The organism is Streptomyces sp. NPDC050416 (assembly GCF_044458845.1).
In the GTDB taxonomy this organism is placed as follows: domain Bacteria; phylum Actinomycetota; class Actinomycetes; order Streptomycetales; family Streptomycetaceae; genus Streptomyces.
Map to the genome: position 1 here is coordinate 1 of NZ_JBITII010000004.1, position 55,606 is coordinate 55,606.

Genomic DNA, 55,606 nt, shown 5'->3' on the forward strand with positions numbered 1-55,606 from the left:
TGTTTTGGTGGGTGTGGGTGGTGGGGGGGCGGTTTGGTGGTTTCTCCCCCCACACCCCCCCGCCCCCCCCCGGGCCCCCCCCCCCCCCCGGGGGGCGCCCCCCCGCTCCGAGGCGCACGGTCCGAGGCGCACCGGCCGAGCCGCGGCTCAGGCCGCCACCGGCGTCTGGTCCGTGGCCTGCCGGCCCTGCGCCGAGGTGCGCTTGGCCAGCAGCCGGTCCACGCCGAAGGCGCCGGAACCCGTGAAGATCAGCAGGAACATGGACCAGCAGTACATGGCCGCGCCCTCGCCGCTGTTCTCGATCGGCCACAGGCCCTGCGGCTGGTGGACCTTGAAGTACGCGTACGCCATCGCGCCGGAGGCGACGAACGCCGCGGCGCGGGTGCCCAGGCCCAGCAGGACCAGGGTGCCGCCGACGAGTTCGATGACGGCCGCGTACCAGTTCGGCCAGGCGCCGGTCGCCGCGGTACCGCCCTTGCCGTCGACGCCTCCGAGGACACCGAAGAGCGCGACGGCGCCGTGGCAGGCGAAGAGCAGGCCGATGACGATCCGGAACAGTCCGAGAGCGTACGGCTGCGCGCCGTTCAGGCGTGCGGTCATGTGGGGGTCTCCTTCGGTCGGCCGGCCTGGGGAGGGCCGGTCGGGGGACGGAACCGATGAGTAACCCACGTTAGGAGGGCCTAATAGATGCTTGCAAGTTCAACATTTGGCCATTGGTTCACCTGTGATGGGGGCGCATTTTCCGCCGCAACCGCACGTAGAGCGGCTCTCGCTACCGCGTCCGCGTCCGAAAGCGTGACCGAATCCACGCCCGGACGAGCCCCCGCCGCCGTCACCCAGTGCACACCCTCCGTCGGCACGCCGAAGGCGAACCGCCTGGTATGCGGGACTCCTTGACGGTCTATCAGATGGTAAGGGCGTGGTGTCACATCCAAACCGCCTGTCTCATAACCGTCGACGGTGTGCGGACGGCACCGCCCGGTCCGCAACAGCTCCGCGAGGAGCCCGTCGGCTGATTTCCGCAGGTCGGGTTCCGGCAGACGGGCCTCTATGAGGGTTCTCACACGGACGGCCGAACCCGGCACGTCGGGTGAATGCGCCGACCAGGCCCCGTCCGCCTCCGTCACCTTCAGCCGCGGCCCGAGCACGCGCACCACCCCCGCCTCCACCAGGGCCGCCAGCTCCTCGATGCGGCGCCGGGGCGGGCCGATGGACAGGAAGGCGTTGAGCGGGGTGTACCAGCGGTCCAGGTGATCCCGGCGGGAGGCGCCCGCCAGGCCGCCGTGGTCGACGATCAGCCGGAGTTCGTTGCGCAGGTCGCGCAGCACGTCGAGGGCCGCCTTCAGCGGGCCGCGCACATTGCCCAGGGCGGCCTGCGCGGCGTCCTCGCGCAGGTACGACAGCAGCCAGTCGCGCCACTCGCCGGGATGCGCGAACTCCCGCCCGGCGTACGGCCGGGAGATCCGCTCCCAGCTCCAGCGGTCGGCGTCCGCCACGCCGAACCGGTCCAGCAGCACGGCCTCATGGGGATCTCCGTGCGGTACGGACAGGAAATGACCGGTGAACTCCCGGCACTGCCGCGCGGAGGCTCCGGCCCGCCGCAGCAGCGCGGTGCAGTACACCGTCTCCACCTCCTTGGCGACCAACGGCCATATCTCCGCCAGGAAGTCGGGCGCCTCCCCGGAGTCGGCGCGCTTGCGGAAGCCCGCGATCACGTCCGGTGTGAGGACCAGGGGGTCGTGCCGGCCGTACGCCCCCTTCGCGTTGTCGCCGCGCGCCTGGTACGGGATGCCGCGCCGCGACCCGGCGTACAGCCGCGGTTCGCGGCCGGAGGGGAGATAACGCAGCCCCTGGGCGTCCCGTACGAAACGGCCGCCGCGGCCGGTCGTCAACAGGGCCTGGTGGTCGAAGAAGTTGAGGCCGAGGCCGCGCAGCAGGACGGGCTCGCCGGGCGGTACGCGGGACAGGTCGACGTCGGCCGGGTTGGCGGGCGGGACATGGCGCAGGCCGTGGTGCGCGGCGTGGGCCGCCAGGCGCCGCAGGCCCGGCTCGGCGGTCGTCGGCAGGTGCCCCTGGGCCAGGACCACGGCGGACAGGCCGGTCAGGGCGCGGCCGTCGTCGAGGGTGAGGACCTGATGACCGCCGGAGGCGTCGTCGAGCCGTACCGCGCGGGCCCGGTGCGTCTCGACGCGGACGGCCGCCGGCGCGTCCCGCACGACGCGCGCGAACACCCACTCCAGGTAACGGCCGTACTCCGCCCGGGTCGGGTACTCGTCCGGGCCGAGCGTGCCGCGCGCCCACTCGTGCAGGCTCGGGCCCGGGCGGATCGGGCCCGAGCAGTCCACGCTGTCGTCGGTGAACAGGGTCACCTGGCAGGCCACGGTGTTCATCAGCAGCTCGGGCGACTGGTCGGTACGCCAGACGCGGCCCGGGCCCGGCGGGTCCGGGTCGATCACGTGGACCGTCAGCCGGGCTCCGGGCGGGAGGAGCTCAGGGGCGGAAGCGCAGAGGCGTTCCAGGACGCTGGTACCGCGCGGGCCGGCACCGACCAGCGCGACGGAAAACAGTGCGGGTTCTGCGGTCGGCGCAGGCAAGGGTGGGACTCCCGGGCGTGTGGGGCGCGATCGGCGGTCCGTCGGTGGGGAAGGGGACGGTCCGCCTCATCATGCCGTCGCCGGGAGCGGGAGCCGAGGACCGTGGCGAAGGATTGACCTCGCTGTGGGGCGCGTCACGAGCATCACGGTCACCGGGGCAGCAAACGGGCGGAAGGCATCGGTTACGGGGCAAGCTCGGAGTCCAGCAGGGTCGTCAGGCGCGGGCCCTTCCCCTCCCGCGTCCGTGCCTGCTCCAGCCGCAGCCGCGCCGAACGGCCGCGCAGGGTCAGCGTCATGAGCTGGTTTCCGAACCAGGGGCCGCCCGTCTTGCGCCAGCCGACCGGCGGCCGGGGGAGGCGTCCGTGCCGGGCGAGGCCACGGCCCAGCCCGCGGGCCACCGCGCTCCAGCCGATGCGGAAGGCCATCCGGATCGACGTGGGGACGGAGTTGTGGACGGGCGAGCAGACGAGCTGCACCACCCGGGCGTCCGGGCCCCGCCCGGGCCACGAGGGCTCGGCGATGTAGGCGTGGTGCACGTCTCCCGACAGCACGCACACCGTCGCCGGGGCGTCCCGCCCCGAGCCGGCCTCGGCGATCAGCTCCGCCAGGCCGGCGAACGACTCGGGGAACGCCGACCAGTGCTCCAGGTCCGCGGCCCGCCGCACCTTCTCCCCGAACCGCGCCCAGCGCTCGCCCCGTTCGCCTCGGCACAGCGCCGCGTTCCAGCCCTCGGCGTCGTGCACGAGATGCGGCAGCAGCCAGGGCAGCGAGGTGCCGAGGAGGAGGTGGTCGTACGACCCGGGGCTGTCCAGTACCTGCTCGCGCAGCCAGGCCTCCTCGCCCGGGTCGAGCATCGCGCGGCGGTCCTCGTCGAGGACGCGGGCGGCCCGGCTGTCGACCATCAGCAGGCGCACGCGCCCGAAGTCGCGCCGGTAGCTCCAGCGGGCCGTGGCCGGGTCGGCGTCGGCCCGGGCGGCGAAGGTGCGCAGCACGTCGGTGCCGTCGGGGACCGCGCGGACGCCCTCGTACACCGGGTCGGCCGCCAGCTCCGCCGGGGAGAGGTTCCCCAGGTGCTGGTGGACCCAGTACGACATCAGGCCGCTCAGCAGCCGCTCCCGCCACCAGTCGGTGGCCCGCATGTCGGCGAGCCAGGCGGCGGAGGTGTTCCAGTCGTCGATGACGTCGTGATCGTCGAAGATCATGAAACTGGGCACGGTGGACAGCAGCCAGCGGATGCGGGGGTCGAGCCACGACTCGTAGTAGAGGTGCGTGTATTCCTCGTAGTCCGCGACCCCGTTGCCCGGCGGTTCGTCCAGGTCGCGCCGGGCCGCCAGCCAGCGCTGTGTCGTTTCCGAGGTCTCGTCGGCGTACACCTGGTCGCCGAGCAGCAGCAGGACGTCGGGCCGCTCGCCCTCCGGGTCGGCCACGAGCCGGGTGGCCAGCGCGTCCAGGGCGTCCGGGCCCACGGGGTCGTGCCCGCCGGCCGGCGGGGCGGCCCAGCGGCAGGAGCCGAAGGCGACGCGGAAGCCGCCCTCGCCGCCCGGCGCGTGGATCGCCGAGGGCGGGAAGGGGGATTCGGGCAGCGGCCACACGCGGGTGCCGTCGAGGAAGACCTCGTACGTCGTGGTCGTACCGGCCGTGAGGCCCGTCACCGGGATCAGCGCGTAGTGGTGGCCCGCGACCTGGAAGGTCGGGGTCGTGCCGCCGGCGCCGTCGGCGCAGCGCACCGCGGCCTTGCACGGACGGCTCGTCTCGACCCAGACGGTCGCGGACGAGCCGTCGGTGTGTCTCAGCAGCGGTCCGAGCCGCAGTCCGGCCATCGCCGATCCCCTCTCCGTCGCCCCGTACGGTACGGAACGACGGAGGCCGGCGGGGAGGTTCCGGCGCGCGCGATCGCGCGTGTCAGTGGTTCGCGAGGTGTCAGCAGTTCGCGAGGTGGTTCTGGAGCGCGGACTTCTCGGCCGAGTCGACCGAGAGGCCGTAGTAGTACTTCACCTGGACCCAGGCGCGGACGTAGGTGCAGCGGTACGCCGTCCGGGAGGGCATCCAGGTGGCCGGGTCCTGGTCGCCCTTGGCCTGGTTGACGTTGTCGGTGACGGCGATGAGCTGCGGGCGGGTCAGGTCGTTGGCGAAGGACTGGCGGCGGGAGGTCGTCCACGAGTCGGCGCCGGAGTCCCAGGCCTCGGCCAGCGGGACCAGGTGGTCGATGTCGACGTCGGAGGCGGCGGTCCAGGTCGCTCCGTCGTAGGGGGAGTACCAGCTGCCGCTGGTGGCGGCGCAGGAGGAGTCCTGGACGACGTTCGAGCCGTCGCGCTTGAGGACGACCTCGCGGGTGTTGCAGGCGCCGGACTGGGTGATCCAGTGCGGGAAGAGGTCGCGGTTGTAGCCGGTGCGGTCCTCGGTGGCCACGGTGAGGGAGGCGAGGTAGGAGCGGGCGGTGGCCCCGCTGACGGGGGTGGGCAGGGCGGCGGAGGCGGCCGGGCCGTTGAGCAGCCCGGCCGAGGCTATGAGACCGGTGAGGCCCGCGAGTATGCTGAGCCGTCGACGCGCGTAGAACTTCGGCATGCGAACTCCCTTGTGAGGTGGGGGCGTTGGGCTGCGAGCGAGGGAATGCTCGTCGCGCCGTGTTGCGGGGAGGTATGCGCCCGGTGAGAAGTTAGTGACGCGTGCATGACATGACAAGGTTCACGGCGGAACTTTTCGCTCCAGGGGTGTCGCGTACCATGGACGGCGCAGAAGGGGAGTAGCTCTTCGCCGGACCGTCGACATACTGCTCAGCTCGTCTGAGCCGGCGCCGGAGGCAGGTCCACTGGTCCGTCCAGGGGTCCCGCCAGCGAGACCTTCGGCAAGCAGTACACGCCCGTGCCCTACGGCACGGGTGCCGAGTGTGCTGCCGTGCCGAGGTGTCGTGTGTGAGGATCCAGCACTCTCGGTGGGGCAGCCCCGACCGATTGAGGAACCCTTGATCAGCCTGACCGTGACGGCCGTCGTCTTCGGCGTCGTCTTTCTCGCCGAACTGCCGGACAAGACCGCCCTGGCCGGACTCGTCCTCGGCACCCGCTATCGCGCCTCCTACGTCTTCGCCGGTGTCGCCGCCGCGTTCGCGCTGCATGTCGCGCTCGCGGTCGCGGCGGGCAGTGTGCTGACGCTGCTGCCGCAGCAGATCGTGCAGGCGCTGACGGGCGTGCTCTTCCTGGGCGGAGCCGCGGTCCTGCTGCTGAAGAAGGGCGAGGACGAGGAGGAGGTCCGCAAGCCGGAGAACCAGTCCTTCTGGAAGGTCTCGGGAGCCGGGTTCATGCTCATCCTGGTCGCCGAGTTCGGCGATCTCACGCAGATCATGACGGCGAACCTGGCCGCCCGCTACGACGACCCGCTCTCCGTCGGTCTGGGCGCGGTGCTCGCGCTGTGGGCGGTGGCCGGGATCGGCATCGTCGGCGGAAAGGCGCTGATGAGGAAGGTGCCGCTGCGGCTGATCACGCAGATCGCGGCGCTGGTGATGCTCGCACTCGGGGTGTGGAGCCTGTGGGAGGCCGTGACCCGGTGACCCGGGGCGAGCTGAACGGCGAGTGAACGTCTGCGGGAGACCCTGGCCGATCCGGGGATTGTTTTGTACCGTGGAGAAACAAAGTGGCTCCCGCCCGTTTTCCCTGACCGGCGGGCGGGGCCGCCTTGTCCCTCCCGGGGGCTGCCGTGCGCCCTCGTCCGCGCCCTGAGCCTTGGAGCTGCCGATGACGGCCACCGCCGTGCTCACCGCCCGCGCCCTCCTGCTGGACATGGACGGCACCCTCGTCAACTCCGACGCCTCGGTCGAACGCGTATGGCGGCGCTGGTCCGAGCGGCAGGGGCTCGACCCGGACGAGGTCATGAAGGTCGTCCACGGACGGCAGGGCTACGCGTCGATGGCGCTGCTGCTGCCCGGCCGGCCGATGGAGCAGAACCACGCGGACAACGCCCGGATGCTCGCTGAGGAGACGGCCGACACCGAGGGCGTCGTCCCGATCCCCGGAGCGCCGGAGTTCCTCGCCTCGCTGCGGGGGCTGCCGCACGCGCTCGTGACCTCCGCCGACGTTCCGCTGTCGACGGCGCGGATGGCCGCGGCCGGGCTGGACCTGCCCGAGGTACGGGTGACCGCGGAGTCCGTCGGGGCGAGCAAGCCGGACCCGGAGGGCTTTCTGAAGGGCGCCGCCGAACTGGGTGTGGCGCCCTCGGACTGTGTGGTCTTCGAGGACTCCGGCGCCGGGATCGCGGCGGGGCGCGCCGCCGGGATGACGGTGGTCGGGGTCGGGCCCCGGGCCGCGTTCCACGAGCCGGACGTGGTGGTGGACGACCTGACGCGGGTGCGTGTGGAGGCCGTGGGGGACGGGACGATCCGGCTGCACATCGGGTGAGGAACGCGCGCCGGCTGTCGGATGAGGGGCGTCGTCGTCCGGTCGGTCAGAGGTGGGCGGCGATGGTGCGCGCGCACTCCAGGGCCTCGGTGTGGGTGGTGTCCACCTCCAGGTCGTAGTGCACGCCCTCGTGCGCGAGGTGTGCCTGGGACGCGGCCATGCCCCGGACGCGGTCCCCGCGGGCGATCTCACGGCCCTCGGCGACCGCGCTGTCGCACCTGACGCCGACCCACAGCACGTCGAGTCCGGCCAATGCCTTCTGCCAGCGCTCCTGGGAGTGCGGACCGCCGAGGAAGACGTCGTCGACGATGATCCCGGCGCCGGCTCTGGCCATCGCGGCGATGCCCTCGGTCCAGGCCGCGTCCAGTGCGCGGAACTGCGCGCCCACGCTCACCCCGCCGTCCGCCGTGAAGGTGATCCCGCCCTCAGAGCCCCGCATCCGCGCGGGCAGCGCCTCGACGAACGAGTCGACGCCGAAGGCCGGCCACGGGTCCGGCAGCACCTCTTGCAGACACCGGACGATCCCGGACTTGCCCGAACTGGAACCGCCGTTGAGCACGATCACCTGAGTAGTCACGGCGTCACAGTAGAGCGGCCGGGGCGGTTACGGCTTCTTGGTTTCCGACTCCAGCTTGGCCCGCGTCTCCCGGTCGTAGACGCCGAGGTCGTCGGTCTGGATGCCGCGTGACCACTGGTAATTGCGGACGGCCTCCTCGAGCCGGCCGTCGTAGTCGCCGTCGGGGTCCTCGCCGTAGAGGTACAACTGGCGCAGCCGGAGCTGGAGTTCGGTGACCTCCGGGCCGCGGTCGCCCAGGCGCAGGACGGTCGGGCCGCCGCTCTGGCGGGAGTTGTCCGGTGGCGCGTTCCCGGGGCCGGTGGCCGTGGCGGACGTCGCGGGCGCCGACGGGGTGGCCGACTGCGACGGGCTCGGCGAGGCGCTCGACGCGGACGGTGACGGGGAGGCCGACGGGCTCCTGGTGGCCGACGGTGACGGCGGCGGTGCGGCGGGGGCCGACGGCGTGACCTGTCCGCTCTGCGCCGGGGGCGTGGACGCCGGGCTGCTCGACGGGGCGTCCGGCACGCTGGCCCGGAGGTCGTCCGGCAGTGCGGTGTCCCGGGACGGCGCCTCGTAGGAGAACAGCCCGCTCGCGAGCCCGGCCGCGGCCACGACGGCGGCACAGGCCCCGGCGGCCACACCGAGCAGCACGCCACGCCGCCGACGCCGGGGCCTCCGGCCGAACTCGTCCGCTTCCGGCCTGCCCCGGCCCTGTCCTCCCGTGCCGTCGAAAAGCCGCAGGTCGGTGACGCTGGGTTCGGTCGCGGCGGGGGCCAGGGGGGTCGGCAGGACGGAGGTATCCGGGGAGGTCGGCAGCACGGTGGTCGCGTCCGGGTCGACCGGGCGCAGGGGCATGGTCGCGTCGGCGGGGGAGGACGGCGGCGCGGCGCCTTCGGCGCGCAAGGTCTGCCCGGGGTTCGTCACGGGCCGTCGCGGGGCGCCCTCGGCTGCCTGTGCGGGCTCGACGGTGTGCCGCCGCCGGTCCGCCGGATGGTTCTGAGGCGGTCGCGGGGCGTCGTCGGCCGTCTGCCCGGGAGTGCGGCGCGGGGCGCCTTCGCTCGCCTGCGGTAAGGCTTGGGGGTGTGAGTGCTCCGCGGTCGAGTGCCGACTGTCTGCCTGCGTTCGCCGTGAGGTCTCTTCGGCCGCCCGGGCGGCGTGCTCGGGGGCCGAGGCCGTCGTGTGCGGGGGTGCGGACGGGCTGTCCGTGCGGGCGCGTCGCGGGGCGCCCTCGGCCGCCCGGCCATGAACGTCGGCAGGCGAGACCTGGCCGTGCCGGGGTGAGGCGGAACGGTTCGCCGGGGACGGCTCGTCGGCGTGCCGGGGCTCCGTCGGGTGGGTCCGGGGCGGTCGCGGGGCGCTGTCGGGTGTCGGCCCGGGAGCTCGTCGCGGGGCGCCTTCGCTCGCCCGTGCGGGCTCCGTGCGGTCCGTGGGCGAGAGCGAGCTGTCCGCGTGGGTTTGCCTGGGGGTGCCTTCGGGTGCCCGCGTGGGGTGCTCGAGGCCCGCTCCCTTCGCGTGCCAGAGCGTGGTCGGCACGTCCGCGCGGGGACCGGCCGCCCGGGCAGGGTCGTCGACAGGCGGGGTCTGGGCGAGCGGGGGCGGGGTGGGTGCGTCCGCCCCGGACGGCTGTGCGGGGCCGTCGGCGTGCCGGGGCCCGGCCGGGTGGGTTCGGGACAGTCGCGGGGCGCCGTCGACCGGTCGCCCGGGCATCCGGCGCGGGGTGCCTTCCGGGGTCGGCGCCGATGACTCGGTGTGGGAGGTCCCTGTAGGCGTGGGCCTGCCGTCCGTGTGGGGTCGCCGTGGGGTGTTGTCGGTTGCCCGGGTGGGCTGATCGGGGCCGGAGGTCGTGGTGTGCGAGGGCGTGGGCGGAGCGTCCGCGTGGGTTGGTCGCGGGGCGCCTTCCGGGGTCGGCGCCGATGACTCGGTGTGGGAGGTCCCTGTAGGCGTGGGCCTGCCGTCCGTGTGGGGTCGCCGTGGGGCGTCGTCGGCCGCGCGGGTGGGTTGTTCGGGGCCGGAGGTCGTGGTGTGCGAGGGCGTGGGCGGAGCGTCCGCGCGGGTTGGTCGCGGGGCGCCTTCGGGGGTCGGCGCCGGGTTCTCGGTGTGGGAGGTCCCCGTGGGCGTGGGCCTGCCGTCCGTGTGGGGTCGCCGTCGGGTGTCGTCGGCCGCGCGGGTGGGCTGCTCGGGGTCCGAGGTCGTTACGTCCGTAGGCGTGGACGGGTGGTCCGCGTGGGATCGCCGTGCGGCGTCGTCGGCCCGGGTGGGCCGCTCGGGGCCCTGGGCCGTCGTGTGGGGTCGTCGCGGGGCGGCGTCGGCTGCCCGCGTGGGGCGGCCCGGCGTGTCCCCGTCCCCGGGGGACCGTGTCGGCGTGTCGGGCGTGAGTTCGACGTACGGGCGGATGCGGAGTGGGTCGAAGTCCTCCGCTGCCGCCGCCTCCATCGTGCGGGCGTTGCGGAGGGCCTCTGCGGCGCGGTGCGTGCAGGTGCAGGACGGGGTGTTGTCCGGCTGTCTGGGCGTGCCGCACTCCGGGCACGGGTGGCCGTTCGGCTGTTCCACGCGTTCCTCCCTCCCCTCGCGAATTCCAGCTCCCCTCGCGAACTCCAGAGATTATCCAGATCTTCTCCACAGCGCGGACGGCCAGCTCCCGGAATGAAAGCTTCCAAAAGGACTCGGCGGGCCATAACACGTCACACCGGTCACGATGGAAAATGTCACAGGACCCTCGGGAGGTCTCATGGCCGAGCATGCGCACGCCACGAAGGCATCGGACCAGGGCGCCGCCGTCCGGGAGCAGGTGCCCGGCAACGTCCTGGTCTCCATCGGCGCCCTGCTGCTCGGCATGCTGCTCGCCGCCCTCGACCAGACCATCGTGTCCACCGCGCTGCCCACCATCGTCAGCGACCTCGGCGGCATGGATCACCTGTCCTGGGTGGTCACCGCCTATCTGCTGGCCGCGACCGCCGCGACCCCGCTGTGGGGCAAACTCGGCGACCAGTACGGCCGGAAGCGGCTGTTCCAGACGGCGATCGTGATCTTCCTCGTCGGCTCCGCGCTGTGCGGCGCGGCGCAGGACATGACGCAGCTCATCGCCTTCCGGGCCGTGCAGGGGCTCGGCGGCGGCGGGCTGATCGTGTTGTCGATGGCCATCGTCGGGGATCTCGTCCCGCCTCGTGAACGCGGGCGTTACCAAGGGCTGTTCGGGGCCGTGTTCGGCGCCACCAGTGTGCTCGGGCCGCTGCTCGGCGGGCTGTTCACCCAGCACGCGAGCTGGCGCTGGGTGTTCTACGTCAACCTGCCCGTCGGCGTCGTCGCGCTCGCCGTGATCGCGGCCGTGCTGCACATCCCGCGCCGGACGCAGCGGCACGTCATCGACTACCTCGGCACGTTCCTCATCGCGGCCGTCGCCACCTGCCTGGTGCTCGTCGCCTCCCTCGGGGGCACGACCTGGGGCTGGGGGTCCGCGCAGATCGTCGCCCTCGCGGTGCTCGGCGTCGTCCTCGCCGTCGCCTTCGTGGCCGTCGAGCGGCGGGCCGCCGAACCCGTCCTGCCGCTGAAACTCTTCCGCGTGCGCACCTTCACGCTCGCCGCCGTGATCAGTTTCGTCGTCGGCTTCGCCATGTTCGGCGCGATGGTCTACCTGCCGACCTTCCTCCAGGTCGTGCAGGGCATCAGCCCGACCATGTCCGGTGTGCACATGCTGCCGATGGTGCTGGGGCTGCTGCTGGCCTCCACCGCCTCCGGGCAGATCGTCAGCCGGACCGGCCGCTGGAAGGTGTTCCCGATCGCCGGCACCGGCGTCACCACCCTCGGGCTGCTCCTGCTCCACCGACTCGACGAGCACAGCTCCACCGCCGAGCTGAGCGGCTTCTTCTTCGTCTTCGGACTCGGCCTCGGCCTGGTGATGCAGGTCCTCGTGCTCATCGTGCAGAACGCCGTCCCGTACGAGGACCTGGGCGTCGCCACCTCCGGCGCCACCTTCTTCCGCTCCATCGGCGCCTCGTTCGGCGTGGCCGTCTTCGGTACGGTCTTCGCGGGCCGGCTCGGCGACCAGCTCACGGACGCCCTCCGGGGAACCCCGCTGCCGCCCGGTGTCTCCGTGGGCGCGCTGGAGGCCGATCCGCGCGGCATCGCCGCCCTGCCGCCCGGCCTGCGCCCGCCGGCCCTGCACGCGTACTCCGTGGCCATCACGGACGTCTTCCTGTACGCCGCCCCGGTCGCACTCCTCGGCTTCGTGCTGGCCTGGTTCCTGAAGGAGGACCGGCTGCGCGGCTCGGTCACCGCGCCCGACGTCACGGAGACCCTGGCCAGCAACCCCGTGGAGCGCTCCTCGTACGACGAGGTGTGCCGTGCGCTGTCGGTGCTCGGCACCCGCGCGGGGCGGCGCGAGATCTACCGGGAGATCACCGCCCGGGCGGGCTACGACCTGCTGCCCGCGGCGAGCTGGCTGCTGCTGCGGATCAGGCGGTACGGCTCGGTGGAGCCGGCCGTGCTGGCCGAGCGGATGCCCGTGTCGCTGCCCGTGATCATGGCGGCCGTGCGCCAGGTCGAGGAGCGCGGGCTGGCCGTGCGCACGGGCCTCGACATGGTGCTGACCGACCGGGGACGCGAGGTCGCCGAGCGGCTGGCCGAGGCCCGTGAGGCGTCCCTCGCCGAGCTGCTCGGCGACTGGTGGGGGCCGGACCGTCCGACCGACCTCGTCCAACTCGTGCGGGAGTTGAACGGCGAACTGTGCGGCTCGCGCCGGGAGCGGCCCTATGCCGAGCGGCCGCACGTCGAGCGACCGGTGGGGCGGGCGGTCTGAAAAAAAGAGAACTTCTGGTTCAGGTGAGGTGCTTGGTGAACCAGTGCTCGGCGTACGTGTCGTCGTTGTGCGGCTCGGTCTCCTCGTAGCCGAGCCGGGTGTAGAGGGCGCGGGCCTCGACGAGGTCACCGCGGGTGTCGAGGATCATCCGCCGGGCACCGAGTGCGCGGGCGGCGTCCTCGGCGGCCCGGACCAGCAGCGCGGCACCGCCCTTGCCGCGCATCGCCTCGCGCAGGAAGACCCGCTTGAGCTCGGCTGTCGTGCCCTCGACCAGCCGTACGCCCGCGGTGCCGGCCGGCTCACCGCCGTACCGGGCGATGAGCAACTGCCCGGCGGGCGGAGCGAGATCGGCGCCCGGCTCCTTGGCGATCTCCCGCTCCAGCTCGTCCGGGTCGGTCCGGCGCCCCTCGTGCAGCAGGTACCAGCGGTCGCTGACCTCGGTGTAGTACGCCCGCCACAGGGCGGCGGCGACGGGGGAGTCGTACGGTTCCGGGGTCACGGTCCAGGTCATGGCCGGCATTCTCCGCGGCGGCCGTAGCGGGTCCGCAACCCGATTACCCCGGGGGCGTCCGGACCCGGGCGCCGTTTGGGGGCCTGCTTCCGGGCTACCCGGTCGGCGAACCGGCTCGCGAGGAGAGCCGGTTGGGCCGAGAACCCGGAAGGCATTCATGTCCACTGGCCTGATCATTGCTCTGATCGTGATCGCGGCGGTCGTCGTCATCATCGCGGCCGCCATGACCCTGCGCGCCCGAGGGGCTCGGCGCGGCCCGAGCCTGAAGCGGCGCTTCGGACCCGAGTACGACCTGGCCGTCGCCCGGCACGACGGCGACACCAAGGCCGCCGAGCGCGAGCTCGCCGAGCGCGTGGAGCGCCACGGTGAGCTGCGCGAACGCGCGCTGGAGCCGGCGCAGCGCGAGCAGTACGAGGCGCGCTGGACGGCCGCTCAGGAGCGGTTCGTCGACTCGCCGCGCGAGGCGGTCGCCGAGGCGGACCGGCTGCTCGCGGAGCTCGCCGGTGCCCGGGGCTTCCCGGACGGCGGGCAGTACGAGGAACAGCTCGCGGCGCTGTCCGTGCACCACGCCCACCACGTGGACGGCTACCGGCGCGTCCACCGCGCGGCGCACCTGCGCGCGGACGACGCCCGGGACGGCGGCACCGGTACGGAAGACATGCGCGAGGCCATGGTGGCGGCCCGCGCCCTGTTCGAGGAGCTGGTGCGTCCGGCCCGCCACGACGGCGGAGACCACGTCGCCGGCCCGCACCTGGGCGGACGCCATGAGGGCGGACGGCACAAGGCGGGGCTGAACGGCGGCCGCAAGGCCACCGCCGGCCGCGGCGGACACATGCCGTGGGCGATGCACCGACGTCAGGCGAAGGAGAGTTGAGATCGATGTCCGACATGACCCGACCGCCCGGCGACGACACCCGCGACGCGCAGGTCACCTCTGACACGCGCGTCACCCCAGGCGCCACCTCCCACACCCCCGGCACCCCTGGCTCCTCCTCCGACCCCGACGCCCGCGGTGAGACCGCCCTGGGCACCGGCCATGGCACCGGTCACGGCACGGGTCTCACCGGTGCCAAGGAACGGGAAGGCACCTCCCACGGCTCCCACGGCACGCCCGCGCACCTGCTCCCCCACGACGAGTCCGACAAACTCACCTCGCAGTTGCACCACGCCGTCGCCGAGTTCGTCGACGCGCCCCGGGCCGCCGTCGAGGAGGCCGACCACGTGCTGGAGGAGATCACGGCCCGGTTCACCGAGGCCGTGACGCAGCGCCGCCGCACCCTGCGCCACTCCTGGCAAGCGGTGGAGGGCGGCGAGGGCAAGCCCGTGTCGAGCGGCGACACCGAGCAGCTCCGGCTGGCCCTGAAGGACTACCGGGAGCTGGCGGAACGGCTGCTGCACGTCTGAGCCGGGTGCTCCGAACCGAACCCCGGTCACCGGCCTGCCCGGCGCTCCCGCCACTGCCGTACGACGTCCTCGACGTCGTACGGCTTCTTACCGAGCGGGGGCCCGGGCGGCGGCTTGAACATCATGTCGCGGATCTTGTCGTTGATCTCGCCGATGATCTTCCTGACGGCCTGCTCCGAAGGCGCCGCGTACGCGGCCAGGAGCGCGTCCTCCGCCTCCTTGCGCAGCGCCAGCGTCGGCGGCAGGACCGAGAGGCCCTCGCGGGCCATCTTCCGCTTGACCCACCACAGTTCGTCGTACGTGGCGTCCACGTCGGCCGGCAGCGGCTTGCCCGCCCCCGGCAGCCGCTCGAACTCCCCGCGTGTCTCCGCGTCACGGATCTGCTTGTCGACCCAGGACTCGAAGTCGACGCCGGGTGGCTTTCGCTCGGTCATGTACCCATTGTGCCGGACACCGTGCGGCCTGGCGTTCTATCATGCGGCGGGCTTGCAGTCCCATCAGGACGTCTCAGGAGGAGCGCACGTGCTCGAACTCACCATGGCCGCCGTGTCCGCGGCGGAGGAGGGTGCCACGGCCGGCATGCTCATGGCCGACGCGCCCAGCGAGCCGGGCGCCGTGCTGCGGGTGGGCCGTGACAAGTCGGTGTGCCGGCTCTCCACGCCGGACGACTGGTTGTTCGTCTCCCGCGTCCACCTGGAGTTCCTGTGCGGGCCCGACGGGACCTGGCAGCTGACCTGGCTGCGCGGCTCCCAGCCCGACCCGTCCTCCGAAGTCCGGCTCACGGTGGGGGAGTACGTCCAGCCCCTCGCCTATGGCGGCACCGTCCCGCTGCCCAGGGGCGGCAGCGGCGAGGTCATCGTCCAGGACCGCACCGCCCCGCGCAGCGTCAACGTCGGTTTCTTCCACGAGGTGTGACGCCGAGGGTCAGGCCAGCACCCGTGCCAGCGCGAACCCGTCGTACCCCTTCATGCCGACCGTCTGGATGGCCGTGCCGCTCAACCTCGGGTGGCTGCCGATCAGTTCGATCGCGGCGCGGGTGCCCGTCACGTCCGGTGCCGTGCTCGCCGCGTCGGTGACGCGGCCGCCGCGGACGACGTTGTCGAGGACGATCAGGCTGCCCGTGCTGGTGAGCTTCAGGGCCCACTCCACGTAGTGCGGGTTGTTGGCCTTGTCGGCGTCGATGAAGACCAGGTCGAAGGGGGGCGGGTTCTCGTCGGCCAGCTTGGGCAGGGACTCCAGGGCCGGGCCGACCCGGACCTCGACGAGCTTGTCCAGGCCGGCGCGGGCGATGTTGCGGACGGCGACCTCGGCGTGCTTGGGGTCGTACTCCAGGGAGACCAGCCGTCCGTCGGCGGGCAGGGCGCGGCCCAGCCAGATGGTGCTGTAGCCGCCGAGCGTGCCGATCTCCAGGATGTGGCGGGCGCCCTGGATCTGGGCCAGGAGCTGGAGGAGCTTGCCCTGGTTGCCGGAGACGTTGATGTGGGGAAGCCCGGCGGCGTCGCTGTCGCGCAGGGCGGCCGCCAGGGCTTCGTCGTCAGGGGCGAGGCGGGCGGTGAAGTAGGCGTCGACCTCGTCCCAGACGTGCGACTCGCTCATGCACCTCTACCTTTCGTACGCATAGTTAGCATCCCTAACTACTGGCGTGACGAAGATACGTGGTGCACCGGTGCACTGTCAGGGGGATTTCCCCCGGCGTGTCTCAGCCGGCCACGGACGGTGCCGAACCCGGCAGCGGGCGCCCGGCCGACTCCGCCATGCGCCACACCGCGAAACCGCCGATGACGGCCGCGGCCATCATGTAGTACGCGGGCATCATCATGTTCCCGGTGGCGCCGATCAGGGCCGTGACCACCAGCGGCGTCGTACCGCCGAACAGGGACACGGAGACGTTGAAGCCGATGGACAGGGAGCCGTAGCGGACCTTCGTCGGGAACAGCGCCGGGAGCGCCGAGGGCATGGCCGCCGTGAAGCAGACCAGCAGCAGGCCGAGGGCGCCCATGCCGAGGGCGACCGCGAGCAGGCTGCCCTCACGGATCAGCAGCAGAGCCGGGACGGACAGCAGCAGGAAGCCCGCGCAGCCGGTGGCGATCACCGGGCGGCGGCCGACCCGGTCGGTCAGCGCGCCGGCGAACGGCTGGACGATCATCATCAGGGCCATCACGCCGAGCACGACGAGCAGGCCGTGCGTCTCGTCGTAGTGGAGCTGACCGGTCAGGTAGCTCGGCATGTACGACAGCAGCATGTAGTCGGTGACGTTGAAGACCAGCACCAGGCCGACGCAGAGCAGCAGCGCGCGCCACTGGCCGGTGATCATCTCGCGCAGCGGCACCTTGGGGCGGTGGGTCTCGGCCTTCTCGACCTCGGCCGCGAACGCCGGGGTCTCCTCCAGGCGCAGCCGCAGGTAGAGGCCGATGATGCCCATCGGACCCGCGATCAGGAAGGGGATGCGCCAGCCCCAGGAGGTCAGGTCGTCGGCGGAGAGCAGGGCCGTCATCACCGTGACCAGGCCCGCGCCGCCGATGTAGCCGGCGAGGGTGCCGAACTCCAGCCAGCTGCCGAGGAAGCCGCGCCGCTTGTCGGGGGCGTACTCGGCGATGAAGGTGGAGGCACCCGCGTACTCACCGCCGGTGGAGAAGCCCTGCACGAGGCGGGCCACCAGGAGCAGGATCGGCGCGCCGACACCGATCGTCGCGTACGACGGGATCAGACCGATCGCGAAGGTGCCCGCGGCCATCATGATCATGGTGAGCGCGAGGACCTTCTGGCGGCCGACGCGGTCGCCGAGCGGGCCGAAGACCATGCCGCCGAGGGGGCGGACCAGGAAGGCCGCGGCGAAGGCGCCGAACGTGGAGAGCAGCTGTGCGGTGGGGTTGCCCGAGGGGAAGAAGACCTTGCCCAGCGTGACCGCGATGTAGCTGTAGACACCGAAGTCGAACCATTCCATCGCGTTGCCCAGCGCCGCCGCCTTCACGGCGCGCTTGACGAGCGCGGGGTCGGTGACGGTGGTGTCGGGGGATTTCGCTGCGCGGCTCTTCAGGCCGGACGCGGGAGCGACGACTGAGACAGTCGACAAGACTCGCTCGCCTACCTTTCGACGGGGACAGGGACGCGGTCCGCGCGGCGGCGCTGTCGTACGGGCCGAAAAGCGACGATAGGCGAAGAAAATCCCTTTACGGGCGGTGCACCTTTCGTTGCAGGATGCATCTAAACACCGGCTATGCAGGCACGTATGCCCGGCTGGGAGCGGTTCCCGCGAGATCTTGATGTGATCCTTCTCGCGTCGCGAGAGGCAACCACGTGTCTCGCGCACTATCGTCAACCGGACGAAGGGGGGCATACCGGGTAGAAGGTCGACGAGGCGTGGCGAATGCGGAGCGCAGCGGGCGACCGGCGGAAGCCTTCGGAGCGACATCCGTCGGCAGGACCCGCACACCCACCCGCGCACCTCTGCGCATGGCCTGTCTCGCGCTGTGGCTGATCGTCGCCGCCCTCGCTGCACGGCAGGTCACCGTCGTGCTCGGCACCCCGCGCGGCGAGCGGCTGACGGATCTGGAGACCTGGGTCGGGCCGAACGGCGTCCTGCACGTGAACGGCTCGCTCTACGACTCGACCCGCTTCACCGGCACCCCCTTCAACGGCCTCGTCCTCAAGCCCCTCACCCGAGCGGCCGAACAGGCCCTCGGCTGGGGCTGGACCTTCGGCACGCTGCTGCTGGTCGTCGCCCTCGGCCTGGTCGCCGCCCGCGCCCTGCCCCAGCCCATCGGCCGCCGCACGGCCCTGCTGGCCGCCCCCGTCGCCATCAGCCTGCTCATGCTGTCCCTGCCGGTCCGCAACACGCTGTGGCTCGGCCAGACCAGCATCATCCCGGTCCTGCTCGTCCTGCTGGGCTGTTTCGCCGCCCACGGTCAGCGCACCAGCGGCCTGCTGATCGGCGTCGCGGCGGCGCTCCAGCCCACCCTGCTGCTCTTCACGCCCCTGCTGTGGTGCACAGGCCGCAGGCGCGCCGCGCTGTCCACCGGCGTCACCTTCGCCGCCTGCACCGCGCTGGCCTGGGCGGCGATGCCGCACGACTCCCACCGCTACTGGGTCCACCACCTGGCGGGCGTCGGCCTCGGCGGCCCGGCCGACGACCTCGCCAACCAGTCCCTGCACGGCGCCCTGCTCCGGCTCGGCCTGACCGGCCCCCCGGAGATCGCGCTCTTCCTGACGCTCGGCGCGGCCGCCGCCGTCCTGGCCCTGCGCCGCGCCGTGCGGTACGTCGACGACGGCCAGCTCCTCCTGGCCGTGGCGATCACCGGCTGCGCCGCGATCGTCGTCTCGCCCACGGCCTGGCAGCACCAGCTGCTGTGGGTGCTGCTCGCGGTCACCGGCCGGGCCGGCAGACGCGCCGGTGACCGGTACGTCTGGCCGGTCGCCGTCGTCCTGGTCATGACCCTGCCGACCAGGATGCTGCTGCCGGAGATGCGGGCGCTGGACCCGCTGGGCACCAACCTGGTCCTGCTCGCCGCCCTCGCCGCCGCCACGGCCGTGCCGTTCCTCTCCCGCACCTCCCCGCACTACCGGGCGCCGCTCCCGCCCGAGTACGCCCCCGCCGCCCCGGCCCGCTTCCGGCGCGTCCCGCTGGCGCCCTTCCTGCGCCGGGTCCTCACCCGACCGAACCTCCTCCTGGAACTCCTCCTCCTGCGGGTCACCTACGCCGCCTACGCCCAGGTCCGGCTCGCCGCGACCGGCGGCAGCAACTCGGCCGGCCGGGCCGAGGCCGAGGAGAACGGCCGGCAGATCCTCGGCCTGGAACGTGCCCTGCACATCGACGTCGAGCACTGGGCCAACCACACCGTCGTCACGATCGGCTGGCTGCGGGACTTCTGCGACTTCTACTACGTGTCGCTGCACTTCATCGCCCCGCTGACCGTCCTCGCCGTCCTGTACTGGCGCCGCCCCGCCGACTACCGCTGGGCCCGCTCCGCCCTGGGCTTCACCACGCTGCTCGCCCTGATCGGCTTCTGGCTCTACCCGCTGGCCCCGCCCCGCCTGATGCCGACACTTGGCTTCGTCGACACCGTCCACGGCGTCCAGGACTTCTCCCAGCCCGACTACGGCACGCTCACGTCCCTGACCAACCAGTACGCGGCGATGCCGTCCCTGCACTTCGGCTGGTCGCTGTGGTGCGGCGTCGTCATCGCCGTCCTGGCACGCCGCTGGTGGATCAAGGCCCTGGGGGCGCTGCACCCGCTGTTCACCCTGTCCGCGATCGTGGCGACCGGGAACCACTGGGTGCTGGACGCGGCCGGGGGAGCGGTGGTGGTCGGGGCGGGCTTCGCCCTCACCTATCTGCTGTCCGGCCCCCGGGCCGCCACGGCGGCGGCGACCGAGCGTGAACGCACATCGACCCGAAAGCCCGTACGTAGTTGACCTGTTAGGAAGCAGTCCTTCCCGAGATGCAACCCGGGTGCGGGGCGCGCACGATGAGAAAAGGGCACCCTCTCTGGAGGTGATCGGGATGCGACGTGTGCTCACCACCGTAGCGGCCCTGGTTTTTCCAATTTCCCTCGCGGCGGCACCAGCTGTAGCGGCATCGCATGGCACTTCGACCACTTCCACGACGAACGTGGTGACCACTGCCCGGGCCGCACACACGTTGAATCATCCAGCAACCCTCGTGGCCCAGGGACCGGTCGACGTATGCAACTACACCGATAGTCGACCGAGCCTCCACCTGGGGTCATCCGGGGCAGCGGTCCAACAAGCCCAGTGCTACCTGAATCAGGCGATCGGCGCCGGCCTGGACGAGGACGGAGACTTCGGCCGAGTCACGCAATCCGCGACAGAGGACTTCCAGCGGTGTGCCGACATCGTCGTCGACGGTCGCATCGGAGCCCAGACCTGGTCGTTCCTTTCCTTCTGGGCCAACGCACCGGGCGCTCCCTTCTGTTGACGGCCCCGTACCAGTCAGACCTGTTGCCCGGTCGCAGCTCGCTCGGTCGTCGCCCCGCATTCGAACCACACGGTCTTCCCGCCCCCGCGCCACGGCGACACGCCCCACTTGTCGGCCATCGCGTCGAGCAGGAGCAGCCCCCGGCCGCCCTCCGCCTCCGGGTCCAGGTGGGAGGGTGAGAGGGGCAGTTGATCACTGCCGTCCGTCACCTCGACCCGTACCCCGGCCGGCTGCCGCAGCAACAGCAGCGCGCAGCGGCGGTCCGGGACGTGCTGCACGACGTTCGCCAGCAACTCGGTCACGCCCAGCTCGACGGCCTCCGACAGCTCGGGCATGCGCCACTGTTCGAGGAAGGAGCGGACGATACGGCGGACGTGGCGGGGGGCGTGTTCACCGACGGTGAGGCGCATCGAGTACTGGGCGGGAATGTATTCGTTCACGGGACGAGCCTGACGTGCCGTGACTACGCTGGGCTACGGAACGGATACAACCGGTCCGGTGGTGGACCGAGTTGCGTGAGAGGGGCTCTGCGTGACCAACATCAACGCCCTTGACCCGGGTGCTTCTCCGCTCGATTACTACGGCTACGAGCTGCGCAGGCGCAGGGAGGCGGCGGGACTGACGCTGAAGCAGCTCGGAGGAATCCTCAACTACACCGGCTCGTTGGTGGGCCAGATCGAGACAGCGCGGAAGGTTCCCACGCCGGAGTTCAGTGAACGGGCGGATGCGGCGCTGGGCACGGACGGCCTGTTCTCCCGGCTGGTCGAACTCGTGCTGCGGAGTCGGCTCCCGGCCTGGTTCCAGCAGGTGGCGGAACTTCAGGCGCGGGCCACCGAGATCTACTCCTTCGAACCGCAGATGATCCATGGTCTCCTTCAGGCCAATGCCTACGCCCGCGCCGTGCTCGGCCGGATCGATCAGACGGACCTCGACGACCGCGTTGCCGTTCGCCTGGCCCGGCAGCGCATCTTCGAGAAGAATGAACCGCCTGTCTTCTGGGTGATCCTCAGCGAAGCCGCTCTGTACCAGGCGATCGGTGAGCCCAAGACCATGCGGGAGCAACTGGCCCACCTGTTGTCGTTCGAGGGTAGCCCCCGGACCAACGTCCAGATCCTGCCGTTCTCGGCTGGAGCGCACGCGGGGCTGACAGGCTCATTCGACCTCTACCGCTTCGCGAGTGACCCGGCCATTGTTTATACGGAGGGTTACGGCAGCGCGCATCCCACGGCCAACCCGGACACCGTCAAGGACTGCTCGCTCCGTTACGATCACCTCCAAGCCGCCGCGCTCTCCCTCAGGGACTCGGCGGAGCTGATCCGGCGTGTAATGGAGGAACGCTATGGAGAGCAACGCGCTTCCGACGGGGATCCAGTGGCGTAAGTCCAGCTACAGCAGCGACCAGGGCGGCAACTGCGTCGAATGCGCGCCGATCGGGGCCCTGGCCTGGCGTGCGTCCACGCACAGCGGCGATCAAGGCGGCGAGTGCCTCGAAGTCGCCGAAACCCCCCACACCACCATCGCCATACGCGACTCCAAGAACCCGGCGGGGCCGATCCTCACCCTCGACCCCGCCACGTTCACCACCTTCATCAACTGGACGACGACTACAACCGCTGAATGATCGTGCCGGTGGCCAAGCCGCCGCCCGCGCACATCGTGATCAGCGCGAACTCCTTGTCCGCGCGCTCCAGTTCATGAAGTGCCGTCGTGATGAGCCGGGCCCCGGTGGCCCCCACCGGGTGCCCGAGCGCGATCGCGCCGCCGTTCACGTTCACCTTCTCCAGGTCCTGCTCGAAGACCTGTGTCCAGCTCAGTACGACCGACGCGAACGCCTCGTTGATCTCCACGAGGTCGATGTCCTTCAGGGACATCCCGGCCTTGCCGAGCACGGCCCTGGTCGCGTCGATCGGCCCGTCGAGGTGGAAGTGGGGGTCGGCGCCCACCAGGGCCTGGGCCACGATCCGGGCCCGGGGCCGCAGCTTCAGGGCACGAGCCATCCGCTTCGACGCCCACATGATCGCCGCCGCCCCGTCGGAGATCTGCGACGAGTTGCCGGCCGTATGGACCGCCGTCGGCATGATCGGCTTCAGCGCCGCCAGCCCTTCCGCCGTCGTGTCGCGCAGCCCCTCGTCCTTGTCGACCAGACGCCACATGCCCTGCCCGGCGTGCTGCTCCTCCTCGGTCGTGGGGACCTGGACCGCGAACGTCTCTCGTTTGAAGCGCTCCTCCGCCCAGGCGTGGGCAGCCCGCTCCTGGGAGGCGAGGCCCAGGGCGTCGACGTTCTCCCGGGTCAGGCCACGGTGCCGGGCGATGCGCTCGGCGGCCTCGAACTGGTTCGGCAGGTCGACGTTCCACTCGTCGGGGAACGGCTTGCCCGGCCCGTGCTTCGAGCCCGACCCGAGCGGCACCCGGGACATCGACTCCACGCCGCAGGAGATGCCGACGTCGATCACACCCGTGGCGACCATGTTGGCCAGCATGTGGGAGGCCTGCTGGGAGGACCCGCACTGCGCGTCGACGGTCGTCGCGGCCGTCTCGTAGGGGAGCCCCATCGTGAGCCAGGCCGTGCGCGCGGGGTTCATGGACTGCTCGCCGGCGTGGGTGACCGTACCGCCGACGATCTGCTCGACGCAGTCGGCCGGGATGCCGGTGCGGCCGAGGAGCTCGCGGTAGGTCTCGCCCAGGAGGTAGGCGGGGTGCAGGTTGGCGAGCGCGCCGCCGCGCTTGCCGATGGGGGTGCGTACGGCTTCGACGATCACGGGTTCGGCAGCCATGGGTGCGGGTCCTCTCCGGGAGGCTACGCGGAACTAGTACGCGTTCTAGTTCTGCCTGCAGTGTGCTGAGGGTCACTTGCTCACCGCAAGGGTTGTGCGGGTAATTGGGGGGTCCGTGCCTCTTGCTACTTGTAGAACCCGTTAATACCGTCACCGCAACTCCGCACAGCTGATGGGCCGTCAGACTCAGAGTCGGTACGAGTGGTGGGAGCCGCCCATGTCCTGTCCCGCGCTGCCCGACGGGTTCGACTTCACCGACCCCGACCTGCTGCACAGCCGCGTGCCCCTGCCGGAGTTCGCCGAGCTGCGCCGGGTGGAGCCGGTCTGCTGGGTGCCGCAGCCGGCGGGTCTCGCCGGCTTCCAGGACGAGGGGTACTGGGCGATCACCCGGCACGCCGACGTCAAGTACGTCTCCACGCACCCTGAGTTGTTCTCGTCGTACCTCAACACGGCGATCATCCGCTTCAACGAACACATCGACCGCGACTCCATCGACGCGCAGCGGTTCATCCTGCTGAACATGGACCCGCCGGAGCACACGCGGGTCCGGCAGATCGTGCAGCGCGGGTTCACGCCCCGGGCGATCCGCGCGCTGGAGGAGCGGCTGCGGGCCCGTGCCCGGGCGATCGTGACGAACGCCCGCGCGCACACCGGCCCGTTCGACTTCGTCACCCAGGTCGCCTGCGAACTGCCCCTCCAGGCGATCGCCGAGCTGATGGGCGTGCCGCAGGAGGACCGGGACAAGATCTTCGACTGGTCCAACAAGATGATCGCCTACGACGATCCCGAGTACGCCATCACCGAGGAGGTCGGTGCCGAGTCGGCCACGGAGATCATCGCCTACGCGATGAACATGGCCGCCGAACGCAAGCAGTGTCCCGCCCACGACATCGTCACGCAGTTGGTGGCGGCGGAGGACCAGGGCAACCTCAACTCGGACGAGTTCGGCTTCTTCGTGCTGATGCTGGCCGTCGCGGGCAACGAGACCACCCGCAACGCCATCACCCACGGCATGCACGCCTTCCTCACCCACCCCGACCAGTGGGAGCTGTACAAGAGGGAGCGGCCGTCGACGACGGCGGAGGAGATCGTGCGCTGGGCGACCCCGGTCGCCGCCTTCCAGCGCACCGCCACCCAGGACACCGAACTGGGCGGCAAGCTCATCCGCAAGGGCGATCGGGTGGGGCTGTTCTACGCCTCCGCCAACCACGACCCCGAGGTCTTCGACGAGCCGGACGCCTTCGACATCACGCGCGACCCCAACCCCCACCTCGGTTTCGGAGGCGGCGGCCCGCACTACTGCCTGGGCAAGTCCCTCGCCGTGCTGGAGATCGACCTCATCTTCAACGCGATCGCCGACGCCATGCCGGGGCTCCAACTGGTCGAGGATCCGCGGCGATTGAGGTCGGCGTGGATCAACGGGGTGAAGGAACTCCGGGTTCGGGCCCAGTAGCCGTCACTGCGGTTGGCGTAGTCCCGCGACGAGGAGCGCGACCAGTCGGCGCGCGTCGTAGCGGGGGTCGGTGTCGGCACCGACGCAGAGGTTTCCGATGCCGCGCATGAATTGGTACGCGTCGAGGTCGGAGCGGATCTCGCCGGAATCGGCGGCGGCGTCGAGCAGTTGGGTGCACACCGGCAGGAGGCGGTCGAGGAAGTAGGTGTGCAGCGGCCCGAAGCAGGTGCTGTCCCCCTGCATCGCGGTGGCCAGGCCGTGCTTGGTGACCAGGAAGTCGACGAAGAGATCGACCCACCGCACCAGGGCGGCATGGGGCGTCGGGCCAGCCGCCAGCAGGGTCGGGCCGGCTTCGGCACAGGCGTCGACCTGGTGGCGGTAGACGGCGATGACGAGGTCCGCCCGGGTGGGGAAGTGGCGGTAGATCGTGCCCACTCCGACGCCGGCCTTGGTCGCGATGTCCCGTACCGGCGCGTCCACGCCCGAGCTGACGAAGACCTCGGCGGCCGCGTCCAGCAGGGCCTGCTGGTTGCGCCGGGCGTCCTTGCGCTTGGACCGGGCCGGGCTTCCGGCGCTCTGGCCGCTGTCGTTCACCGTGTCGTCCTTCCGTGCGGTTGCGTGCTGTGCGTGCGGTTGCGCGCGGTTGTAAAGCGGAACGGTGTTCCGTATCGTGAGGGATGTAATCGGAACGGCGTTCCGTTTCCTTCATGATGGCAGACCTGATCGGAGGGCACTCCCATGCCCGGCACTTCCCTGCCCGACTCGACCATGGTGATCTCCGCGAAGCCGGTGGTGCTGTCCGCCCCGGGCCGCGGTGAGGACCTCCAGGTCCGCGTGTCCGCCCCAGCCACCGGCGGCGATCTGTCCGTGGTCGTCTTCTCGCACGGCTTCGGCTGGTCAATGAACGGCTACGCCCCGCTGGCCGACTTCTGGGCCGCGCAGGGCTTCGTGGTGGTGCAGCCCACCCACCTGGACTCCAGGACGCTGGGTCTGCCACCGGAGGACCCCCGCACGCCGCGGATCTGGCGCTTCCGTGTCGAGGACCTCACGCGTGTGCTGGACGGACTCGACATTCTCGAAGCCTCCGTACCGGGCCTCGCCGGACGCCTCGACCGCGACCGTATCGCCGTGGCCGGTCACTCCTGGGGAGCCCAGACGGCGGGCACGCTGCTGGGCGCGCGCGTCCTCGACTCCGACGGAGTTCCCGGCGAGGACATGTCCGACCCCCGTGTGAAGGCGGGCGTGCTGCTCGCCATGGCCGGCCTGGGCGACGACCTGACCCCGTTCGCCGTCGAGCACCTGCCCTTCATGAGGCCGTCCTTCGACACCATGACCACGCCGGCGCTCATCGTCGCCGGGGACCGTGACGACTCCGCGCTGACCACGCGCGGACCCGACTGGTTCACCGACCCCTACACCTACAGCCCGGGACACAAGAGCCTGCTCACGCTGTTCGGGGCGGAGCACTCGCTCGGGGGCATCCCCGGCTACGAGGTGGCGGAGACGACCGACGAGAGTCCCGCACGCGTCGCACTGCTCCAGCGCCTCACCACCGCCTACCTGCGCAGCGCCCTCTACCCCGGGGACACGAGCTGGAAGGCGGCGGCCGCCGCGCTGGAGGAGGACCCGGAGCCGCTGGGGAAGCTCCAGAGCAAGTAGAGGACGCGGAGAAGGGCGAAGGCGACGGCCCCGGGGATCAGGGGGCCGCCGCCTTCGGTCTTGGGGTGGGCCTGGCCAGAGAAACAGGCGCGCTGAGTGCCCGCAAGGAAGCCGTTTACTAGGTGTGGCCGCATATGTGCGGAAGGTCCGCCCTGTGACCGGGGGCTGTTCCTACGGTCCCGCTTCGTAGGTGACGGGGGTCATGTGGGGGGCTTCACGTCCGGGGCGCGTCGAACGTGACCGGCGTCTCGAAGGCCGCCCGGCGGGTGGCGCGGCGCAGCGCCCGCAGGACCGCGGGGCCGAGCGTGAGCGTCAGCACGACCGTGACGACGGCCCGGCCCAGGTCCCAGCCCAGCGAGGTGGCCAGGCAGTACGCGAGGAAACGGGCCAGGTTGGTGGCGACCGCCGCGTGCGGGTCGAAGCCGACGTTGGACGCGAGGGCGCTCATGAAGGGCCAGCCGGCCAGGTTCATGACCGTGCCGTAGACGAAGGCGGCGAGGAAGCCGTAGACCGCGAGCAGCACGAGCTCCGCCCGGCCGCGCAGCCGGTCCGGGCCCGGCAGCAGGCCCGCGCCCATCGCGAACCAGCCCATCGCCAGCATCTGGAACGGCAGCCACGGGCCCACCCCGCCCGTGAGCAGCGCGGACGCGAACATCGTCACCGAGCCGAGGACGAACCCGAACCCCGGGCCGAGGACCCGTCCGCTCAGCACCATCAGGAAGAACATCGGCTCGATACCGGCCGTACCGGCGCCGATCGGCCGCAGGGCCGCCCCCGTCGCGGCCAGCACGCCGAGCATCGCGACCGCCTTCGGGCCGAGACCGGACTCCGAGATCGCCGCGGCCACCACCGCCACGAGCAGCACCAGCAGGCCCGCGAAGAGCCAGGGCGCGTCCTGCGCGTGCGCGCTGAGCCGTGAGGTGGGCGGGGTCAGGAACGGCCAGCCGAAGCCGATGACGCCGACCGCGCTGACGAGGGCCAGGGCGGTGACGGAGCGGGGGCCGAGGCGGACGGCCCGGGCCTGGCGCTGAGTGTTCACGAGGTGGTCCCGGGCTGGAGGGCCGCGCGGACCTGGGAGACCGTGAGCCAGTGCTGCGGGGCCAGGATCTTGGTGACCTGCGGGGCGAAGGAGGGGGAGGAGACCACGACGTCCGCCGTCGGGCCGTCCGCGATCACCTCGCCGTCGGCGAGCAGGACGACCCGGTGGGCGATCTCGGCGGCCAGCTCCACGTCGTGCGTGGCCAGCACGATGGCGTGCCCCTCGGCGGCGAGGGTGCGCAGCACCGCGACCAGGCGGGCCTTCGCCGCGTAGTCCAGGCCACGGGTCGGCTCGTCGAGCAGGAGCAGCGGGGGCCGGGCGGTCAGTACGACGGCCAGGGCGAGGGCGAGCCGCTGGCCCTCCGAGAGGTCCCGGGGGTGGGTGTCGTCGGTGACGCCGGGGAGAAGGTCGGTGACCAGGGCTCGGCAGGTGCCGGGTTCTGCGTCCGCGTCCTGGTCGGCCGCGGCGCACTCGGCGGCGACGGTGTCGGCGTAGAGGAGGTCGCGGGGTTCCTGTGGCACGAGGCCGACTTTGGGGACGAGGTCCTTCGGGCGTGTGCGGTGGGGGACTGCGTCCCCGACCCGGACGGATCCCGAGGTGGGTGTGACGAGGCCGACCAGGGAGTTGAGGAGGGTGGATTTTCCGGCGCCGTTGCGGCCCATGAGGGCGATGGTCTCGCCAGGGGTGATGGTGAGGTCGATGTCGCGGAGGGCTTGGATGCGGGCGCGGGTGACCGAGAGGGAGCGGAGTGCGCCAACCGGGGTGGGCTGTCCGGACGGTTCGCGGGTGCGGGTTGTTCGTGGTTGATCGCGCAGTTCCCCGCGCCCCTGAGGGGCGTTGCCGAGCTGTTGGCGTAGAGGGGCTGCCCTTCTCCGTGCGTCACGGACCGTCAGCGGAAGGGGGTTCCAACTCGCCAGGCGGCCCAGGGCCACCACCGGTGGGTACACCGGGGACACGGCCATCACCTCGGCCGGAGTGCCGACGACCGGCGGCGTGCCCGGAACCGGCAGCAGGACGACCTGGTCGGCGTACTGGATGACGCGTTCCAGGCGGTGTTCGGCCAGGAGGACCGTCGTGCCGAGGTCGTGCACGAGGCGCTGGAGGACCGCCAGGACCTCCTCGGCGGCGGCCGGGTCGAGCGCGGAGGTCGGCTCGTCCAGGACGAGGACGCTCGGGTGCGGGGTGAGGACCGAGCCGATCGCGACGCGCTGCTGCTGGCCGCCGGAGAGCGTGGCGATCGGGCGGTGGCGCAGACCGGCCAGCCCGAGCAGGTCGAGGGTCTCCTCGACGCGGCGCCGCATCACGTCCGGGGCGAGGCCCAGCGACTCCATGCCGTAGGCGAGTTCGTCCTCGACGGTGTCCGTGACGAAGTGGGAGAGGGGATCCTGGCCCACCGTGCCGACGATGTCCGCGAGTTCGCGCGGCTTGTGGGTGCGGGTGTCGCGGCCGGCGACGGTGACCCTGCCGCGCAGGGTGCCGCCGGTGAAGTGCGGGACGAGCCCGCTGACCGCGCCCAGGACGGTGGACTTGCCGACGCCGGACGGGCCCGCCAGGAGGACGAGTTCACCCTCCGGGACCTCGAAGTCGACGCCCTGGACGGTGGGTTCGGCGGCACCGTCGTACGTCACGGACACATCCTCGAAGCGGATCACGACGGCTCCTTGGGATCGGGGGCGACGAACGCGGGCAGCAGGCCGAGCAGGATCGCCGCCGCGGGCCAGAGGGGGAGAGTGGGGGCCTCGAGCGGTACCACGCCGGGGTGCAGGGCCGCGGGGTCGCGGGCGGCGGCGAGCGTCAGCAGCGCGGCGACCGCCACGCCGGAGGCGACGACCAGCCAGGCGCGCACGTCCCAGCGGTCGGGGCGGTAGCGGGTGCGGGGCGACCGCCGTCCGCCGAGCCGGAGACCCGCGAGGGCGGCGGCGAGGCCGGTGAGGAGGACCGGGACGCCGTAGGTGGCGCCCTCGGCGGTGAGCAGACCGTACGTTCCGGCGCACACGCCGAGCAGGCCGCCGAGGGTGAGGGCGGCGGTGGTGCGGCGGACGGCGGCGGGGACCTGGGCGGTACGGCCGTAGCCGCGGGCGTCCATCGCGGCGGCGAGCGACACCGAGCGCTCCAGTGCGCCCTCCAGGACCGGCAGGCCCACCTGCAGCAGGCCCCTAAGGCCCTTGTCCGGGCGTCCGCGCAGGCGGCGGGCGGCGCGGAGGCGCTGCACGTCGGCGATGAGGCTGGGCGCGAAGGTGAGGGCCACGACGACCGCGACGCCCATCTCGTAGAGGGCGCCGGGGAGGGACTTGAGCAGGCGGGAGGGGTTCGCGAGGGCGTTCGCGGCGCCGACGCAGATGAGCAGGGTGGCCAGTTTCAGGCCGTCGTACAGGGCGAAGGTGAGGGCCTCGGCGGTGACCTCGCCGCCGAGGCGGATGCCCTGGGCCCAGGCGGGGAGGCCGACTTCGGGGAGGGTGAGGAGGGTGTGCGTGCCGGGGATGGGGGAGCCGAGGACCGTGGCGAAGAGCAGGCGGATGAGCAGGACGGCGAGGGCGAGTTTGACGAAGGCGCCGTAGGAGCGGGACCAGGGGCTGTCGGGGCGGCGGGTGGCTACGACGTAGGCGGAGACCGTGATGAGGAGGGTGAGGAGGAGGGGATTGGTGGTGCGGGTGGCCGCGGTGCCGAGGGCTAGTGCCCAGAGCCACCAGGCGCCGGGGTGGAGGGGGTTGGGCTGCGTCCTACGCACGCCGTCGTACCTGCCAGATTGCTGCCGCGCCCAGTACCGCCACCACGGCGATGCCCGCCACCAAGCCAAGGGACGGGCCGCCGTCCGAGGTGTTCTTCTTCTCCGCGGTCGGCTTCTGCTGCTGCTTGGACACCTGCTCTCCGCAACCCTTCTCCGGATAACCCGAGATGGCGCACAGGAGGGCGTTCGTGTCGTAGCGCAGCGGCTTGGCCACTGCTGCCAGGGCCTCGGCCGTCGTCGCGTCGGGGGAGACCTGCGCGCAGGCCGTCCGGGGAGCGGGTGGGGTCTCGCCGGACGGGGCGTCCGTCGCCGTGCCGAAGTCGAGGAGCAGAGCCACGCGCTTCTTGCCGTCCCGCGCGGGCGTTGCGGCGCAGATCGTCTTGAAGTCGGCCTCGCCGCGCGGTCGGGCCGCGTCCCCGGAGTCCTCGCTCACCGCGAAGCGGAAGCCCTGGACGTCGCCGTCGGAGGGGCGGGCCGTGGACGGGCCCTGGGTGGCGTACACCCAACGGTCGCCGTCGCGGTCCCAGAACGACCAGTACCGGTAGCCGGCGGCCTGCGCCTGGCCCGCTCCCGCGCACAGCAGGAGCGAGGCCAAGAGGAGGAGAACGGCCCGGCGGATCACGGCTGCTGCCTCTTCCGGCGGCTGCTGAAGAGGAAGCCGATGCCGACGCCGGCGACGAGGCATACACCGACGTACCACCAGACGCCGAAGACGCCCGAGTCCGAGTCGCTCTTCTCGTCCACCGCTCGGGTCTTCCCGGCGGTCTGCGGGGCCGGGCCCGTCGCGTTGAGCTGCTTCACCAGGTCGGTGCCGCCGAAGTCGCGCGGGTTCGTGCCGGTCGCGTGGGCGGCGAAGATCAGCTGGGCGTAGGCGGCCGGGCCGTTCTGGGAGGCCCAGGGCGCGGAGTTCTTCTCCAGCCAGCGCAGGGACTTCGCGGCCTGCCCGGTGTCGCCGTGCGCGGCGAGTGCGACGACCGCGTCGGCGGTGTTGCCGTAGTCGGGCTGGGGGTCCGAGCCGGGGGTGGGGGAGGTGAGGTGGCCGTTCTTGGCGAGAGCCTTGGTGAGGTAGGCGGTTCCGTTGGCCGCGGCCTGTTGCGGCGTCTTCTCGTCCTCGCAGGCTTGGCCCTTCGCGGCCTCGGTCTGCTCGCCGGGCTTCACCACCATGCCCTTGCCCAGGGCGCCCAGCACACCCGCAGCCGTGGCGTCGGCGTTGGCGACCAGTTCGCCCTTCTCGTCCGGCTGGAACGCGAAGGCGCCCGCGTCGTCGCCGTCACAGCCGAGGGCGAGGGTCAGCAGCGCGTCGTAGGGCGACTTGCCGCCCTTCTCGACCTGCTGCGGCTTCTCGCCGGCGGCGATCAGCGCGCCGATGACGACGGACGTGGAGTTGGTGTCGCTGGCGCCGCCGGGCGTGTAGCCCCAGCCGCCGTCCTTGTTCTGGACCTTCTTCAGCCAGGAGACGGCCTTGCCCGTGACGGCGTCGTGCCCGCCGAGGGCGGTGAGGGCCTGTACGGCGGCGGCCGTCTGGTTCGTGTCGACCATGGTCTTGGCGTCGCACGCGGCGGTGGGATCGGCGCGGTACGGGGCGAAGGAACCGTCCGCGCACTGCTGGCGCACCAGCCACTGCACGGACTTCGCCGCGGGCTTCACCCCCACGGTGTGCTGCGCGAGCAGGGCGAGGGACTGACGCCAGACGCCGTCGAACTTCGGGTCCTTGCCCCCGTACAGGGCGGACGGGAACGCCTGGGACGGGGAAGGGGACGGGGCGGCGATTGCCGGTGTGGCGGCGCCGATCACGGCGACGGCGGCCAGGACCGCGGCGCTGCTGCGGACGTTCATGATCGGCGGGTGCCTCTCCCTGCGGGGAGCCGGGCAGCACGGGGCACCCCCGGCGGCTCGGCTCCGTATACCTCGACGGTGCCGTGCACCGGCGCTCTGCCGGGCACGTGAGCCGGTCACGAACCGTACGGGGCGATCCGGCTCACCACCTCGGCGGCGGTACACGGTTGCGGGTCAGCGCCGGAATTGCACCGGCTTCCCCCCGTACGGGTGTGATGACGACCTGCTCACTGTACCCGCACGCCCGGAACGGGCCGAGGGGGTGCCGGGAGGGCGGAGAGGGCGTGAGGGGGAGAGGGGCTACTCGTTGTGCAGCACCTTGGCGATGGTGAGCCTCGCTGCGGACCTCGCCGGGATCAGCGCGCCGAGGACGGCGATCACGACGCCTGCCAGGACCAGAGCAGCAAGCTGCGGTACGTGCCAGACCTGCTTCATGGACTCCGGGAACGAGACCACTCCGACGTGGTCCACGACCAGCCGGTGCGCGACGATCCCCAGGGGAATCCCCAGCAGCCCGCCGACCGCGCCCAGTGCCGCGACGGACGACACCGTCATCGCCATGACCTGGCGCGGCGTCATGCCGATCGACTTGAGCATGCCCACGTCGCGGCGCCGCTCCCGGATGTTGAGCAGGACGGTGTTGAAGACCCCGAGCGCGGCGACAACGGTCAGCAGCACGGTGAACACCGACGCGAAGCCGACCACGGTCATGGTGGCGGTGTTGTCCGAGCGTCGCAGTGCGGGACGGAGAGCCGGATCGGCCGCCTTGACCGCTTTCATGTAGCCCTGGACATCGGCGCCGCGCGTGAGCCGGACCGTGTACTCGGCAGCCTGCGCCGTGGGGTCGACTCGCGTCAGTGTCTGCCAACTGGAGTCCAGCGCCTGGGCGTTGCCTTCCATGAGCTCACCCACGATGGTGAGGGGTGCCTGCTCGCCGTTCAGCCGGATGGTGACCCGGTCGCCCACGTCCAGCCCGTGCTGACGGAGGAATGCCGGCCCGGCCGCGGCCTCCCCGGCACCGGTCGGCCAGTGTCCCTCGACGATCTCGGAGGCGAGGTCCTGGGTGTCCCCGCGGTAGAAGTTGGCGAATACGGGTTGCGTGTACCCGGTGATGCTCACCTTGGTGAGCGCGCGGGCGGTCACCTGATCCGCCCCGGGCAGGGAACGCAGTCGTCGTTCGGTCTGCCGGTCGCTCAGCTTCGCAGCGGTCTGGCCGTTCGCGGGTGAGCCGGCCTGTACGTCGACGCGGGCGGAACCATCGCCCTTGCCGGCGTTCCCGTAGGCGACCATGGTGCTGGTCAGACCGGTGGTCAGGGTCACGGTGGTGACCCCGAGGACGATGGCCGCCATGGTCAGCAGGGAACGGCCCGGCCGGGCGAACGGCTGGCCCAGCCCCAGGCTCACGGCACGCGGCAGCCGGGTGCCGCCGAGTCGGCGCTGGACGCGCAGTCCGTGTCCGGTCCGCGGTGCGCTGCCCGCTGTGATCGCCTGGGCCGCGGACAGCCGGTGCGCGCGCACGGCGGGGATCAGGGCGGCCACAACGACGAGGGCGGGCATGCCCACCAGGCAGAGGACCGAAGGCCACCGGCTGACACCGACGGAGGCGCTGCCGGTTTCGACGCCGGAAAAGGCCACCCGCAGGATGGGGCCGGCCGCCACGTTGCCGATCAGGGTGCCGATGGCGCAGCCGATGACCGCGGGGACGGAGACCATCGTCAGGTAGACCGCCAGCACCTGATTCGGCGTAAAACCCAATGACTTGAGCACGCCGATGTGCCGGTGTCCGGAGACGACCGCCCCGCTGACGACATTCCCGACGATCAGCACGGAGACCAGAAGGCCGAGCACGCCGAAGAGCGTCATGAACGGCAGATAGGCGTCGGCCTGTGCGGAGAAGGCCCGCTTGAGGGTGAGGTAGGACTGCGCGGTGGTCAGCGAACCAGCGGGCATTTCGGCGGTGGCTGAGGTCAGTCCGGCACGCAGCTGCTGATCGGTCGCGCTGTCCGTGAAGCGGTACAGCATCTGGGCGGTGGCCGGGTGCAGTTGGGCCATCTGCTCGGGGGAGACCCAGGCGCCGGCGGACTTGCTCATGCTGGTGGCGAAGCCGACGACGGTGAGGGTCGGGGCCCCGCGGGCCCTCAGATTGGTGCCGAGCCGTCCCGGGCCGGGCGTGCCGTCGACGGGCCAGTTGATGACGATCTCACCGGGAGCGGTGGCCCAGCGGCCCTCCAGGAGACGGATGCGGTCCACCGCGCCGTCCGGGTCGGCCCGGCCCACGACGGCGAGGGAACCGGCCGACATCCACAGCCAGTCCTCGGGCATGTCGAGAACGGCCTGGCCAAAGGGCCCGGCGGCGGCCTCGACGCCGGGGCGGCGGGCCGTGTGCGCCAGCTCCGCTCTCGATGTCTTGGTCAGGTCGAACGCCGCCACCGTGTGCGCGCCGCGCTGCTGGTCGAAGGCCTTGTCGAAGGGGGCCGATGCCGCGGTGAGCAGCGCCAGGCCGAGCAGGATGGTCGTGGTGGAGCACAGGACGACGAGCCCGATGACGAACGTCTGGAGCCTGCGGCGTTTCACGGCCGCCCGCGAGGCCCTCCACACGGCGCTCATGCGGTCGGCTCCAGCGCGCTCTCGCGGGCCACTCGGCCATCGGCGACCTCGATCAGGCGGCTGGCGCAGCGGGTGGCCAAGTGCGGGTCGTGCGTGACGATCAACAGGGTCTGCCCGATCTGGTTGAGGTCGATCAGCAGGTCCATGACCTGCTCGCCCGAGCGGCTGTCCAGCGCGCCCGTCGGCTCGTCGGCCAGAAGCAGGGCCGGGCGGTTCATCAACGCCCGGGCCACGGCCACTCGTTGTCGCTCACCTCCGCTCAATGCGGCCGGGTAGGTGTCCTTGCGGTCGGCGATGCCCAGTTCGTCGAGGAGTTCCAGCGCCCGACGGCGGGCCTGCCGGGCGGATGTGCCGGTCAGCTGGGCGGCCAGCGCGACGTTGTCCAGTGCGGGCAGGTCGTCGATCAGGTTGAAGAACTGGAAGATCATGCCGATGTGCCGCCGCCGGAACAGCGCCAGCCCCGTCTCGTTCAACGCACCCAGGTCCTGGCCGTGGACCAGCACCGTTCCCGACGTCGGGCGGTCCAGGCCGGCGACCATGTTGAGCAGGGTGGACTTGCCGCACCCGGAGGGCCCCATCACCGCGACCGCCTCCCCGGCACGGATCTCCAAGCGGATGCCGTCCAGGGCCTTCGCGTCGCCGTACTCCTTGTGGACGTCGCCCAGTCGTACGACGACCTGTGGGGAGCTGTCCGGATCAGTAGTCATGGCACGAACCTAGAAGCGGCGGTGCTGGTACGACGTCCCTCCGCGGATGTAACCGGCCCCGCCGGTCATCCTGAGGATGTAGGGAACTGGATCCGGAGCATGACGCGGACGGGCATGGCGGGCTGCGAGGCTTGTGCGCGTGGTGAGTTCAGGGTTGATCTGGCCGGTCACGGCAGGGGCGGCGGCGTGCGTCGCGGTCGTCGTCCTGAGTGTGGCGCTCGTCCGGGCACGGCGGCGGCACCGAGCGGCCATCGAAGAGCGCGGCTGGCTGCTGGAGCGGGAGCGGGAGAGCGCGGCACGGACCGCGGTCGACGCCGAGCGTGCCAGGATCGCGGCCGAGCTGCACGACATCGTCAGCCACAACGTGAGCCTCATGGTGGTCCAGGCCGGGGCCGCCCGCGAGGTGCTGGCCACCATGCCCGACGAGGCCGAGGCCGCGCTGAACGCCGTGGAGAGCGCGGGGCGGACCGCGATGACCGAGCTGCGGCACCTGCTCGGCCTGCTCGCCCCCGCGCAGAGCGGCGACGACGAACCCTACGGCGGGGACCTGGCACCACAGCCCGGCCTGAGCCGGCTCAGCCCGCTGATCGACCGGATCGCCTTCGCCGGCCTGCCCGTGGAGGTACGGATCTCCGGGGAGCCCCGCCCGCTGCCGACCGGGATCGACGTCACCGCCTACCGGATCATCCAGGAGGCGCTGACCAACGCCCTCAAACACGGCGACGGAACGAAAGCCGAGGTAACGGTGCGGTACGCGGAGCACTACCTGCGCGTCGAAGTCCTCAACAGCGGACCCAGCGTCCTGTCAGGCGACGTCCCCGGGCCCCGCAGCCGATCGGTCGCAGACCAGGCTCATGGAGCGGGACGCGGGCTGCTCGGCCTCCGGGAGCGGGTCGCCGTCTACGGCGGAGACCTGGACGCCCGGCGCCGCCTGGGCGGCGGCTACCGCGTCCGCGCCCGGATCCCACTGGACCGGCCATGACCACATCCGCCGATTCCGCCCCCCGCGTCGTGATCGCCGACGACCAAGAGCTGGTCCGCACCGGCTTCCGCCTGATCCTGACCGCACGCGGCATCAACGTGGTCGGCGAAGCCGCGGACGGAGCCGAGGCCGTCAAAGCCGTACGCCGACTGCGCCCCGACGTCGTCCTCATGGACATCCGCATGCCCACCATGGACGGCCTGGAAGCCGCCCGCCGCGTCCTCGCCCAGGCCCCGGACTGCCGAGTGATCATGCTGACCACCTTCGACCTCGACTCCTACGTCTACGCGGCCCTGGCCGCCGGCGCCAGCGGCTTCTTGCTCAAGGACGTCACACCCGCGCATCTCGCAGCCGCCGTACGCCTGGTCGACACCGGTGACGCGCTGCTCGCTCCCTCGATCACCCGCCGCCTGGTGGAGCGATACGCCTCCAGCGCCACACGGACCGCTCCGGGCTCGCCACCCCCCGCCGTCCACCGCGACCTCGCCGTGCTGACGCCGCGCGAACGCGAGGTGCTGACACTCATGGGCAGGGGCCTGTCCAACGCCGAACTCGCCCGGGAACTGACCCTGAGCGAAGCGACGGTGAAGACCCATGTGGCCCGGATCTTCGCCAAGCTGTCCCTGCGCGACCGGGCCCAGGCCGTCGTCCTGGCTTACGAGACAGGACTCGTCGTACCCGGCGAATCCGCGCTGTCCGCCGACCTCGACAGCTGACCCCAGGCCCTCGCCGAACAGGAGAAACGACAGGTGCACCCCGAATCCGTCGAGCAGGCTCAAGCCCACTTCCGCGGCAGCTTCGGGAGGACAGGACCGCCACCACCCGGACGACTGCTCGGCTCCGGCCGCCGCGCCGACGTGTACGCGCTCGAGGAGGGTTGGGTGCTGCGGCGTGAGCGGGAGGGCGGGGGAGACGCGGCGGGGGAAGGTGCCGTGATGGAGCACGTCCACGCCCACGGTTACCCGGTGCCCCGCGTCCGCCCGTCCGGTTCGCGCACCGACCTGGTGATGGAACGGCTCTCCGGCCCGACCATGCTCCAGGCCTGCCTGGCGGGCACGCTGGACGTGACGGAGGCGGGCTCGGTCCTCGCCCGGCTGCTGCGCCACCTTCACGCCATCCCCGCCCTGCGCTCCACCGACCCGGCGGACCGGGTGCTCCACCTCGATCTGCACCCGGAGAACGTGATCCTCACGCCCGACGGTCCCCGCGTCATCGACTGGTCGAACACGGAGGAGGGCGACCCGGCCCTGGACTGGGCGGCGTCCGCCGTGATCCTCGCCCAGGCCGCCGTCGGCGGTGACCACCTCTCCAGCCCGGCCCGCATCATGCTGACCGCCCTCCTCGCCGACGCGTCCCCCCTTACCCGGCCCGCCTTGACGGAGGCCCTGCGCCGCCGGTCCGCCGACCCCGCCATGAGCCGGGTCGAAGTCGAACTGCTGGGCCAGGCAGAGGAGTTGGTCCTGTCCCAGGGGCGAACACGCTGACGAACAAGCTAACGTGGGCCTCCACGACCACACGCAGGAGCGTCCATGAGTGATCAGGCGGGGAACTCCGGGCAGGAGCCGCTTCCCAAGATCGACACCTCCGTGCCGCACTCGGCACGGATCTGGAACTATTGGCTGGGCGGGAAGGACAACTACGAAGTCGACCGTGTGGCCGGGGACGCGTTCCGCGAGATCTTCCCGGGCATCGAGACCGGGGCCCGCGCCGCCCGCTACTTCCTCGCCCGCGCCGTCCGCCATCTCGCCGCCGAGGAGGGCATCCGCCAGTTCCTGGACATCGGCACCGGGCTGCCCAACGTGGACAACACCCACCAGATCGCCCAGCAGGTGGCCCCGGACAGCCGGATCGTCTACGTCGACAACGACCCGCTGGTGCTGGCCCACGCCCGCGCGCTGCTCACCAGCACCCCGGAGGGCGTCACCAACTACGTCGACGCCGACCTGCGCGAGCCGGGCACGATCATCCGGGAAGCCGGCAAGACGCTGGACTTCGGCCGGCCCGTCGCCCTCATGCTGATGGGCATCCTGGGCCACATCGAGGACCATGACGAGGCACGCTCGATCGTGCGGCAGCTGGTGGACGCCTTGCCTCCCGGCAGCTACCTCGTCCAGTACGACAGCACCGACACCAGCGAGGACTACGTCCGGGCCATCCAGCAGTACAACGACGGCGGCTCGATCCCGTACATCCTGCGCAGCCCCGAGCAGATCGCCCGCTACTTCGACGGTCTGGAACTGCTCGAACCGGGCGTGACGTCCTGCTCGCGCTGGCGCCCCGACGCCGCGGCCCTGGATCTCCCCGCGGAGGTGCACCAGTACGGCGGCGTCGCCCTCAAGCGCTGAACCCGGCCCGGTCCGGCGGGATCAGGTCTCCTGAAGGATGCGGTGGAGGATGGTCGGGGTCTCGTCCGGCGACTCGGCTTCGACCACCAGCCGGTTCATCGCATCCCAGTAGCACTCGATCTCGGCGGGCCGGTCGGGATAGAGCGCGGTGGTGAGCTGTTCGAGGTAGACCACGTCGGGCAACTCACCGCCGGGCAGGCGCAGGATCGTGACCGGACCGCCCTCCGCGGCGTGGCCGCCGGCGCGGAACGGCAGGATCTGCACCGTGACCTGCGGCAGCCGGCAGATCTCTATGAGATACCTGAGCTGCGCGCGCATGACGGAGAGGCCGCCCACCGGGCGGCGCAGCGCCGCCTCGTCGATCACCGCCCACAACTGGGTCGCCGGCTGCCGGTGCAGTATCCGCTGGCGGGACATCCGCAGCGCGACCCGGCGTTCCATCTCCTGCGCACCGGCGTCCGGATGGGCCAGCCGCAGGGAGGCCCGTGCGTAGTCGGCGGTCTGGAGCAGCCCGGGAACGCGCTGGACCTGGAAGCAGCGGATGACACTCGCCGCCTGCTCGGCGCCGAGGTACGTCTGCATCCAGGCGGGCACCACGTCGCTGTAGTACTGCCACCAGGCCGGGGTGTTGGCCTGCTCGGCCAGCGCCAGCAGGGTCGCCCGCTCGGCCTCGTCCGTGACGCCGTAGAGCGTGAGCAGATCGGCGACGTCCCGCAGCTTGAACCCGTGCCGGCCGGCCTCCATCCGGCTGATCTTGGACGAGGAGGCCCGGATGACATGCCCGGCGTCCGCCCGGCCGATGCCCCGCTCCTCGCGCAGTCGCCTGAGCCGGGCGCCCAGCGCCAGCCGCGGCACCATGGGCCCGGCCGACCTGCTGTCCAGGGCTCCGCTGCCGGACGTCGTACGAGCGGCCTCTTCGGTGCCCATGGGATGTCTCCTTGCGGTGGAACGCAGCTCCGCGGGCCTGTGAGCGCCGCGGCATATTCATCCTAGGGGCCCGGACCGGACATCATCTGGCTTATGCCAAAGGGGAGTTCGCCTGCGGCGTGGCTCCCCCGAACGGCAGGTGCAGCGTCCGGGAGGCGAGCAGCCAGGCGCCGTCGGCCCTGTGGAACACGTCCTCGTAATGCCCGACCTGAACCGGCGGCCCGGCCGGGACGACGCCTCCCTCGTAACCGTCGACCCGGTACGTCGTGAAGTACGAGATCGCCGTGGCCGCGTCCCAGGACGTCACCGTGACCAGGACGTTGGACATCATGCGGCGGGACAGCCGGTCGGCGGGGCGGGAGCCGAAGTACGCGCGCAGGGCGTCCCGGCCCTTGACCAGCCGTCCGTCCTCCGGCCACTGCCAGACGCCGTCCTCGGTGAACAGCTCGGCCACGGAGGAGGGGTCGCCGAGGTCGAGCCGGTGGACGAAGTCGATGAGCAGGCGCTCGCAGGCGCGTTCGGCGAGGAGGCGGTCCATGCGGTCCATGCGGTCCATGACGGATTCGTAGCACCCCGGCGGCCTGTCCTCCGCCGGGTTTGCCACCTCATTGCACCGCCACGTACGTCACCGGATCGCTCCCCGGCACCGCCTCCGCCCGGCCCGCCTTGACCAGGCGGCGCAGGTGGGACTCGGCCTCCGAGACGGCGATGGTGCGGGAGCCGTGGGGGATGTCGGCCCAGGGGCGGTTCCACTCCATGCGTTCGGCGAGCTGCCAGGGCGTGTGCGGCTCGGCGAGGAGGGCCAGCAGGTCCGTGAGGCGGGCCTCGTGGTGGGCGAGCAGTTCGCGGACGCGGGCGGCGGCGTCGGGGAACGCGTGCTGGTGGGCGGGGAGCACTTCGGCGGGGGTGAGGCGGCCGACGCGTTCGAGGGAGTCGAGGTAGTCGCCCAGGGGGTCGGTGACGGTGGTGTCGTCGGGGTCCTCGTAGAGGCCGATGTGCGGGGTGATCTCGGGCAGCAGGTGGTCGCCGGAGAACAGGCGGCCGTGGCCGGGGAGTCGGGTGGGGTGGGTCTCCTCCAGGTGGAGGCAGACGTGGCCCGGCGTGTGGCCGGGGGTCCAGATCGCGCGCAGGCGGCGGCCGGGGAGGTCGAGGAGTTCGCCGGGGACGATGTCGCGGTCGGGCAGGGCGGGGGCGAGGCCGGGCAGGGCGCGGGGCCGGGCCGCGCGCAGCGGGGCGATGTGCTCCTGAGGGGCGCCGGCGGCGGCGAGCTTGGCCGCCATGTACGAGAACCAGCGCTCGGGGCGGGCCTCCCGCGTGCGCCGTACGACCGCGGTGTCCGCCGCGTGCATCGCGATCCAGGCGCCCGAGGCCTCGCGGACCCGGCCGGACAGGCCGTGGTGGTCCGGGTGGTGGTGGGTGACGACCACGCCGTGGATCCCGTCGGCCGAGGTGCCGCAGGCCGTGAGGCCGGCCGCGAGGGTGTCCCAGGAGGCGGGGTCGTCCCAGCCGGTGTCGATCAGTACCGGGCCCCGGTCGGTGTCGACGACGTACACCAGCGTGTGGCCGAGGGGGTTGTCCGGGATGGGGACGCGCAGGGACCGGACGCCTCCGCCGTGATCGTGCACCACCGGTGCGGGCTCGCGGTCCTGGCTGCTCTTCATGTGCGCCCTCCGTTCCACGGCCATTGCCCACTATAACGAGAACTGGTATCAGTTCCTGAAACACCGTCAGATATGAAGGCAGCGGCCATGACCGATCTCGTGGAACACGGACAGCTGTTCGTCGGCGGGGAGTTGACCGACCCCCTGGGTACGGACGTCATCGAGGTGATCTCGCCGCACACAGAAGAGGTCATCGGACGCGTCCCGCACGCCTCGACGGCGGATGTGGACCGGGCCGTGGGAGTGGCGCGGCGGGCCTTCGACGAGGGTCCCTGGCCGCGCATGAGCCTCGACGAGCGGATCGAGGTCGTGAGCAGGATCAAGGACGGGATCGCCGCCCGGCACGACGAGATCGCCCGCGTGATCTCCGCCCAGAACGGCTCCCCGTACTCCTGGAGCGTCCTCGCCCAGGCCCTCGGCGCCGTCATGGTCTGGGACTCGGCGATCACCGTCGCGCGGAACTTCACCTACGAGGAGCGGCGCGACGGCGTGCTCGGCCGCATCCTCGTCCGGCGCGAGCCCGTCGGGGTCGTCGCCGCCGTCGTCCCCTGGAACGTCCCGCAGTTCGTCGCCGCCGCCAAGCTCGCCCCCGCGCTGCTCACCGGCTGCACGGCCGTGCTCAAGCCCTCGCCGGAGTCGCCGCTGGACGCGTACCTGCTCGGCGAGATCACGCGGGAGGCCGGGCTGCCGGAGGGCGTGCTGTCGATCCTGCCCGCGGACCGGGAGGTGAGCGAGTACCTGGTCGGGCACCCCGGCGTCGACAAGGTGTCCTTCACCGGGTCGGTCGCGGCCGGCAAGCGCGTGATGGAGGTCGCCGCCCGCAACCTCACCCGCGTCACGCTCGAACTGGGCGGCAAGTCGGCGGCCGTCGTCCTGCCCGACGCGGACGTCGAGACGGCCGTGGCGGGCATCGCCCCCGCGGCCTGGATGAACAACGGGCAGGCCTGCGTCGCCCAGACCCGCATCCTCCTCCCGCGCTCCCGCTACGACGAGTTCGCCGACGCCCTGGCCGCCGCGGCGGGCGCGCTGACGGTCGGCGACCCGCTGGACCCCGCCACCCAGGTGGGCCCGCTGGTGGCCAGGCGGCAGCAGCGGCGCAACCTCGACTACATCCGCATCGGGCAGGAGGAGGGCGCCAAGATCCTCACCGGCGGCGGGCGCCCGGCCGGCCTCGACCGCGGCTGGTACGTCGAGCCGACCCTCTTCGGCGACGTCGACAACTCCATGCGCATCGCCCGCGAGGAGATCTTCGGCCCGGTGATCTGCCTGCTGCCCTACGACGACGAGTCCGACGCCGTGAAGATCGCCAACGACTCCGACTACGGGCTGAGCGGCAGCGTGTGGACGGCGGACGTCGAGCACGGCATCGAGATCGCCCGCCAGGTCCGTACCGGCACCTACTCGGTCAACACCTTCAGCCTGGACATGCTGGGCCCCTTCGGCGGCTACAAGAGCTCGGGCCTGGGGCGGGAGTTCGGGCCCGAGGGGTACGGCGAGTACCTGGAGCACAAGATGATCCACCTCCCTGCGGACGCGTAGCGATGGGCGACCGCTGGCACGTGGAGGTCGACCGCTCCCTGTGCATCGGCTCCGCCCAGTGCCTCCACCACGCGCCGGGCGGCTTCCGCCTGGACTCCGCCCGGCAGTCCCATCCTCTCGCCCCGGACACGGACGCGAACGAGCGGGTGCTGGCGGCGGCGGAGAACTGTCCGGTGGAGGCGATCACGATCACGCTGGGGGACAGCGGGGAGCCGGTGTTCCCGCCGGAGGAGTAGGAGCAGGGGCGGCGTCACAGCCGCCGCTCCCGGGGTCCGTCAGACGCCGGCGGGCAAGCCGCCCGGGGGTCCTGAGGCGTCGGCGGGCAAGCCGCCCGTGGGTCCTGAGGCGTCGGCGGGCAAGCCGCCCGTGGGTCCTGAGGCGTCGGCGGGCAAGCCGCCCGTGGGTCCGTGAGGTGTCGGCGGGCAGCCGCCCGTGGGTCCGTGAGGCGTCGGTGGGGCAGCCGCCCGTGGGTCCGTGAGGTGTCGGCGGGCAGCCGCCCGTGGGTCCGTGAGGTGTCGGCGGGCAAGCCGCCCCTGGGTCCCTCAGGCGTCGGCGGGGCAGCCGGTTCGGTTGTCCGTCAGGCGCCGGGTGCCCGGTAGTCCACCTGCTGCCGGACGGCCTCGTCCACCTCCTCGGGCGACAGCAGGACGACCGTGCTCGTGCGGACCCCGCCCGCCGCCGAGACGACCATGCCCATGGCCGCGGCGGAGGTGTTGCCCGGCAGCTCCGCTGTGACGTAGACGTCGTCGTCGCCGAAGGCCCAGTACATCGTCTCGACCCGGCCCCCGAGGCCCTCGACCATGCGCCCGACGACGTCACGCCGCGCGCTCCCGCCCTCCTGGAGCAGGCCCTTCAGTCCGTCCGGGGTCAGCTTCACCTTGAAGAGGTACTTCGGCATGGGTTGCCCTTTCACTTCCGCCCGAAAAGTCACCTTTACCCTTCTCATGTTCCTTCCGGCTCGGTGTTTCGTCGCGGCGACGGGGGTCTCAAAGGGGGCATATGGGTCACTCAGGAGATTTAGGTAAAAAATTCCGCACAGGGGCTTTTCTTCGCGGCCAGAAGTTCTAGCCTGGACTTAGGCCTACGGGACGAGTGAGGGAGTCCGACCGGAGTTGGCCGACTCTGGCAGGAAGCTTCGGCTTCCGCTGGTGCCGACTGCGACGGTAGGGCTGAGAGGCCGGAAGGTCGCAGGGCCGAGAGGCCAGGCGGCTGGAAGGCGACCCCCATGACCTGATCCGGACCATGCCGGCGAAGGGAACCCGTCTCGTAGGTCATTCCTGTGCGTCGGGGGTCATTCGGGTACGCCCGGCGCCGTCAGGTCGATCAGGCGGCACACCGTCTCGATGTCGATCTTGACCTGGGCGATGGAGGCACGGCCCGACAGCCAGGTGATGAGGGCCGAGTGCCAGGTGTGCTCGATGACCCGGACCGCCGACAACTGCTCCGGAGTGGGGTGTTCCAGCCCCATCGCGTCCAGGATGATCGCCGTCGTCTGCCGCGAGACCTGGTCGACCTCCGGGCTCACGCTCCGGTCGGCGAAGGTGAGGGCCCGGACCATCGCGTCGGCCAGGTGCGGTTCGCGCTGGAGGGCGCGGAAGGCCCGCATCAGCGTCTCCGCGACCCGCTCGGCCGCCGTCTCGCCCTGCGGGGGCTTCTTGCGCAGCGTGCCGTGCATGTGCTCCAGCTGGTCCTGCATGGTGGCGACCAGCAGGTGGATCTTGGAGGGGAAGTAGCGGTACAGCGTGCCGAGCGCCACCTGCGAGGACTCCGCGACCTCGCGCATCTGCACGGCGTCGAAGCCGCCCCGGCTGGCCAGTTGCGCGCTCGCGTGCAGGATGCGGCGACGGCGGGCCTCCTGCCGCTCCGTCAGGGGCGGGGAGCCGGGGGCCGTGGCTCTGGCATCCACCTTGGCCGGCTTGTTCACCTTGGCGCTCACCTTGGCTTCCGCGGGCATGGGTCGGGCCCGTTCCGTGACCGTCCGTGAGGACGAGTGATCAGACAGCATGGCACGGTGCCGGCCGTGGCGTGAATCACCTGATCCACTGCTCACAGGGCCCCTACCTGCCGGTAGATTCAGAGCCTCCGAACGATCAAGTCTGAAACTTGTTCTAGATTAGCGTCCCGGCGTAATCTCGCGGGACAGAGCAGTCAGAAGGGGGCCCAGAGTGACCGCTGAGGCCAGGGAGGCCGGGGCTCCGGAGGACCCCGCCGCCGACGGCTTGCGACCGCTCCACATCGCGCTCCTCACCTATAAAGGGAACCCGTTCTGCGGCGGCCAGGGCGTCTACGTCCGGCACCTCTCGCGGGAACTGGTCCGCCTCGGCCACCGGGTCGAGGTCATCGGTGCACAGCCGTATCCCGTGCTCGACGAGGGCTACGACGGGCTGCGCCTCACCGAGCTGCCCAGCCTCGACCTCTACCGCCAGCCGGATCCTTTCCGCACGCCGAAGCGCGACGAGTACCGCGACTGGATCGACGCGCTCGAAGTCGCGACCATGTGGACCGGCGGCTTCCCCGAACCCCTGACGTTCTCGCTGCGCGCCCGCCGCCATCTGCGCGCCCGCCGCGGCGAGTTCGACGTCGTCCACGACAACCAGACCCTCGGATACGGGATGCTGGGCGACGTGGGCGCGCCCCTGGTGACCACGATCCACCACCCCATCACCGTCGACCGGCAGTTGGAGCTGGACGCGGCCGAGGGCTGGAAGCGGCGCCTCTCGGTGCGCCGCTGGTACGGCTTCACGCGCATGCAGAAGCGCGTCGCGCGGCGGCTGCCGTCCGTCCTCACCGTCTCCGGCACGTCCCAGCAGGAGATCGTCGACCACCTCGGCGTCCGCCAGGACCGCATCCACGTCGTCCACATCGGCGCCGACACCGACCTGTTCTCGCCGGACCCCTCGGTGCCGGTCGTCCCGGGCCGGATCGTGACGACGTCCAGCGCGGACGTCCCGCTGAAGGGCCTGGTGCACCTCGTCGAGGCCCTCGCCAAGGTGCGCACCGAGCACCCCGGCGCCCACCTCGTCGTCGTCGGCAAGCGCCCGGCCGAGGGACCCGTCGCCCAGGCGATGGAACGCTACGGCCTCGACGGCGCCGTCGAGTTCGTCAAGGGCATCTCCGACGCGGAACTCGTCGACCTCGTGCGCTCCGCCCAGGTCGCGTGCGTGCCGTCGCTCTACGAGGGCTTCTCACTGCCGGCCGCCGAGGCCATGGCGACCGGGACGCCCCTGCTCGCCACCACCGGCGGCGCGATCCCCGAGGTCGCCGGCCGGGACGGGGAGACCTGCCTCGCGGTCCCGCCGGGCGACTCGCAGGCACTGGCGGCCGGGCTGGTCCGGCTGCTGGACGACGCGGAGCTGCGCGCGCGGCTCGGAGCGGCCGGGCGGGAACGGGTCCTGCGGCACTTCACCTGGGCCAGGGCGGCGGAGGGGACGGTGGCGCGCTACCGCGAGGCGATCGCCCGCGCGGAGGGCGACACCGAGGGCCGCCCCACGCCCCGCGCCTCCGGCGGTGCGGAGGTCGGTGGCGACCGCTCGACGTCCCCGGCCCCCGGCCGTTCCGCGGCTCCCGCAGGTGCCGTCTCCGCGGCCACCACAGATGTAGAAGGCGTCAACTCCGAAAGCAGGGCCACGTGCTGACCGTCGACTTCTCCCGGTTCCCGCTCGCCCCGGGCGACCGAGTCCTGGACCTCGGCTGCGGTGCCGGCCGGCACGCCTTCGAGTGCTACCGGCGCGGCGCGCAGGTCGTGGCGCTGGACCAGAACGCCGAGGAGATCCGCGAGGTCGCGAAGTGGTTCGCGGCGATGAAGGAGGCCGGCGAGGCCCCCGAGGGCGCCACCGCCACGGCCATGGAGGGCGACGCCCTCGCACTGCCCTTCCCCGACGAGTCCTTCGACGTCGTCATCGTCTCCGAGGTGATGGAGCACATCCCGGACGACAAGGGCGTCCTCGCCGAGATGGTGCGCGTGCTCAAGCCCGGCGGGCGCATCGCCGTCACCGTCCCGCGCTACGGCCCCGAGAAGGTCTGCTGGACCCTGTCCGACGCCTACCACGAGGTCGAGGGCGGCCACATCCGCATCTACAAGGCGGACGAACTGCTGGAGAAGATCCGCGAGGCCGGCCTGGAGCCGTACGGCACCCACCACGCCCACGCGCTGCACTCCCCGTACTGGTGGCTGAAGTGCGCGTTCGGCGTCGACAACGACAAGGCGCTGCCCGTGCGGGCGTACCACAAGCTGCTCGTCTGGGACATCATGAAGAAACCGCTGGCCACCCGGGTCGCGGAGCAGGCGCTGAACCCGCTGATCGGCAAGAGCTTCGTGGCGTACGCGACCAAGCCGCACCTGCCGCGCCTCTCCGGCACCGGGGCGGACGCCCAGTGACGACTCCCCGGACGGAACACCTGGTCCTGCCCGGGGTCCTCACCGCCGGGCAGGCCGCCGCGACCGTCGCCGGCATCCTCGCGGTACAGCGCGAGGACGGCGCGATCCCCTGGTTCCGGGGCCACCACCTCGACCCGTGGGACCACGTCGAGGCCGCGATGGCCCTCGACGCGGCCGGTGAACACGAGGCGGCCGAACGGGCCTACCTGTGGCTGGCCCGGCACCAGAACGAGGACGGCTCCTGGTACGCGGCCTACGCGGACGGGGACTTCGCCGACGTCACCGACCGGGGCCGGGAGACCAACTTCGTCGCCTACATAGCCGTCGGCGTCTGGCACCACTACCTCTCCACCGGCGACGACACGTTCCTGGAGCGGATGTGGCCGGCGGTGTACGCGGCGGTGGAGTTCGTGCTGCGCTTGCAGCAGCCGGGCGGGCAGATCGGCTGGCGGCGCGATGACGACGGCACGGACACGGCGGACGCCCTGCTGACCGGCAGCTCCTCCATCCACCACGCGCTGCGCTGCGCGCTGGCGATCGCCGAGCAGCGCGAAGAGGCGCAGCCGGACTGGGAGTTGGCGGCGGGTGCGCTGCGGCACGCGATCCGTCGGCATCCGGAGCGGTTCCTCGACAAGAACCGTTACTCGATGGACTGGTACTACCCCGTGCTCGGCGGTGCCCTGACCGGTGCGGAGGCCAAGGCCCGCATCGAGGAGGACTGGGACCGGTTCGTCGTCCCGGGGCTGGGCGTGCGGTGCGTGGTTCCCAACCCGTGGGTGACGGGGGGTGAGTCCGCGGAACTCGCCCTGGCGCTCTGGGCGATGGGGGAGTCGGACCGGGCGTTGGAGGTGCTGCAGTCGATCCAGCACCTGCGCGATCCGGAGAGCGGGCTGTACTGGACGGGGTATGTCTTCGAGGACGACGCGATCTGGCCGCGGGAGTTGACCACGTGGACCGCGGGGTCGTTGCTTCTGGCCGTTGCCGCGTTGGGTGGCCATGAGGCCACGTGCCGGGTCTTCGGCGGCGAGGGTCTGCCTGTGGGGCTGGACTCGGAGTGTTGCGCCTGAGAGCTCGGGGGGGCGCGGGTTGTGTGTGGCTTGTGGCGCCCACGCGGCGGAGCCGCATGTCGACACAGCCCCGCGCCCCTGGGGTGTCAGTGCCGGTGTACTCGATTGGCGATGGCGTGGCCCACGAACAAGTAGACCACCGCTGCCAGGCCGTAGCCGGCGACCACTCGGGCCCAGGCCTCGTCGAACGTGAAGAGGTCGTGGGACCAACCCGCCAGCCAGCGGGCCGCGTCGTGGACGAACTGGACGAAGTCGTTCGCCCGGTTGGCGTCCAGCAGGTACATCAGAATCCACAGGCCCAGGATGAGGGCCATGATGTCGGCGACGACGGCGATGACCGTGCCGGCCTGATTCGCACCGTTGCGATATCGAGGGGACATGCCAACCGGGTAGCCCGTGCGGCCTCGTTCAAACCCGGCCCGGTGCGCTCCGCGCCCCACCGGCTCTCGCCGTGCGCTTCCTCGTAGGTTCAACGGACGTTCCTGGAAGGGCCGTTCGGGGTACACCCGCATCACCGACGATCCTGGCCGGTCACACGGGGAGAACGCAGGTGTCACGGGGGGAGAACGCAGGTGACCGCGAACAGACCCGCTACAGAAGAGCCGCGGTTGACCGTCACCAAACCCCCGCGCCGACGCCTGCGGAGAACGCTGGCGTTGGCGCTGCCCGTCCCGGTTATCGGGCTGGTCCTGCTCATGACCTCCGGGAACCTGCTGTTGCCGCTGCGGCAGGTGGTCACCATAGAGGCCAAGATGGCCTCGAAGAGGGACTTCTTCCAGGACCCCGTGGTCGAGCGGCTGCTCATGAAGCACGGCTTCCGCGTGCACATCACCAACATGGGCTCGCGTGAGATCGCCAAGCAGGACTACGAGGGGTACGACGTCGTCTTCCCCTCCGGCCAGCCGGCCGCCGATCTGATCAGCCGGGAGCGCGCCCGGGCGAACCGTCCGGTGCTGCTGTACCGCCCGTTCGTCAGCCCCATCGTGCTCGCCACCTACCGGGACTACGCCGAGGTGCTCACGGCGGAAGGCGTCGCGAAGCGCCAGCAGGGCTCGGGCGGCTGGCCGATGTACTACACGCTCGACATGCGGAAGTTCCTCGATCTCGCGCACGGCAGGAGGAAGGGGGCCCAGCGCGATGCCCGGGACGGGTACCGCTGGGACGAGATCGACCGCAACGACCTCGTCCACAACGGCAACAAGATCCTTGCCCAGACCTCGGACATCTGCGAGTCCAACTCCGCCGGCACCTACCTCGGGCTCGTGGCCTTCGTCGAGCACGGGAACGACGCGCCGGACAGCGAGGCCGAGGCCCAGCAACTCGCCCGGAAGATCAAGCCGCTCCTCGTCGAGCAAGGCCCGCCGTCCGCCGAACGCGCCGAAACGTATCTGTCCCCCGACGGGCACAGCATCGCCCCGATCTCGGTGATCTACGAGCACCAGTTCCTCGCCCACCAGATCAGGCACCAGGCAGAGCAGGGCACGACCGATGACGAGCGCGTCCTTCTCTACCCGTCCACACGCTTCGTCACCGAACCCCAGCTCGTCGCGCTGACCGGCGACGGCGCCCGGCTCGGCGAACTGGTCAGCACGGACCGCGAACTCCAGCACCGCGCCATGGAGCTGGGCTTCCGGGCCCGCAACGCCACCGGCGGCGCGACCAGCGACGAGCTCACCCGGTTCCTCACCGAGCGGCAGATCCCCGTACCCACCACCTCCTCCGACGACACCCGGGCGGTCCTGCCCAGCCTGCCACTGCTGGAGAAGATGATCGAGACCGTCGGAGAATGCCCGGACCGGACGGACAGCCGGTGAGGCGCGGCGCGGGCCTGCTGGCGCTCTGCCTGGCGCTCGTCGCCGGCCTGCTCACCGCCTGCTCGGGCGATGACGGCGGCGACACGGTCCGGCTGCGCGTGCTCGCCGGTCCCGACCTCGCCGTACTGGCGCCGCTGCTGGGGGAGTTGAAGGACGAGACCGGCGTCGACCTGCGTCTGGATCACCGGGCCGACGCCGAGACGAAGACCCCGGACCGCGACAGGTACGACCTCGCGTGGCTGTCGTCCGACCGCTATCTGCGTCTCACCGACAAGAATGCGACCCGGGGGTGGCAGCGCACGCCCACCATGACCTCCCCCGTCGTCATCGGCCTGAAGCCGGACGTGGCACGTAAGCTTCGCGCCCGGGTGCCCGGCTCCCGGCTCACCTGGGCGGACATCGCGGCCGCCGCCGCCACGGGCACCGTCCGCTTCGGCATGGCCGACCCCCGGCACGCCGGCAGCGGGCTCGCCGCCCTCGTCGGCGTTGCCACCGCCGCGGCCGGCACCGGAGCCGCTCTGCGTCCCGAGGACGTCTCCTGCGACCGGCTGCGCGGCTTCCGCTCCGGCCAGACCCTCACCGCCGACACCGGCCCCGCCCTCGTCGACTCCTACGTCGATCACCAGGACGAGGCCAACGCCCTGATCACGTACGAGTCCGATCTGCTCGCCCTCAACGCCACCGACCGCCTCGACGACCGCCTGGAAGTCGTCCGCCCCGAAGACGGCATGGTCCTGGCGGACTTCCCGCTGCTCCTGCTGAACCCGGCCCACCGGACCGCGTACGACAAGGTCACGCAGTGGCTGCGGCGCGACTCGGTGCAGCGGCAGATCATGCGGCACACTCTGCGTCGCCCCGTGAACACGACAGTCACCCGGGACGCGCGGCTGCGCGAACCGGTCGGCAACGCGCTCTTCTACCCCGACCAACCCGCCGTCGTGGAAACCCTGTTGGCGGACTACGGTGACTCCGACCGCCGCACCACGAGCCAGGTGGTCTTCCTGCTCGACTTCTCCGGCTCGATGCGCGGCGCCCGGATGGCCGCCCTGCGCGAGGCCTTCGCCGGACTCAGCGGCGCGGACCCCTCCACCTCCGGCAAGTTCACCCGCTTCTACCGGGGCGAGCGGCTGACCGTCGTCCGGTTCGGCGGCCGAGTGCTGGAGGAGAAAACCGTCACCGTCACCGGCCCGAAGGACCTGACCGCCCTGGCCGAGACCGTCGCCCGGGGCGGCTACGGCGACGCCACCGCCGTATGGTCCGCTCTCGACCACGGCTACCGCACCGCCGCCCGGGCACTGGCCGCCGACCCCGACCGCTCCGTCTCACTCGTCCTGATGACGGACGGCGAAAACAACGGGGGCCTGTCCTACGCGGAGTTCGTACGCCGTCACAAGGCGCTGCCCGCCGCCGTGCGCGCCGCCGTCCATACCTACCCCGTCCACTTCGGCGAGGCCGACGCAGGCGAACTGCGGCACGCGGCGGTGAGGACGGGTGGACGCATGGTGGACGTCGCCGACTCGTCCCTTTCCGAGGCTTTCAAGGAGATCCGTGGCTGTCACTGACGCACTGTGGTGGAGCCTTTGGTGGCCGTGGATGACGGCCTGGCTGGTGACGGCCGCCGGCGCGGTGGTGCTCGCGGTGGTCCTGGTGCGCCATGCCCGGGAGCGGCACAGGCACATGCGGCGCTGGCAGTCGGCGTACAGCATCTGCCTGTACCTCGACGAGCAGGCGGTGATGGACCTGTACGAGCTCGGCAACTACCGGTCCGCGCTGGAGGAGGCCGTCGAACTGCGGACGAAGGTCGACACGAGTGTCGGCTTCTGGAGCCGGGTACTGACGTGGCTGTTCCGGTTCCGGCTGAAGCGGGACGTCAGCCAGGAGACGTTCCGCAAGTTCGTGCGCAAGGACAAACCGATCAACGTGATCGGCGTGGTCATGGAGGCCTTCGACCGGGCCGACGCCATCGTCCACGCCGACCTGACCACACTGACCGTCGTCCCCAACCGGAACCTCGCCGACAACCTGGCCGACGGCCGTGCGGTGACCCTGAGCCGCATCGGCGAATTCGTCTCGGTCAAAGGGGTGTTCGCCCGCGTGCCGGACGTGGCGGAGGGATTCGAGCTGCGGGCCGAGTACGGCGAGGAGCAGCCCCCGGTGTACATGCGTGTCGTGGCACCCGGGAACGCGCGCCGCTCGATCCCGGCCGGCACCTTCACGGCCCGCTGCCTCGGCAAGATGACCGGCTGGCGGGAGGACACCCGCGAGGTGACGCTGGAGGCGATCGCGATCTTCTGGTGACCGGCCACCGCTCACCGGGAGTTGAGCTCGGCGAGCACGCGCAGGGTGTGCGGGTCGGGCGCGAGGGCGAGGAGATCGGTCACCGGTCCTTTGCGCCACGACTCCAGACGCTCGGCGATGCGTTGGCGCGGGCCGACCAGGGAGATCTCGTCGGCGAAGGCGTCCGGCACGGCGAGGACGGCCTCCTCCCGGCGGCCGGACAGGAACAACTCCTGGATCCGGCGGGCCTCCTCCTCGTACCCCATGCGGGCCATCAGGTCGGCGTGGAAGTTGCGGGCCGCGTGTCCCATGCCGCCGATGTAGAAGCCGAGCATGGCCTTGACGGGCAACAGGCCCTCGGTGACGTCGTCGCAGAGCCGGACCTGGGTCAGGGGGGCGACGAGGAAGCCTTCGGGAAGGTCGCGCAGCGCGGGGCCGTACACCTCCGGCCGCGTCGGCGACCAGTACAGCGGCAGCCAGCCGTCGGCGATCCGGGTCGTCTGGGCGACGTTCTTCGGCCCTTCCGCGCCGAGCAGGACCGGCAGGTCCGGGCGGAGGGGGTGGGTGATCGGCTTGAGGGGCTTGCCGAGGCCGGTGGCGTCCGGGCCCCGGTAGGGGTGGGCGTGGAAACGGCCGGCCAGCTCGACCGGCGCCTCGCGCCGCAACACCTGCCGTACGACGTCGACGTACTCGCGGGTGGCGGTCAGTGGCGACTTCGGGAACGGGCGGCCGTACCAGCCCTCGACGACCTGCGGGCCGGACAGGCCCAGCCCCAGCATCATGCGCCCGCCGGACAGATGGTCGAGGGTGAGCGCCTGCATGGCGGTGGTGGTCGGCGGGCGGGCCGCCATCTGGGCGACCGCCGTGCCCACCTTGATGGTGGAGGTGTGGGCGGCGATCCAGGCCAGCGGCGTGAACGCGTCCGAGCCCCACGACTCGGCCGTCCACACCGAGTCGTAGCCCAGCCGCTCGGCCTCCTGCGCGAGCGGCACATGGCCGGGGGAGGGGCCGCGACCCCAGTAACCGAGGGCGAGACCGAGCCGCACGCCTGCCTCCTGACGGATCGTCAGCCATGGGGTGACGACTGTACGGCAACGGCCCCCCACCCGGAAGGGCGAGGGGCCGTACGTCGTTCAGGGCTCAGCCGCGCTGGATGCCCGACGTGTCCTGCAGGACACCGCGGCGGCCGTCCTGCGTCTGGGCGACCAGGGCCGCGCCGCGCTGGTCGACGGCCAGGTACCAGGTGCCCGGGGCGAGTTCGGCGATCGGCGTCGGCGAGCCGTCCTCCGCGAACAGCGGCCGGGGCACCGGCACCGCGAACCAGAACGGCGAGAAGTCCCCGGCCGGGGGCTGCGGAGCCTGGGCCTGCTGGGGCTGGGGCTGGCCGGCGTACGGCTGACCCGGCTGCCCGGGCTGTCCCGGCTGCGGGTGGCCGTAGCCACCCGGCTGCTGGGCGCCCGGGTAGCCGTAACCGCCGGGCGGCTGGGCGCCGTAGGGCTGCGGAGCGGCGGGGCGTGGGGCCGGGATGAGGGCGCCCTTGAGGGCAGGGGCGAGGGGGGTGGCGATCGCGGCGGCGGCCAGGAGCAGCGTGGCGACGAGAGCGAGGGTCAGGCCGAGGCCGGCGCTGGGACCGTCGGAGGTGTTGCCTTCGAAGTTGTTGGCTCCGCCGGCCGGGTCGAAGATGTTGCCCAGCGCGCTCCACGCGGCGAACACCGTGAGGGCGACGCCGAACTGGGCCAGGTCGAGACCCGCGATCTTCGGGACCTGCGGCAGACTGCGGGCGACGATGACGAGTGCGGCGCCGATGATCCCCGCGAGAACGACAGTGAGCACGACCGGCCCGCTTGCCCACAGACTGGGGAGGTCGGCGCTGTCAGGGACACCATCGAGCGAGTAGAGGTCGAGAAACGACGCGATCAACAGCAACACCGCTGCACCGATCACCACGCCGTCGCCTCGAGTGAGGGAGCGGATATTCACTTCAGGTCCTTCGTAGGTCGTCTCGTCGTCGGTAGAGGCGTCGCTGCCACCATGTCGCCGTCAGGCCCCGGTGTGAAGCGCGGGGGTGACCCCTCATCGTACGAACGGACCCTATCGTCCGCCCGATCAGGGTGTCCGCCCGGAACGGCCCGCCGAGATCTACCCGCGCAGGAAACTCACGATTCCCTCAGAGATCCCTTGCGCCGCCTTCTGCCGCCACGCGCCGCTGGTCAGCAGCGCCGCGTCCTTGCTATCGCGCATGTTTCCGCACTCGATGAACACCTTGGGAACCGTTGACAGATTGAGACCGCCCAGGTCCTTACGCGTGACGAGTCCGGTGCCGTCGCCGATGTAGTTGGACGGCGCGCTGCCGGTGACGGCGACGAAGCGGCCCGCGACGCGCTCGCCGAGGTCGCGGGAGGGGGCGACGATCGCGCGGGTGTCTGCGGCGCCCGCGTGGACCGCGCCGGGCAGGATGACGTGGAAGCCGCGGTTGCCGGCGCCCGAGCCGTCCGCGTGGACCGAGACCACGGCGTCGGCCTTCGCCTCGTTGCCGATCCGGGCCCGCTCGTCCACGCACGGGCCGTACGGCCGGTCGCCGTCCTGCGTCAGCTTCACCGTGGCGCCCTGCTCTTCGAGGAGCGTGCGCATCCGGTGCGCCACGTCCAGGGTGAACTTCGCCTCGGTGTAACCGTCGTTGGTGGAGGTGCCCGTGGTGTCGCACTCCTTCCAGTTCGTCCCGATGTTCACCTTGCGGTTGATCTCGGACGCGTGCTGGAAGTTCTCCGGGTTGTGCCCGGGGTCGATGACGACGACCTTTCCCTTGAGCGGGCCGGAGGCCGGGACGGGCGCGGAGGTCGAGGACGCCGTCGGTTTCCGCGACGGCGAGGCGCTCGGATTCTTGGCGTCGTCGGTGGGCGCGCCCGACGGGGAGGACACGGGGGGCGGGGAGGACCGTACGGTCGCCCGGCCCGAGTCGCCGTCGTCCCCCGAGCCGCCCACCGTCTCGTACACGAGCCAGCCGAGCAGCGCCCCGGGCACCAGCGCGGCGAGCGCGACGGTCAGGGGGCCGCGGCGGGGGCGGCGGGGCTGGGGAGGTTCGAAGTCCGGGCCTACGTACGACACGTGTGCCACCCTAGCGGCCGTCCGCAGGGGGCAGCGGGTCGAGGACGGCCGGGCGGGTGGCGGCTACTCCTCGTTCCCGTCGGGCTCACCGTGCCGTACCGCCTCCTTCACCCGTGCCTCGATCTCCTGGCGCGGGGTGCCCTCCTGCTTCGCGTACGCGGTCACCGCCGCCTGGACGTCGCGGGCGAGGTCGCGCCAGGCGCGCCAGGCGGTCTCCCAGGTGGTGGTCTGCTGGGCGCTCCACTTGGTCTGGGTGGGCGGACCGTACGCGTCCTGCAGTTGCCGCACGCGGGCGTACGCCTCGTCCGCCGCGCGCTGCTTCTCCACGAGCTCTGCGAAGGTGTGTGCCACGCGCCCGGATCCTTGGGCAGCGGCGGTCGCCCACCGACGCGCCACGCCGCCCGTGGGCCGACCGGGAAGGGGTGGAGGGGCCGCAGTTCACCCGCCCAGCCGTTTTGCTAGACGCCGGGGCCGGTGCGCCGCAGGACGCGCAGGGAGTCCGTCGCCGAGACCTCGGTGAACGCG

55 protein-coding genes and 1 riboswitch (1 of these 56 cut by a window edge) are annotated in these 55,606 nt (G+C 71.7%); of the genes, 24 read left to right on the forward strand and 31 right to left on the reverse strand.

The annotated features are described in order from the left end of the window. Positions 1-147: 147 nt before the first annotated feature. From ACIBL4_RS13255 to ACIBL4_RS13270, 4 genes are all read right to left on the reverse strand, one after another. On the reverse strand, positions 148-600 hold the full coding sequence (locus tag ACIBL4_RS13255) for a DoxX family protein (protein WP_356924206.1): 453 nt from the start codon (positions 598-600) through the stop codon (positions 148-150). An 80-nt stretch (positions 601-680) separates the two neighbouring features. Beyond that, the gene (locus tag ACIBL4_RS13260; RefSeq protein WP_399409375.1) at positions 681-2,594 is read right to left on the reverse strand and encodes an FAD/NAD(P)-binding protein; all 1,914 of its coding nucleotides are present in this window, start codon (positions 2,592-2,594) and stop codon (positions 681-683) included. A gap of 182 nt (positions 2,595-2,776) precedes the next feature. Beyond that, positions 2,777-4,414 carry an alkaline phosphatase D family protein gene (locus ACIBL4_RS13265; protein ID WP_399409377.1) on the reverse strand — a complete coding sequence of 546 codons (1,638 nt, stop codon included), beginning with the start codon at positions 4,412-4,414 and terminating at the stop codon, positions 2,777-2,779. Between the two features lie 100 nt (positions 4,415-4,514). After that, on the reverse strand, positions 4,515-5,159 hold the full coding sequence (locus ACIBL4_RS13270) for an HNH endonuclease family protein (RefSeq protein ID WP_399409379.1): 645 nt from the start codon (positions 5,157-5,159) through the stop codon (positions 4,515-4,517). Between the two features lie 397 nt (positions 5,160-5,556). On the opposite strand from ACIBL4_RS13270, the gene ACIBL4_RS13275 reads away from it, so the two are divergent. Continuing rightward, a complete protein-coding gene (locus tag ACIBL4_RS13275) occupies positions 5,557-6,138 on the forward strand; it encodes a TMEM165/GDT1 family protein (RefSeq protein ID WP_399409382.1) in 582 nt (193 codons plus the stop codon). Between the two features lie 184 nt (positions 6,139-6,322). Then, complete coding sequence (locus tag ACIBL4_RS13280) at positions 6,323-6,982, forward strand: HAD-IA family hydrolase (protein WP_399409384.1); 660 nt, start codon at positions 6,323-6,325, stop codon at positions 6,980-6,982. Positions 6,983-7,028: 46 nt separating this feature from the next. Here the strand turns inward: ACIBL4_RS13280 and cpt are convergent, their stop codons facing one another. Together cpt and ACIBL4_RS13290 are read right to left on the reverse strand one after the other, a co-directional pair. Beyond that, positions 7,029-7,559 (reverse strand): chloramphenicol phosphotransferase CPT, encoded by a 531-nt coding sequence (gene cpt / locus ACIBL4_RS13285; protein WP_399409386.1) that lies wholly within the window; start codon positions 7,557-7,559, stop codon positions 7,029-7,031. A 27-nt stretch (positions 7,560-7,586) separates the two neighbouring features. Then, on the reverse strand, positions 7,587-8,462 hold the full coding sequence (locus tag ACIBL4_RS13290) for a peptidoglycan-binding protein (protein WP_399409388.1): 876 nt from the start codon (positions 8,460-8,462) through the stop codon (positions 7,587-7,589). A 1,804-nt stretch (positions 8,463-10,266) separates the two neighbouring features. Here ACIBL4_RS13290 and ACIBL4_RS13295 point away from each other — a divergent pair. Next, positions 10,267-12,333, forward strand: coding sequence for an MFS transporter (locus tag ACIBL4_RS13295; RefSeq protein ID WP_399409390.1), 2,067 nt, complete (start codon positions 10,267-10,269; stop codon positions 12,331-12,333). A gap of 19 nt (positions 12,334-12,352) precedes the next feature. Here ACIBL4_RS13295 and ACIBL4_RS13300 read toward each other — a convergent pair whose 3' ends face one another. Then, positions 12,353-12,844: a GNAT family N-acetyltransferase gene (locus tag ACIBL4_RS13300; RefSeq protein WP_399409392.1), complete on the reverse strand. Its 492-nt coding sequence runs from the start codon at positions 12,842-12,844 to the stop codon at positions 12,353-12,355. A gap of 157 nt (positions 12,845-13,001) precedes the next feature. Between ACIBL4_RS13300 and ACIBL4_RS13305 the strand changes: the two genes are divergently transcribed. After that, positions 13,002-13,718 carry a hypothetical protein gene (locus ACIBL4_RS13305; protein ID WP_399409394.1) on the forward strand — a complete coding sequence of 239 codons (717 nt, stop codon included), beginning with the start codon at positions 13,002-13,004 and terminating at the stop codon, positions 13,716-13,718. Positions 13,719-13,723: 5 nt separating this feature from the next. Continuing rightward, positions 13,724-14,248 carry a hypothetical protein gene (locus tag ACIBL4_RS13310; RefSeq protein WP_399409395.1) on the forward strand — a complete coding sequence of 175 codons (525 nt, stop codon included), beginning with the start codon at positions 13,724-13,726 and terminating at the stop codon, positions 14,246-14,248. A gap of 26 nt (positions 14,249-14,274) precedes the next feature. Here the strand turns inward: ACIBL4_RS13310 and ACIBL4_RS13315 are convergent, their stop codons facing one another. Continuing rightward, positions 14,275-14,682: a DUF1992 domain-containing protein gene (locus tag ACIBL4_RS13315; protein WP_397623480.1), complete on the reverse strand. Its 408-nt coding sequence runs from the start codon at positions 14,680-14,682 to the stop codon at positions 14,275-14,277. A gap of 88 nt (positions 14,683-14,770) precedes the next feature. Between ACIBL4_RS13315 and ACIBL4_RS13320 the strand changes: the two genes are divergently transcribed. Then, a complete protein-coding gene (locus ACIBL4_RS13320; protein WP_307174893.1) occupies positions 14,771-15,163 on the forward strand; it encodes a hypothetical protein in 393 nt (130 codons plus the stop codon). Positions 15,164-15,172: 9 nt separating this feature from the next. On the opposite strand, the gene ACIBL4_RS13325 is transcribed toward ACIBL4_RS13320, so the two are convergent. Together ACIBL4_RS13325 and proP are read right to left on the reverse strand one after the other, a co-directional pair. Further along, positions 15,173-15,844 (reverse strand): O-methyltransferase, encoded by a 672-nt coding sequence (locus ACIBL4_RS13325; RefSeq protein ID WP_399409398.1) that lies wholly within the window; start codon positions 15,842-15,844, stop codon positions 15,173-15,175. 103 nt (positions 15,845-15,947) lie between these two features. After that, a complete protein-coding gene (gene proP / locus ACIBL4_RS13330; protein ID WP_399409400.1) occupies positions 15,948-17,321 on the reverse strand; it encodes a glycine betaine/L-proline transporter ProP in 1,374 nt (457 codons plus the stop codon). A 287-nt stretch (positions 17,322-17,608) separates the two neighbouring features. Between proP and ACIBL4_RS13335 the strand changes: the two genes are divergently transcribed. Then, positions 17,609-19,660, forward strand: coding sequence for a phosphatase PAP2 family protein (locus tag ACIBL4_RS13335; protein WP_399409402.1), 2,052 nt, complete (start codon positions 17,609-17,611; stop codon positions 19,658-19,660). 88 nt (positions 19,661-19,748) lie between these two features. Continuing rightward, positions 19,749-20,183 (forward strand): peptidoglycan-binding protein, encoded by a 435-nt coding sequence (locus ACIBL4_RS13340; RefSeq protein WP_399409404.1) that lies wholly within the window; start codon positions 19,749-19,751, stop codon positions 20,181-20,183. A gap of 14 nt (positions 20,184-20,197) precedes the next feature. On the opposite strand, the gene ACIBL4_RS13345 is transcribed toward ACIBL4_RS13340, so the two are convergent. Next, positions 20,198-20,623 (reverse strand): ATP-binding protein, encoded by a 426-nt coding sequence (locus tag ACIBL4_RS13345; protein ID WP_399409406.1) that lies wholly within the window; start codon positions 20,621-20,623, stop codon positions 20,198-20,200. 91 nt (positions 20,624-20,714) lie between these two features. Here ACIBL4_RS13345 and ACIBL4_RS13350 point away from each other — a divergent pair, with 91 nt between their 5' ends. Together ACIBL4_RS13350 and ACIBL4_RS13355 are read left to right on the forward strand one after the other, a co-directional pair. Next, positions 20,715-21,563, forward strand: a complete 849-nt coding sequence (locus ACIBL4_RS13350) for a helix-turn-helix domain-containing protein (RefSeq protein ID WP_399409408.1) — start codon at positions 20,715-20,717, stop codon at positions 21,561-21,563. Then, the gene (locus ACIBL4_RS13355; RefSeq protein ID WP_399409410.1) at positions 21,523-21,804 is read left to right on the forward strand and encodes a DUF397 domain-containing protein; all 282 of its coding nucleotides are present in this window, start codon (positions 21,523-21,525) and stop codon (positions 21,802-21,804) included. The genes ACIBL4_RS13350 and ACIBL4_RS13355 overlap by 41 nt, the downstream gene beginning before the upstream one ends. On the opposite strand, the gene ACIBL4_RS13360 is transcribed toward ACIBL4_RS13355, so the two are convergent. Then, the gene (locus tag ACIBL4_RS13360) at positions 21,788-22,957 is read right to left on the reverse strand and encodes a steroid 3-ketoacyl-CoA thiolase (protein WP_399409412.1); all 1,170 of its coding nucleotides are present in this window, start codon (positions 22,955-22,957) and stop codon (positions 21,788-21,790) included. The genes ACIBL4_RS13355 and ACIBL4_RS13360 overlap by 17 nt on opposite strands. 217 nt (positions 22,958-23,174) lie before the next feature. On the opposite strand from ACIBL4_RS13360, the gene ACIBL4_RS13365 reads away from it, so the two are divergent. Beyond that, complete coding sequence (locus ACIBL4_RS13365) at positions 23,175-24,410, forward strand: cytochrome P450 (protein ID WP_399409414.1); 1,236 nt, start codon at positions 23,175-23,177, stop codon at positions 24,408-24,410. Between the two features lie 3 nt (positions 24,411-24,413). Here the strand turns inward: ACIBL4_RS13365 and ACIBL4_RS13370 are convergent, their stop codons facing one another. Further along, on the reverse strand, positions 24,414-25,004 hold the full coding sequence (locus ACIBL4_RS13370) for a TetR/AcrR family transcriptional regulator (protein ID WP_399409416.1): 591 nt from the start codon (positions 25,002-25,004) through the stop codon (positions 24,414-24,416). Between the two features lie 144 nt (positions 25,005-25,148). On the opposite strand from ACIBL4_RS13370, the gene ACIBL4_RS13375 reads away from it, so the two are divergent. Further along, positions 25,149-26,069, forward strand: coding sequence for an alpha/beta hydrolase family protein (locus ACIBL4_RS13375; RefSeq protein WP_399409418.1), 921 nt, complete (start codon positions 25,149-25,151; stop codon positions 26,067-26,069). 214 nt (positions 26,070-26,283) lie between these two features. On the opposite strand, the gene ACIBL4_RS13380 is transcribed toward ACIBL4_RS13375, so the two are convergent. From ACIBL4_RS13380 to ACIBL4_RS13410, 7 genes are all read right to left on the reverse strand, one after another. Next, on the reverse strand, positions 26,284-27,108 hold the full coding sequence (locus ACIBL4_RS13380; RefSeq protein WP_399409420.1) for an ECF transporter S component: 825 nt from the start codon (positions 27,106-27,108) through the stop codon (positions 26,284-26,286). Continuing rightward, complete coding sequence (locus ACIBL4_RS13385; RefSeq protein WP_399409422.1) at positions 27,105-28,760, reverse strand: ABC transporter ATP-binding protein; 1,656 nt, start codon at positions 28,758-28,760, stop codon at positions 27,105-27,107. The genes ACIBL4_RS13380 and ACIBL4_RS13385 overlap by 4 nt, the downstream gene beginning before the upstream one ends. Then, positions 28,757-29,836 carry a CbiQ family ECF transporter T component gene (locus ACIBL4_RS13390; protein WP_399409424.1) on the reverse strand — a complete coding sequence of 360 codons (1,080 nt, stop codon included), beginning with the start codon at positions 29,834-29,836 and terminating at the stop codon, positions 28,757-28,759. Before ACIBL4_RS13390 ends, ACIBL4_RS13385 begins: the two co-directional genes overlap by 4 nt. Beyond that, entirely contained in the window at positions 29,829-30,458 is a 630-nt protein-coding gene (locus ACIBL4_RS13395; RefSeq protein WP_399409426.1) for an SCO2322 family protein, read from the reverse strand. The genes ACIBL4_RS13390 and ACIBL4_RS13395 overlap by 8 nt, the downstream gene beginning before the upstream one ends. Then, on the reverse strand, positions 30,455-31,672 hold the full coding sequence (locus tag ACIBL4_RS13400) for a prenyltransferase/squalene oxidase repeat-containing protein (protein ID WP_399409428.1): 1,218 nt from the start codon (positions 31,670-31,672) through the stop codon (positions 30,455-30,457). Before ACIBL4_RS13400 ends, ACIBL4_RS13395 begins: the two co-directional genes overlap by 4 nt. A 130-nt stretch (positions 31,673-31,802) precedes the next feature. After that, positions 31,803-31,874, reverse strand: a riboswitch (cobalamin riboswitch). 98 nt (positions 31,875-31,972) lie between these two features. Then, a complete protein-coding gene (locus ACIBL4_RS13405) occupies positions 31,973-34,279 on the reverse strand; it encodes an ABC transporter permease (protein ID WP_399409430.1) in 2,307 nt (768 codons plus the stop codon). Next, positions 34,276-34,986: an ABC transporter ATP-binding protein gene (locus ACIBL4_RS13410; RefSeq protein WP_399409432.1), complete on the reverse strand. Its 711-nt coding sequence runs from the start codon at positions 34,984-34,986 to the stop codon at positions 34,276-34,278. Before ACIBL4_RS13410 ends, ACIBL4_RS13405 begins: the two co-directional genes overlap by 4 nt. 139 nt (positions 34,987-35,125) lie before the next feature. Here ACIBL4_RS13410 and ACIBL4_RS13415 point away from each other — a divergent pair, with 139 nt between their 5' ends. The 4 genes from ACIBL4_RS13415 (at position 35,126) to ACIBL4_RS13430 (ending at position 38,313) form a co-directional block, all read left to right on the forward strand. Then, positions 35,126-35,968, forward strand: coding sequence for a sensor histidine kinase (locus ACIBL4_RS13415; RefSeq protein ID WP_399409435.1), 843 nt, complete (start codon positions 35,126-35,128; stop codon positions 35,966-35,968). Continuing rightward, a complete protein-coding gene (locus ACIBL4_RS13420; RefSeq protein ID WP_399409437.1) occupies positions 35,965-36,684 on the forward strand; it encodes a response regulator in 720 nt (239 codons plus the stop codon). The genes ACIBL4_RS13415 and ACIBL4_RS13420 overlap by 4 nt, the downstream gene beginning before the upstream one ends. Before the next feature lie 114 nt (positions 36,685-36,798). After that, the gene (locus tag ACIBL4_RS13425) at positions 36,799-37,452 is read left to right on the forward strand and encodes a phosphotransferase (RefSeq protein ID WP_399410558.1); all 654 of its coding nucleotides are present in this window, start codon (positions 36,799-36,801) and stop codon (positions 37,450-37,452) included. A gap of 45 nt (positions 37,453-37,497) precedes the next feature. After that, entirely contained in the window at positions 37,498-38,313 is an 816-nt protein-coding gene (locus ACIBL4_RS13430) for an SAM-dependent methyltransferase (RefSeq protein WP_399409439.1), read from the forward strand. Between the two features lie 21 nt (positions 38,314-38,334). Here the strand turns inward: ACIBL4_RS13430 and ACIBL4_RS13435 are convergent, their stop codons facing one another. The 3 genes from ACIBL4_RS13435 to ACIBL4_RS13445 form a co-directional block, all read right to left on the reverse strand. After that, on the reverse strand, positions 38,335-39,240 hold the full coding sequence (locus ACIBL4_RS13435) for a helix-turn-helix domain-containing protein (RefSeq protein WP_399409441.1): 906 nt from the start codon (positions 39,238-39,240) through the stop codon (positions 38,335-38,337). Positions 39,241-39,331: 91 nt separating this feature from the next. Continuing rightward, positions 39,332-39,787, reverse strand: coding sequence for a nuclear transport factor 2 family protein (locus tag ACIBL4_RS13440; RefSeq protein ID WP_399410560.1), 456 nt, complete (start codon positions 39,785-39,787; stop codon positions 39,332-39,334). 58 nt (positions 39,788-39,845) lie between these two features. Then, positions 39,846-40,901: an MBL fold metallo-hydrolase gene (locus ACIBL4_RS13445; protein WP_399409443.1), complete on the reverse strand. Its 1,056-nt coding sequence runs from the start codon at positions 40,899-40,901 to the stop codon at positions 39,846-39,848. An 87-nt stretch (positions 40,902-40,988) separates the two neighbouring features. Here ACIBL4_RS13445 and ACIBL4_RS13450 point away from each other — a divergent pair, with 87 nt between their 5' ends. Together ACIBL4_RS13450 and ACIBL4_RS13455 are read left to right on the forward strand one after the other, a co-directional pair. Beyond that, positions 40,989-42,440, forward strand: a complete 1,452-nt coding sequence (locus tag ACIBL4_RS13450) for an aldehyde dehydrogenase (protein WP_399409445.1) — start codon at positions 40,989-40,991, stop codon at positions 42,438-42,440. Positions 42,441-42,442: 2 nt separating this feature from the next. Next, positions 42,443-42,676, forward strand: a complete 234-nt coding sequence (locus ACIBL4_RS13455) for a ferredoxin (RefSeq protein WP_399409447.1) — start codon at positions 42,443-42,445, stop codon at positions 42,674-42,676. Positions 42,677-43,017: 341 nt separating this feature from the next. Here the strand turns inward: ACIBL4_RS13455 and ACIBL4_RS13460 are convergent, their stop codons facing one another. Then, a complete protein-coding gene (locus ACIBL4_RS13460) occupies positions 43,018-43,338 on the reverse strand; it encodes a GYD domain-containing protein (protein WP_356022801.1) in 321 nt (106 codons plus the stop codon). A gap of 393 nt (positions 43,339-43,731) precedes the next feature. Then, complete coding sequence (locus ACIBL4_RS13465) at positions 43,732-44,394, reverse strand: TetR family transcriptional regulator (RefSeq protein WP_399409449.1); 663 nt, start codon at positions 44,392-44,394, stop codon at positions 43,732-43,734. A gap of 211 nt (positions 44,395-44,605) precedes the next feature. Here ACIBL4_RS13465 and ACIBL4_RS13470 point away from each other — a divergent pair, with 211 nt between their 5' ends. Genes ACIBL4_RS13470 through ACIBL4_RS13480 form a run of 3 tightly spaced genes read left to right on the forward strand, consistent with a single transcriptional unit; the run spans position 44,606 to position 47,885 of the window. Beyond that, positions 44,606-46,075, forward strand: coding sequence for a glycosyltransferase family 4 protein (locus tag ACIBL4_RS13470; RefSeq protein WP_399409451.1), 1,470 nt, complete (start codon positions 44,606-44,608; stop codon positions 46,073-46,075). Next, positions 46,069-46,818 carry a class I SAM-dependent methyltransferase gene (locus ACIBL4_RS13475; protein ID WP_399409453.1) on the forward strand — a complete coding sequence of 250 codons (750 nt, stop codon included), beginning with the start codon at positions 46,069-46,071 and terminating at the stop codon, positions 46,816-46,818. Before ACIBL4_RS13470 ends, ACIBL4_RS13475 begins: the two co-directional genes overlap by 7 nt. Continuing rightward, on the forward strand, positions 46,815-47,885 hold the full coding sequence (locus ACIBL4_RS13480; RefSeq protein ID WP_399409455.1) for a prenyltransferase: 1,071 nt from the start codon (positions 46,815-46,817) through the stop codon (positions 47,883-47,885). The genes ACIBL4_RS13475 and ACIBL4_RS13480 overlap by 4 nt, the downstream gene beginning before the upstream one ends. An 86-nt stretch (positions 47,886-47,971) precedes the next feature. Here ACIBL4_RS13480 and ACIBL4_RS13485 read toward each other — a convergent pair whose 3' ends face one another. Continuing rightward, positions 47,972-48,265: a hypothetical protein gene (locus ACIBL4_RS13485; RefSeq protein ID WP_354735227.1), complete on the reverse strand. Its 294-nt coding sequence runs from the start codon at positions 48,263-48,265 to the stop codon at positions 47,972-47,974. A 192-nt stretch (positions 48,266-48,457) separates the two neighbouring features. Between ACIBL4_RS13485 and ACIBL4_RS13490 the strand changes: the two genes are divergently transcribed. Genes ACIBL4_RS13490 through ACIBL4_RS13500 form a run of 3 tightly spaced genes read left to right on the forward strand, consistent with a single transcriptional unit; the run spans position 48,458 to position 51,997 of the window. Further along, complete coding sequence (locus tag ACIBL4_RS13490) at positions 48,458-49,699, forward strand: hypothetical protein (protein WP_399409457.1); 1,242 nt, start codon at positions 48,458-48,460, stop codon at positions 49,697-49,699. Next, on the forward strand, positions 49,672-51,261 hold the full coding sequence (locus ACIBL4_RS13495) for a substrate-binding domain-containing protein (protein WP_399409459.1): 1,590 nt from the start codon (positions 49,672-49,674) through the stop codon (positions 51,259-51,261). Before ACIBL4_RS13490 ends, ACIBL4_RS13495 begins: the two co-directional genes overlap by 28 nt. Then, positions 51,248-51,997: a hypothetical protein gene (locus ACIBL4_RS13500; RefSeq protein WP_399409461.1), complete on the forward strand. Its 750-nt coding sequence runs from the start codon at positions 51,248-51,250 to the stop codon at positions 51,995-51,997. The genes ACIBL4_RS13495 and ACIBL4_RS13500 overlap by 14 nt, the downstream gene beginning before the upstream one ends. An 11-nt stretch (positions 51,998-52,008) precedes the next feature. On the opposite strand, the gene ACIBL4_RS13505 is transcribed toward ACIBL4_RS13500, so the two are convergent. The 5 genes from ACIBL4_RS13505 to ACIBL4_RS13525 all read right to left on the reverse strand — a co-directional run. After that, positions 52,009-53,022: an LLM class F420-dependent oxidoreductase gene (locus ACIBL4_RS13505; protein ID WP_399409463.1), complete on the reverse strand. Its 1,014-nt coding sequence runs from the start codon at positions 53,020-53,022 to the stop codon at positions 52,009-52,011. Positions 53,023-53,116: 94 nt separating this feature from the next. Further along, positions 53,117-53,956: a hypothetical protein gene (locus tag ACIBL4_RS13510; RefSeq protein WP_399409465.1), complete on the reverse strand. Its 840-nt coding sequence runs from the start codon at positions 53,954-53,956 to the stop codon at positions 53,117-53,119. 159 nt (positions 53,957-54,115) lie between these two features. Beyond that, positions 54,116-55,081, reverse strand: coding sequence for an N-acetylmuramoyl-L-alanine amidase (locus ACIBL4_RS13515; protein WP_399409467.1), 966 nt, complete (start codon positions 55,079-55,081; stop codon positions 54,116-54,118). Positions 55,082-55,144: 63 nt separating this feature from the next. Beyond that, complete coding sequence (locus ACIBL4_RS13520) at positions 55,145-55,432, reverse strand: hypothetical protein (RefSeq protein WP_399409469.1); 288 nt, start codon at positions 55,430-55,432, stop codon at positions 55,145-55,147. Positions 55,433-55,539: 107 nt separating this feature from the next. Further along, positions 55,540-55,606, reverse strand: partial view of a class I SAM-dependent methyltransferase gene (locus ACIBL4_RS13525; RefSeq protein WP_399409471.1) — the end only. 584 nt of this gene lie beyond the right edge of the window; only the last 67 of its 651 coding nucleotides appear in the window; its start codon lies off the right edge, out of view; its stop codon occupies positions 55,540-55,542.

Bases quoted from the DNA above. Each gene is read 5' to 3' on its own strand.
- ACIBL4_RS13255 (WP_356924206.1), bottom strand. From the start codon at position 600: ATGACCGCACGCCTGAACGGCGCGCAGCCGTACGCTCTCGGACTGTTC.
- ACIBL4_RS13265 (WP_399409377.1), bottom strand. From the start codon at position 4,414: ATGGCCGGACTGCGGCTCGGACCGCTGCTGAGACACACCGACGGCTCG.
- ACIBL4_RS13270 (WP_399409379.1), bottom strand. From the start codon at position 5,159: ATGCCGAAGTTCTACGCGCGTCGACGGCTCAGCATACTCGCGGGCCTC.
- ACIBL4_RS13280 (WP_399409384.1), top strand. From the start codon at position 6,323: ATGACGGCCACCGCCGTGCTCACCGCCCGCGCCCTCCTGCTGGACATG.
- ACIBL4_RS13295 (WP_399409390.1), top strand. From the start codon at position 10,267: ATGGCCGAGCATGCGCACGCCACGAAGGCATCGGACCAGGGCGCCGCC.
- ACIBL4_RS13300 (WP_399409392.1), bottom strand. From the start codon at position 12,844: ATGACCTGGACCGTGACCCCGGAACCGTACGACTCCCCCGTCGCCGCC.
- ACIBL4_RS13305 (WP_399409394.1), top strand. From the start codon at position 13,002: ATGTCCACTGGCCTGATCATTGCTCTGATCGTGATCGCGGCGGTCGTC.
- ACIBL4_RS13310 (WP_399409395.1), top strand. From the start codon at position 13,724: ATGTCCGACATGACCCGACCGCCCGGCGACGACACCCGCGACGCGCAG.
- ACIBL4_RS13315 (WP_397623480.1), bottom strand. From the start codon at position 14,682: ATGACCGAGCGAAAGCCACCCGGCGTCGACTTCGAGTCCTGGGTCGAC.
- ACIBL4_RS13325 (WP_399409398.1), bottom strand. From the start codon at position 15,844: ATGAGCGAGTCGCACGTCTGGGACGAGGTCGACGCCTACTTCACCGCC.
- ACIBL4_RS13340 (WP_399409404.1), top strand. From the start codon at position 19,749: ATGCGACGTGTGCTCACCACCGTAGCGGCCCTGGTTTTTCCAATTTCC.
- ACIBL4_RS13355 (WP_399409410.1), top strand. From the start codon at position 21,523: ATGGAGAGCAACGCGCTTCCGACGGGGATCCAGTGGCGTAAGTCCAGC.
- ACIBL4_RS13360 (WP_399409412.1), bottom strand. From the start codon at position 22,957: ATGGCTGCCGAACCCGTGATCGTCGAAGCCGTACGCACCCCCATCGGC.
- ACIBL4_RS13365 (WP_399409414.1), top strand. From the start codon at position 23,175: ATGTCCTGTCCCGCGCTGCCCGACGGGTTCGACTTCACCGACCCCGAC.
- ACIBL4_RS13375 (WP_399409418.1), top strand. From the start codon at position 25,149: ATGCCCGGCACTTCCCTGCCCGACTCGACCATGGTGATCTCCGCGAAG.
- ACIBL4_RS13400 (WP_399409428.1), bottom strand. From the start codon at position 31,672: ATGAACGTCCGCAGCAGCGCCGCGGTCCTGGCCGCCGTCGCCGTGATC.
- ACIBL4_RS13405 (WP_399409430.1), bottom strand. From the start codon at position 34,279: ATGAGCGCCGTGTGGAGGGCCTCGCGGGCGGCCGTGAAACGCCGCAGG.
- ACIBL4_RS13410 (WP_399409432.1), bottom strand. From the start codon at position 34,986: ATGACTACTGATCCGGACAGCTCCCCACAGGTCGTCGTACGACTGGGC.
- ACIBL4_RS13420 (WP_399409437.1), top strand. From the start codon at position 35,965: ATGACCACATCCGCCGATTCCGCCCCCCGCGTCGTGATCGCCGACGAC.
- ACIBL4_RS13430 (WP_399409439.1), top strand. From the start codon at position 37,498: ATGAGTGATCAGGCGGGGAACTCCGGGCAGGAGCCGCTTCCCAAGATC.
- ACIBL4_RS13435 (WP_399409441.1), bottom strand. From the start codon at position 39,240: ATGGGCACCGAAGAGGCCGCTCGTACGACGTCCGGCAGCGGAGCCCTG.
- ACIBL4_RS13440 (WP_399410560.1), bottom strand. From the start codon at position 39,787: ATGGACCGCATGGACCGCCTCCTCGCCGAACGCGCCTGCGAGCGCCTG.
- ACIBL4_RS13445 (WP_399409443.1), bottom strand. From the start codon at position 40,901: ATGAAGAGCAGCCAGGACCGCGAGCCCGCACCGGTGGTGCACGATCAC.
- ACIBL4_RS13450 (WP_399409445.1), top strand. From the start codon at position 40,989: ATGACCGATCTCGTGGAACACGGACAGCTGTTCGTCGGCGGGGAGTTG.
- ACIBL4_RS13455 (WP_399409447.1), top strand. From the start codon at position 42,443: ATGGGCGACCGCTGGCACGTGGAGGTCGACCGCTCCCTGTGCATCGGC.
- ACIBL4_RS13460 (WP_356022801.1), bottom strand. From the start codon at position 43,338: ATGCCGAAGTACCTCTTCAAGGTGAAGCTGACCCCGGACGGACTGAAG.
- ACIBL4_RS13465 (WP_399409449.1), bottom strand. From the start codon at position 44,394: ATGCCCGCGGAAGCCAAGGTGAGCGCCAAGGTGAACAAGCCGGCCAAG.
- ACIBL4_RS13485 (WP_354735227.1), bottom strand. From the start codon at position 48,265: ATGTCCCCTCGATATCGCAACGGTGCGAATCAGGCCGGCACGGTCATC.
- ACIBL4_RS13495 (WP_399409459.1), top strand. From the start codon at position 49,672: ATGCCCGGACCGGACGGACAGCCGGTGAGGCGCGGCGCGGGCCTGCTG.